This is a genomic window from Candidatus Auribacterota bacterium (assembly GCA_026392035.1).
Taxonomy (GTDB): Bacteria; Auribacterota; Tritonobacteria; order UBA1439; family UBA1439; genus JAPLCX01.
In genome coordinates this window covers 1-57,671 of the sequence record JAPLCX010000108.1, presented here as the reverse complement: position 1 = coordinate 57,671, position 57,671 = coordinate 1, and the positions used below count along the sequence as shown (strand labels likewise).

General features: G+C 55.7%; 43 protein-coding genes and 1 pseudogene (1 of these 44 running past the window's edge). 24 read left to right on the top strand and 20 right to left on the bottom strand.

Annotated features, from left to right (window positions below; genetic code table 11):
* Together NTX71_11645 and NTX71_11640 are read left to right on the top strand one after the other, a co-directional pair.
* Window positions 1–1,368, top strand: the 3' portion of a protein-coding gene (locus NTX71_11645; GenBank protein MCX6340551.1) for an efflux RND transporter permease subunit. The gene continues 1,746 nt to the left of window position 1, outside the view; the window shows 1,368 of its 3,114 coding nt (coding positions 1,747–3,114); its start codon lies off the left edge, out of view; the stop codon is at window positions 1,366–1,368.
* 750 nt (window positions 1,369–2,118) lie between these two features.
* A complete protein-coding gene (locus NTX71_11640) occupies window positions 2,119–2,280 on the top strand; it encodes a HypC/HybG/HupF family hydrogenase formation chaperone (GenBank protein MCX6340550.1) in 162 nt (53 codons plus the stop codon).
* Here the strand turns inward: NTX71_11640 and NTX71_11635 are convergent.
* Window positions 2,270–4,552 (bottom strand): S8 family serine peptidase, encoded by a 2,283-nt coding sequence (locus tag NTX71_11635; protein MCX6340549.1) that lies wholly within the window; start codon window positions 4,550–4,552, stop codon window positions 2,270–2,272. The two genes, NTX71_11640 and NTX71_11635, sit on opposite strands and share 11 nt — an antisense overlap.
* 855 nt (window positions 4,553–5,407) lie before the next feature.
* On the opposite strand from NTX71_11635, the gene NTX71_11630 reads away from it, so the two are divergent.
* From NTX71_11630 to NTX71_11610, 5 genes are read left to right on the top strand one after another with little or no spacing between them, the layout of a single operon-like run.
* Complete coding sequence (locus NTX71_11630) at window positions 5,408–5,680, top strand: HypC/HybG/HupF family hydrogenase formation chaperone (protein MCX6340548.1); 273 nt, start codon at window positions 5,408–5,410, stop codon at window positions 5,678–5,680.
* On the top strand, window positions 5,628–6,743 hold the full coding sequence (hypD, locus tag NTX71_11625) for a hydrogenase formation protein HypD (GenBank protein MCX6340547.1): 1,116 nt from the start codon (window positions 5,628–5,630) through the stop codon (window positions 6,741–6,743). Before NTX71_11630 ends, hypD begins: the two co-directional genes overlap by 53 nt.
* A 1-nt stretch (window position 6,744) precedes the next feature.
* Window positions 6,745–7,761: a hydrogenase expression/formation protein HypE gene (gene hypE / locus NTX71_11620; GenBank protein MCX6340546.1), complete on the top strand. Its 1,017-nt coding sequence runs from the start codon at window positions 6,745–6,747 to the stop codon at window positions 7,759–7,761.
* Window positions 7,762–7,800: 39 nt separating this feature from the next.
* Window positions 7,801–8,145, top strand: a complete 345-nt coding sequence (locus tag NTX71_11615; GenBank protein ID MCX6340545.1) for a hydrogenase maturation nickel metallochaperone HypA — start codon at window positions 7,801–7,803, stop codon at window positions 8,143–8,145.
* Window positions 8,146–8,158: 13 nt separating this feature from the next.
* On the top strand, window positions 8,159–9,844 hold the full coding sequence (locus tag NTX71_11610; protein ID MCX6340544.1) for a hypothetical protein: 1,686 nt from the start codon (window positions 8,159–8,161) through the stop codon (window positions 9,842–9,844).
* On the opposite strand, the gene NTX71_11605 is transcribed toward NTX71_11610, so the two are convergent.
* The gene (locus NTX71_11605) at window positions 9,802–11,892 is read right to left on the bottom strand and encodes a glycosyltransferase family 39 protein (GenBank protein ID MCX6340543.1); all 2,091 of its coding nucleotides are present in this window, start codon (window positions 11,890–11,892) and stop codon (window positions 9,802–9,804) included. The genes NTX71_11610 and NTX71_11605 overlap by 43 nt on opposite strands.
* Window positions 11,893–12,441: 549 nt before the next feature.
* Here NTX71_11605 and NTX71_11600 point away from each other — a divergent pair.
* The 4 genes and pseudogenes from NTX71_11600 to NTX71_11585 all read left to right on the top strand — a co-directional run bounded on the left by NTX71_11600 (window position 12,442) and on the right by NTX71_11585 (window position 17,411).
* The gene (locus NTX71_11600) at window positions 12,442–14,775 is read left to right on the top strand and encodes a hypothetical protein (GenBank protein ID MCX6340542.1); all 2,334 of its coding nucleotides are present in this window, start codon (window positions 12,442–12,444) and stop codon (window positions 14,773–14,775) included.
* Between the two features lie 295 nt (window positions 14,776–15,070).
* Complete coding sequence (locus tag NTX71_11595; GenBank protein MCX6340541.1) at window positions 15,071–16,228, top strand: hypothetical protein; 1,158 nt, start codon at window positions 15,071–15,073, stop codon at window positions 16,226–16,228.
* An 89-nt stretch (window positions 16,229–16,317) separates the two neighbouring features.
* Window positions 16,318–17,166: a hypothetical protein gene (locus NTX71_11590; protein MCX6340540.1), complete on the top strand. Its 849-nt coding sequence runs from the start codon at window positions 16,318–16,320 to the stop codon at window positions 17,164–17,166.
* A 179-nt stretch (window positions 17,167–17,345) separates the two neighbouring features.
* Window positions 17,346–17,411: pseudogene (locus tag NTX71_11585) on the top strand (hypothetical protein).
* A 96-nt stretch (window positions 17,412–17,507) separates the two neighbouring features.
* Here NTX71_11585 and NTX71_11580 read toward each other — a convergent pair.
* Complete coding sequence (locus NTX71_11580; GenBank protein MCX6340539.1) at window positions 17,508–19,016, bottom strand: sodium:solute symporter; 1,509 nt, start codon at window positions 19,014–19,016, stop codon at window positions 17,508–17,510.
* Window positions 19,017–19,254: 238 nt separating this feature from the next.
* On the opposite strand from NTX71_11580, the gene NTX71_11575 reads away from it, so the two are divergent.
* Window positions 19,255–19,752, top strand: coding sequence for a DUF5666 domain-containing protein (locus NTX71_11575; protein MCX6340538.1), 498 nt, complete (start codon window positions 19,255–19,257; stop codon window positions 19,750–19,752).
* 77 nt (window positions 19,753–19,829) lie between these two features.
* On the opposite strand, the gene NTX71_11570 is transcribed toward NTX71_11575, so the two are convergent.
* Window positions 19,830–20,525, bottom strand: a complete 696-nt coding sequence (locus NTX71_11570; protein ID MCX6340537.1) for a transposase — start codon at window positions 20,523–20,525, stop codon at window positions 19,830–19,832.
* Between the two features lie 162 nt (window positions 20,526–20,687).
* On the opposite strand from NTX71_11570, the gene NTX71_11565 reads away from it, so the two are divergent.
* Complete coding sequence (locus NTX71_11565) at window positions 20,688–21,155, top strand: hypothetical protein (GenBank protein MCX6340536.1); 468 nt, start codon at window positions 20,688–20,690, stop codon at window positions 21,153–21,155.
* Window positions 21,156–21,259: 104 nt separating this feature from the next.
* On the opposite strand, the gene NTX71_11560 is transcribed toward NTX71_11565, so the two are convergent.
* The gene (locus NTX71_11560) at window positions 21,260–23,446 is read right to left on the bottom strand and encodes a cation:dicarboxylase symporter family transporter (protein MCX6340535.1); all 2,187 of its coding nucleotides are present in this window, start codon (window positions 23,444–23,446) and stop codon (window positions 21,260–21,262) included.
* Window positions 23,447–23,745: 299 nt separating this feature from the next.
* Here NTX71_11560 and NTX71_11555 point away from each other — a divergent pair, with 299 nt between their 5' ends.
* The 6 genes from NTX71_11555 (at window position 23,746) to NTX71_11530 (ending at window position 33,359) form a co-directional block, all read left to right on the top strand.
* The gene (locus tag NTX71_11555) at window positions 23,746–24,435 is read left to right on the top strand and encodes a response regulator transcription factor (protein MCX6340534.1); all 690 of its coding nucleotides are present in this window, start codon (window positions 23,746–23,748) and stop codon (window positions 24,433–24,435) included.
* Window positions 24,425–25,816 (top strand): HAMP domain-containing sensor histidine kinase, encoded by a 1,392-nt coding sequence (locus NTX71_11550; GenBank protein ID MCX6340533.1) that lies wholly within the window; start codon window positions 24,425–24,427, stop codon window positions 25,814–25,816. Before NTX71_11555 ends, NTX71_11550 begins: the two co-directional genes overlap by 11 nt.
* Window positions 25,817–25,923: 107 nt before the next feature.
* On the top strand, window positions 25,924–27,618 hold the full coding sequence (locus NTX71_11545; GenBank protein MCX6340532.1) for a glycosyltransferase family 39 protein: 1,695 nt from the start codon (window positions 25,924–25,926) through the stop codon (window positions 27,616–27,618).
* A gap of 31 nt (window positions 27,619–27,649) precedes the next feature.
* Window positions 27,650–29,059: a TolC family protein gene (locus tag NTX71_11540; GenBank protein MCX6340531.1), complete on the top strand. Its 1,410-nt coding sequence runs from the start codon at window positions 27,650–27,652 to the stop codon at window positions 29,057–29,059.
* Window positions 29,060–29,177: 118 nt separating this feature from the next.
* Window positions 29,178–30,242: a hypothetical protein gene (locus NTX71_11535; protein ID MCX6340530.1), complete on the top strand. Its 1,065-nt coding sequence runs from the start codon at window positions 29,178–29,180 to the stop codon at window positions 30,240–30,242.
* Complete coding sequence (locus NTX71_11530) at window positions 30,243–33,359, top strand: efflux RND transporter permease subunit (protein MCX6340529.1); 3,117 nt, start codon at window positions 30,243–30,245, stop codon at window positions 33,357–33,359.
* A gap of 117 nt (window positions 33,360–33,476) precedes the next feature.
* Here the strand turns inward: NTX71_11530 and NTX71_11525 are convergent, their stop codons facing one another.
* The 9 genes from NTX71_11525 to NTX71_11485 all read right to left on the bottom strand — a co-directional run bounded on the left by NTX71_11525 (window position 33,477) and on the right by NTX71_11485 (window position 40,986).
* Window positions 33,477–35,828: a SpoIIE family protein phosphatase gene (locus NTX71_11525; protein MCX6340528.1), complete on the bottom strand. Its 2,352-nt coding sequence runs from the start codon at window positions 35,826–35,828 to the stop codon at window positions 33,477–33,479.
* A 42-nt stretch (window positions 35,829–35,870) separates the two neighbouring features.
* Window positions 35,871–36,233, bottom strand: a complete 363-nt coding sequence (locus NTX71_11520; protein MCX6340527.1) for an STAS domain-containing protein — start codon at window positions 36,231–36,233, stop codon at window positions 35,871–35,873.
* 71 nt (window positions 36,234–36,304) lie between these two features.
* Window positions 36,305–36,478, bottom strand: coding sequence for a hypothetical protein (locus NTX71_11515; protein MCX6340526.1), 174 nt, complete (start codon window positions 36,476–36,478; stop codon window positions 36,305–36,307).
* A 43-nt stretch (window positions 36,479–36,521) separates the two neighbouring features.
* The gene (locus tag NTX71_11510) at window positions 36,522–37,568 is read right to left on the bottom strand and encodes a Fic family protein (protein MCX6340525.1); all 1,047 of its coding nucleotides are present in this window, start codon (window positions 37,566–37,568) and stop codon (window positions 36,522–36,524) included.
* Window positions 37,565–38,191, bottom strand: a complete 627-nt coding sequence (locus NTX71_11505; GenBank protein ID MCX6340524.1) for a hypothetical protein — start codon at window positions 38,189–38,191, stop codon at window positions 37,565–37,567. Before NTX71_11505 ends, NTX71_11510 begins: the two co-directional genes overlap by 4 nt.
* A 353-nt stretch (window positions 38,192–38,544) precedes the next feature.
* A complete protein-coding gene (locus NTX71_11500) occupies window positions 38,545–38,664 on the bottom strand; it encodes an AAA family ATPase (protein ID MCX6340523.1) in 120 nt (39 codons plus the stop codon).
* A 29-nt stretch (window positions 38,665–38,693) separates the two neighbouring features.
* Window positions 38,694–40,001, bottom strand: a complete 1,308-nt coding sequence (locus NTX71_11495) for a tetratricopeptide repeat protein (GenBank protein ID MCX6340522.1) — start codon at window positions 39,999–40,001, stop codon at window positions 38,694–38,696.
* A 301-nt stretch (window positions 40,002–40,302) separates the two neighbouring features.
* Window positions 40,303–40,650, bottom strand: coding sequence for a hypothetical protein (locus tag NTX71_11490; GenBank protein MCX6340521.1), 348 nt, complete (start codon window positions 40,648–40,650; stop codon window positions 40,303–40,305).
* Between the two features lie 78 nt (window positions 40,651–40,728).
* The gene (locus tag NTX71_11485; GenBank protein ID MCX6340520.1) at window positions 40,729–40,986 is read right to left on the bottom strand and encodes a GIY-YIG nuclease family protein; all 258 of its coding nucleotides are present in this window, start codon (window positions 40,984–40,986) and stop codon (window positions 40,729–40,731) included.
* Window positions 40,987–41,093: 107 nt separating this feature from the next.
* Between NTX71_11485 and NTX71_11480 the strand changes: the two genes are divergently transcribed.
* The 4 genes from NTX71_11480 to NTX71_11465 all read left to right on the top strand — a co-directional run bounded on the left by NTX71_11480 (window position 41,094) and on the right by NTX71_11465 (window position 45,071).
* Window positions 41,094–42,335, top strand: a complete 1,242-nt coding sequence (locus NTX71_11480; protein MCX6340519.1) for an MBL fold metallo-hydrolase — start codon at window positions 41,094–41,096, stop codon at window positions 42,333–42,335.
* A gap of 201 nt (window positions 42,336–42,536) precedes the next feature.
* Window positions 42,537–44,015, top strand: a complete 1,479-nt coding sequence (locus NTX71_11475; protein ID MCX6340518.1) for a fused MFS/spermidine synthase — start codon at window positions 42,537–42,539, stop codon at window positions 44,013–44,015.
* 295 nt (window positions 44,016–44,310) lie between these two features.
* Complete coding sequence (locus NTX71_11470) at window positions 44,311–44,727, top strand: hypothetical protein (GenBank protein ID MCX6340517.1); 417 nt, start codon at window positions 44,311–44,313, stop codon at window positions 44,725–44,727.
* A 44-nt stretch (window positions 44,728–44,771) separates the two neighbouring features.
* Complete coding sequence (locus tag NTX71_11465; GenBank protein MCX6340516.1) at window positions 44,772–45,071, top strand: hypothetical protein; 300 nt, start codon at window positions 44,772–44,774, stop codon at window positions 45,069–45,071.
* Between the two features lie 1,362 nt (window positions 45,072–46,433).
* Here NTX71_11465 and NTX71_11460 read toward each other — a convergent pair.
* From NTX71_11460 to NTX71_11435, 6 genes are all read right to left on the bottom strand, one after another.
* Window positions 46,434–47,633, bottom strand: coding sequence for an SIR2 family protein (locus tag NTX71_11460; GenBank protein MCX6340515.1), 1,200 nt, complete (start codon window positions 47,631–47,633; stop codon window positions 46,434–46,436).
* 69 nt (window positions 47,634–47,702) lie between these two features.
* Window positions 47,703–48,944, bottom strand: a complete 1,242-nt coding sequence (locus NTX71_11455; GenBank protein ID MCX6340514.1) for a hypothetical protein — start codon at window positions 48,942–48,944, stop codon at window positions 47,703–47,705.
* A 165-nt stretch (window positions 48,945–49,109) separates the two neighbouring features.
* Window positions 49,110–51,587: an N-6 DNA methylase gene (locus NTX71_11450; GenBank protein ID MCX6340513.1), complete on the bottom strand. Its 2,478-nt coding sequence runs from the start codon at window positions 51,585–51,587 to the stop codon at window positions 49,110–49,112.
* A 135-nt stretch (window positions 51,588–51,722) separates the two neighbouring features.
* Window positions 51,723–52,220, bottom strand: a complete 498-nt coding sequence (locus NTX71_11445; GenBank protein ID MCX6340512.1) for an ORF6N domain-containing protein — start codon at window positions 52,218–52,220, stop codon at window positions 51,723–51,725.
* Window positions 52,221–52,407: 187 nt separating this feature from the next.
* Window positions 52,408–54,930: a DEAD/DEAH box helicase family protein gene (locus NTX71_11440; protein ID MCX6340511.1), complete on the bottom strand. Its 2,523-nt coding sequence runs from the start codon at window positions 54,928–54,930 to the stop codon at window positions 52,408–52,410.
* 409 nt (window positions 54,931–55,339) lie between these two features.
* On the bottom strand, window positions 55,340–55,669 hold the full coding sequence (locus tag NTX71_11435; GenBank protein ID MCX6340510.1) for a GIY-YIG nuclease family protein: 330 nt from the start codon (window positions 55,667–55,669) through the stop codon (window positions 55,340–55,342).
* 341 nt (window positions 55,670–56,010) lie between these two features.
* On the opposite strand from NTX71_11435, the gene NTX71_11430 reads away from it, so the two are divergent.
* Window positions 56,011–57,303, top strand: a complete 1,293-nt coding sequence (locus NTX71_11430; protein MCX6340509.1) for a TAXI family TRAP transporter solute-binding subunit — start codon at window positions 56,011–56,013, stop codon at window positions 57,301–57,303.
* The last annotated feature ends 368 nt before the right edge of the window (window positions 57,304–57,671 follow it).

The window sequence follows — 57,671 nt, the reverse complement described above, 5'->3', positions numbered from 1 at the left end:
ACCATCGAGCGGACCACGGAAGCCGCAAAGTTGGTGGAGGGACATCTCGAGACGCTGCCCGAGAAGAAATCGTACTTGAGCACCATAGGCGCCAACGGCGTCGAGAACGTGCAGATCACGCTGGACCTGGTGCCCCTGAAGGAGCGCAGGAGGAAAGACGTCGACATCATGAGCGACCTCACCGGGTTCATGGCGCGGATCCCCGACGTGGAGGCCAGTTTCGAACGCGGGGTAAGCCTCGAGGCGGGGATAGGGGATGTCGCCATCGATTTGTATGGCACCGACTACGACACCATGATCCGCCTCTCGGGCAGGATGAGGGAGATCATGGAAGAAAGCGGGTACTTCAGGAGCGTGCTCCTTTCGTACAAGACGCCCCCGGACGAGATACAGTTCAAGCCCCGGCAGGAGAAGCTCGTCGAATACGGGGTGACCGCGGCGTACGCGGGTTCCATGCTCCGCGCGTCCATCTACGGTGAGGATTCGAACGTGTACAAGGAGAAGGGCGAGGAATACAAGGTCAACATAGAGCTGAACGACACATACGCCCGGGACTTCGACGACATAAAAGTCATGTCGGTCCTTTCGAAGAAGGGACTCATCCCCATCGACGAGCTCGGCGCGCTGAAGATCGACAAGGCGGTCCCGACCATCTGGCACAGGGACAGGAAGCGGGTGATCCACCTCGACGGATACCTGGGCAAGAGCGCGTTCGGGTATGTCAGGGGGGTCCTGGACAGGGGATTCAAGGCGATGCAGTTCCCCGAGGGGTACGGCTACCGGTACGTCGGGAACGCGGAGAACATGGGTGAGTCCTACCAGGAGCTCGGCAAGGCGTTCCTGCTCGCGGTGATCCTGACCTTCATGCTGCTCTGCGCCCTCATGAACTCGCTCGTTGCGTATCCCCTGGCCGTCATGACCACGGTGGTCACCTCGATCACCGGGATGCTCCTGGGCCTGTTCTTTTTCGGGCAGTCCATCAACGTCGCGTCGCTGATGGGCGGCGTTATGCTCGTCGGCATGGTCGTGAACAATGCGATCCTCCTCCTGGACCACACGCTCATCAAGATGCGGGAGGGCGTGCCGGTGAAGGAGGCGCTCTGGCTCGGGGCCTCGGACAAGTTCAGGGCGATCCTCATGACGTCGATCGCAATCATCCTCGGCGTCGCGCCCCAGCTCGGCTCGGTGATGGATGCGAAAAAGTCCATGGGCGCGGTGATGATCGGGGGGATGCTGGCGTCGATCGTGTTCACGTTTATCCTCGTGCCGGTCGTCTTCTGGTACCTGGTGCGCCTGGAATGGTGGCTCGGCTCGCTCACGGCCCGTCTCTCCGGCCGCCGGGAAAAGGCGCACGCGGAGCCGGTGTGAGGGATTCCCGAGAGGAGCACGGCGGGAGCCTCCGGGTACACGAGCCTGCTTGACTTCCGCGGCGGGTCGCTCCGCTCGGGCCGATCGCAGAAACCTTCCTCACCATCGAGTAGAGCGTGAGACATTTGGGGTCAAGTCTTTATCCTTGACAGTTGATACGGCGGTGATGCCTTTTCCCATCAGTCTCTGAAATAATCAGGGTCACCCCCCAGACAATAAGTCGTACGCTACGCTCTGTTAATCTGGGAATGATCTCTCGCTCCACTCGGGATCTCCGCTCACTCGCTAACGCTCGTTCGCTCCGACTGATCAACTCCGGTCGACCTGTCAGCCTCTCATCCACTCCGATCTTCGTGTGAAGCTGCTTCGTCAGCAAATCTGATCCTTCCACGCCGTAAGCTAAACCCATCCCAGGACTTTCCCCGAAATTTCAGGCTTGAAATACCCAATGTGCTGGCATCAAGTACGATACTGATATCGTCAACTGAATATATACTTTTTGTTCCAGAGACGTGATCGTGTCATGTCTGCCCCTGCTCTCGCAGGGGTAAACTCCAGCAGGCATCCAGCGTTGAAATACACAATTTACTGTACAGGACTGGATTCCCGCCTGCCTGCGCGAAGCCGCTCCGGCATAGGCAGGCTTCCGCGGGAATGACCTGTTTCTGAATTGGGAGATGAAGCAATAGTCCCTTTCACAAAAACGGGGACGGTACAGTCAACAATTCTCTTGCAAAACTTGCGCGTGATATGGTGAAGTTGAGAGAAATATTTTTACAGCGGGAGAGGGAAATGTGCGTGGCGATCCCCGGTGAGATAATAGAACTGCCGGCTGACGCGCACGCGATCGTTGATTTCGAGGGGGTTAAAAAACGAGCGGCCATTGACCTGATCGAACACGTCACGGAGTGATCGTAAAGCTCACCTGGGAGAGGTTGCTCATCAGGCTCGTCCCCTTTACCGCCCGCTTCTGGGAAGGGGTGAGCACGCCGCGCACGGAGTAGCTGCCGCTCGCGAGACCGGAGGCGATGACGAAGGGGCCCATGGTAACCCTCATGTCCCTCACCTCGAAGTTGCTCATAAGGGGGAGCGCTTTTCCGGACAGCGCGTGAGTGCGCGTGAGGAAGAGCTCGCGTCCGTTCGGCAGCGATACGGCGAGGTATGCATCGCACACGGTATGGGGAGAGAGCCAGCCGCGCTTCACGACTGCGGAGAGATAGAGCTTGTCGCCGCACCGGAAGCTCTCTCCGTTCAGAGTGAGCTCCACGTGGTGATTGTACAGATCCGGTTGCTCTACTTTGTAATCCTCCGCCATGATGCGGATGTCGTCAACATACCAACCCTCATAACCGTTCGAGGTGGCGTCCACCGTGTCAAACGAGAAACGGAGGAGCACGCTCCCTCCGGCATAGCCCGTGAGCATCACCGCGCCGGAGCTCGTCCACCCGGACACCGCCGGGCTCGATGAATTACGCTCCATCAGCCGCTCCCAGTTGGCCCCTCCGTCACGCGATGCCTCTACCGCACAGATATCGTACGAACCCTGGTACGCCTCCACAGTTCTGAAATGATTAAAGGTGAGGAGGGCGTCGTTATAGGCGCTCAGATCTATCTTCCGCGACGTGAGCGTGCCACTGTTTGCGACCCCCGTGTCATAGCTCCAGAGCCCCTCCTGCCCATAGTACCAGGAGCTGACAGCGCTGGACGCGCTATGCGTGGTACGGTGCCAGAGGCCCGTCGGCGACCAGCCGTTGTCGCCGCCCTCGACGCTGTCATCGAGGACCACCGTTCCTGAGGAGGTTGTCGCCGCCGCCACATTTGAAATGGCCGAGCTGTTCCTGCGGTTGTCCTTCACCTTGAGGGCAAAATAGTAACAGGTGCCCGGCGATAGTCCGGTCACCGTTGCCTCTTCCGTGCAACCCGCGCTCTGTGGATTGACCGCAATGGAGGCGCGGCGGGCCGCGTCCCAGCGCGCGTCCGTGATCGTATCGAGGGAGTAACGCAGGTCATAAGCGCTGGCCTTCCCCGTGTTGCCGTCATCTCCGGTCGCCGTCCAGCTCAGTGTCACCCGCGCCATCCTCGTCCCCACCGCGCTCAGGTCTGTGACCGGGGCCGGCGCCACCGTGTCGTTCTCGGGGTTGAGCATCTGCTGAAGATTGAGACGGCCTCCGGTGACCACCTTGCCATCCAGCGCCGAGAGTGGCGTCGCCCCACTGAGAATATCTGAAATAATCTGGGTGTGACTTTTTGCGGGCGTGTGCGACCACTCGAGCGCGGCGGCGCCTGCGACATGAGGAGCGGCCATCGATGTCCCGCTGTATGACGCGTAGCCCCCGCCGGGGGTGGTGCTCAGGATCGCGACCCCCGGCGCCGCGATGTCCACCGATGTGAGCCCGTAGCATGAGAATGACGCGAGGAGATCATAATTATCAGTGGCCGCCACGGCGATGACATTTTTGCAATCGTAGCTCGAGGGGTAGTGCGCGGTGAGATCGTTGTCGCTCGCGGAGTTTCCCGCCGCCGCCACGAATATCACCCCCGCATCGTTGGCAACCTGGATGGCGTCCCTGAGCGCCTGAGAGCAACCGCCGCCGCCCCACGAGTTGCTCATTACCCGCGCGCCCATCTTGGTCGCGTAGAGGATCGCATTCACGGCTTCGGCCGTCGATCCCGAGCCCCCCGCCCCCATAAACTTCAACGGCATGATCTTCGCCTTCCAGCACACGCCGACGCCCCCGATGCCGTTGTCGCCCACGGCCGCGATGATGCCCGCGCAGTGCGTGCCGTGCGAGTGATCATCGTAGGGGTCATTGTCATGGTTGCAGAAGTCCCAGCCGCGGTAATCATCAACATAGCCGTTCCCGTCGTCGTCAATGCCGTTATCCGGTATCTCGCCCTCATTTTTCCACATATTGGCCGCGAGGTCTGGATGCGTGTAGTCAACTCCCGTGTCGATGACCGCGACCACAATGGGGCCGCCCGTGGCGGTATCCCACGCTTCGGCGGCGGCAACATCGGCCCCCTGCACACCGCCGTTCTGTCCGGTATTGCGCAAACCGTACAATTGATTGAAGTCAGGGTCGTTGGGGAGAAGATCAGCGTTCAGGATATAGTTGGGTTCAGCGTACTCTATCGAGCCGCCGGCGAGCCTGTGGTATTCTTCAATGCACTCCTCGACGGACATCCCGGACTCAATTTTTACCCGCTTGATGCGCAGCGCGGGGATTTCTTCTTTTGTAACCAGGCCGGCCGTCTTCTCGATGCTGCTCATGCGCAAATGGGAAGTCGAGCTTTTGTATTTGACGAGAATCTCACCCTCGACGTAAGGAGCGTCCGGCGCGGCAGACAGAGGTGAGATAAAAAGGAACGACGAGAGCGCCGCCGCGCTCATCGCATGAATCAGGAGGAACCACCTGTGCGCCTTCACCGTCCTGCCGCTCCTTTGAGAGCGAGCTTCCTTCCATCCCTGCCCTCTCGCTCACTCGAATTTTAGCTTAATTTTGGGCAGTTGTCAAGGCTCCGGGCAAAGGCGCATGGATGGGAACAGGTAGATGTATTACGCTACTTGTTCTTTAGGAGTAAGATATAGCTATTAAGTGGTTATATATGAGAAAGGATATATCTACTGAAATAAGAATATTGACATATCTAATTAAAAAAGGTTTATTGGCAATTCCTATTCTCATAGAATGTCAAGTATTGCCTCTACATTACCTGCGTAGTGAGTGAAGTGATGCATACAGCAGTGGTGTTTCCAAAGACACAGTAGCTGCGATGGAGTGGAACGAGCTTCCTCCCCCGAAGCGGCAGCGGCTGTGTGTGGCGGGCCGAAGGCGACCCGCGAAGCGTCGCGAGGCTGCCGCAGGCAGCAGTGGCGACCTATGTGCGATCCCTCACCCTGTTTGGGGTGACGCCCTCGGTGTCGGACTGCTTCGTCCCGCTGAGCCGGAATCGCAATGACACCACAACGCCCGCGCGTCCTGCTGCATGATCCTGTTGATCCCTCCTCAACAATTCTCTTGCCAAACCCGAGTGTGATATGGTGAAGTTGAGAGTACTTCTTTTACAGCGGGAGATGGAAATGTGCGTGGCGGTCCCCGGTGAGATCATAGAACTGATTGCTGACGGACACGCGCTCGTTGACTTCGGTGGGGTTAGAAAACGAGTGGCCCTTGACCTGATCGAACACGCCATGGTCGGGGATTTTGTGATCGTGCACGCGGGGTTCGCGATTAACACGCTCAACAGGGAAGAAGCCCTTGAAACCATCGAGTATTTCAAACAGCTCAGCGAGCCTCCTGGACAATTTTAGAAATCCTGAGATCGCGCGCAGGCTCCTGGGGGAAATCCGCTCCCGCGAAACCCAAGCGACCCTCATGGAAGTCTGCGGAACCCACACGATGGCACTCTTCGCCACCGGCGTACGGCAGGGGCTGCCGGAGCACATTCATCTCGCGTCGGGGCCGGGCTGCCCCGTGTGCGTCACCCCTCTGAAATCGATGGAGAGCGCCATCGGACTAGCCTGCAGGAAGGACACCGTCCTATTCTGTTTTGGCGATATGCTCAAAGTTCCCGGGGTATCTGACACCCTGGAGTCGGCGCGAGCGAATCGGGGGGCGCGCGTGAGGATCATGTACAGCCCCCTTGATGCCCTGGAGTTCGCCAGAAATGAGCCACGCACGGATGTGGTCCTCTTTGGGGTTGGTTTTGAGACGACGATCCCCTTGTTCGCCTCCGTCGTGCAACGGGCCGCGGCACACCGGATAACAAACCTCTATCTCCTCACGGCGTTCAAGTTGATTCCCCCCGCCGTTGACGCCCTGTTGTCTTCTGGCGATATCCGCATAGATGGCTTTATTCTGCCCGGCCATGTGAGCTCCATCATAGGAGAGGGCGCGTACAGTTTCATAGCGGAGCGGTATCATGTCCCCGGCGTGATCGCCGGCTTTGAGGCAGTTGACCTGCTGGAGGGGATCCTGCTCCTGCTGGACATGATCAGCCGGCGGGAACCGGCGATTAAAAACCAGTACGCGCGGTTTGTATCACCCCGCGGCAATCAGCGGGCACAGGATCTCATCGCTTCGGTATTCACCGAATGCGACTCGACATGGAGGGGTCTGGGGGAGATCAGAAACAGCGGGGTAAGGCTCACGGGCGAATTTAGCCGTTTCGACGCAGACGCGCTGATTGATTTCGAGATCGGTGCCGTATCCGAACCGGCGGGCTGCAGCTGCGGCGAGGTCCTCGCAGGGAAGCGCACACCGACCGAGTGCGCGCTCTTTAGATCGGCGTGCACGCCCGCGCATCCGGTCGGACCGTGCATGGTGTCACGCGAGGGCGCCTGCGCTGCGCACTATTATTATGGAGGGCGGTGAGATGGATACCGTCACACTCTCCATGGGCGGCGGCGGTGCACACTCGTCACAACTGCTGTCGGAGGTGTTCCTCCCGATATACGGGAATGAGATACTGAACACCCTCGATGATTCCGCCGCGCTCACCGTTGACACCGCGCACCTCGCATTCACCACCGACTCGTACACGATACAACCGATTTTCTTCCCGGGTGGAGATATCGGCACACTGTCCATATGCGGGACCGTCAACGATCTCGCCGCCAAGGGCGCGCGGCCGCTGGCCATTGCCGCGGCATTTATCATTGAAGAGGGATTCCTGATAGAGGATCTCAAAAAGATCGCCCGCTCCATGCGGAAGGCGACTGGCGCCCTCGGCATCAACCTGGTCACCGGCGATACCAAGGTCGTGCGCCGGGGTGACGCGGATGGCATTTTCATCACGACCTCGGGGATCGGGGCGATCATGGAGGGGATGGACATCTCCTCATCGCGGGCGCGGCCGGGCGACGACATCCTCATCTCGGGTACGATCGCCGATCATGGCATGGCGATACTGAACGCGCGGGAAGGGCTGGGGTTCACGCCGGAGATACGGAGTGACGTCGCTCCCCTCTGTGAGATCGTGGAGGGCATATCCGCCTGGAGCGGTTTTCTCCACGTGATGAGGGATCCGACGAGAGGCGGCGTCGCCAGCGCGCTCAACGAGATCGCGCGGGCTTCGCGGGTCACCGCGACACTGTTTGAAGACAAGCTCCCCATACGACGGGAGGTCCGCAGCTGCTGCGATCTCCTGGGGATGGATCCGCTGTATATCGCGAGTGAGGGGAAACTGGTCATTGTCGCCGACCCGGGCGCAACCGCCGATATTCTCAAGGCCATGAGAACGATGCCTCTCGGCAGGGACGCGGCGGTGATCGGAAGGGTGGATGCGACGCCCTATGCCGATCAGATCCCCCCCGTCAGCCTCCGGACGAACATCGGCACAAAACGGTTTGTCCCGCTCCTCGAGGGAGAGCTGCTCCCGAGGATTTGCTGACGTCGCGGCGAACCATCGCGTGGGAGGGTCACGTCACACATGCACGAGCTGTCGATCGTCCAAGAAATTATCCGGCGAATAGACCTCCAGCGCGCGAGAGATCATTTCTCAAAGGTGAAGGCGATCGAGGTCGTGTGCGGGAGGTACAGCTGCCTCACGGAAGATCACATCCAGTCCTGCTTTGACATCGCCGCGAAATCGTCCTGCATGGAGGGCGCGAAACTGAAACTCATCCGATCGCCCGCCCGCTACCGATGCGCGGACTGCGGCACCGAGTTCGAAAGCGAGCACGAGGAGGATCTGAGGTGCTCCTCGTGCAACTCGGCCGACGCAGTGAGCGCGATCGATCAGGCGATCTACATCCGTGCGCTTGAGGTCGAGTGACGGGTTGAATCCTATGAGATTTTCTCTGCGCGCACACTGGCTGCCGGGCATCGCACTCCTCATCCTATGGCTCGCCATAGGGGTGCTCGCATTCTTATCCCTCAGGCAGAACCAGGGGCATCTCGTGTATGCCCTCGACGATCCCTACATCCACATGGCGATGGCAAAGAACTTCGCCCGGTACGGGATCTGGGGGATCACCAGATATGGATTCACCTCATCATCTTCTTCGCTGTTCTGGACGCTCATCCTGTCGTTCCTCTACCTGATAGCCGGGGTCAATGAAGCCATTCCTTTTATTTTGAATATCCTGTCCGCAACCGTTCTGGTGCTCGCGGTGTACGGGCTCACGCGCGCGCGGCGGCCGTCCCCCCATCCGGCATACACACTCATGGTCCTGATCGCGATCATTTTTCTGACGCCGCTTCCTCCGCTGGTATTCAGCGGCCAGGAACATGTCCTCCACATCCTCGTCACCATTATCTTCGTATTCATTGCGGCACAGGTCCTCTCCAGCGATCATGCCCGCTGTTCGCCCTCGGTTTTTTACCTGATTCTCTCAGCCGCGTTCCTGCCCCTTATCCGGTACGAGGGCCTCTTTCTGGTGCTCGTCGTGTGCATCCTCTTTATCCTGCGAAGACGGTATCTCCTCGCACTTGCAATGGGGGTGGCAGCGCTCGTCCCCGTCACGATCTACGGGATTATATCGATCAATCATGGCTGGTTCTTCCTGCCCAACTCGGCGCTCATAAAAGGGAAATCACCCCACCTCGCCTCCGCGCGGGGCGTTATCAATTTTCTCGGCTACTCAGCCGCGATGCAATTTATCCAGGCGCCCCACATGTTGATCCTGACCGCAACGGCGCTGGCGGCATACCTCATCCGGACACACAAGGGGATATGGGAACGGTCTCAGATCATGCTCCTCATCTTCATCGGCACCACCCTTCTCCATATGCAATTCGCGAGGACCGGCTGGTTCTACCGGTATGAGGCATACCTCGTTGCTCTCGGCACCTGTGCGATCACCTGGGCGCTCTCAGAGTACTTCCCGCGGAGGATACCCGTCGCGCCTGAGCTCTCAACGCCCGCACGCACCGCACTGTCCATTCTCATCCTCTTATCGGCTCTCTCTCTCGGCACTCGGGGCGCACAGGCCGTGAAGAAAATCCCGCGTGCCACCACAAATATCTATGAGCAGCAGTACCAGATGGGGTTGTTCCTGCAACGCTTCTATCAGGGGGCGACCGTCGCCGCAAACGACGTGGGGGCGATCAATTACCTGGCCGACATCCGCTGCATTGACATGGCCGGGCTTGGCAACATGACCGTCGCGAGGGAAATGCGTGGGGGGAGCTACACCAGCGCTCGGGTGCGGGACCTGGCGCGCTCAGAGGGGGTCATGATCGCGGCGCTCTATGACCTCCGGGCTGCGCAGCGGGGAAACAGCCTGATACCACCGGAATGGATGGAGGTCGGGCAATGGAAGATCGCGCACAACGTGGTGTGCGGCAACGATGCCGTCTCATTCTACGCGGTGCAGCCGTCTGCCGAGGGGCCCCTGCGAGAAAACCTCAAGTCGTTCTCATCCCTCCTGCCCGCGGATGTGGCGCAGCGCGGATCATACCTGCGGCGGGAAGAGTGTCCCACCGCTGATCACAGATTTGATTCCCCCGCGGGCATGCCCTCCACACGATAAATGTCAAGAAAATCGATGCCGCACTTCGTCACTGCATGAACCTTTGTTCGACGAGGCGTGAGACGGAGCTCTTCATCCGCCAGGCCTCTCATCCTGTGCCCGAGGGGAATGACCAGCCAATCGACATGGGGAGGACTCGTCTGGTTGATGCGGACCCCGCACGCCGGCCCCGGACCCTCATGATCCCAGTAGTAGCGGAACTCTCCATGAAGCCCGACGACATAGATAGAATCCCCGCTCTTCACACGGGATTTAAGGTACTCGACCGCTTCTCTCGTTCCCAGACCGTGCCCGATTGAGATGCAACGGGAGGCACCCGCCAGCCCGCCGATGCAAATGTTGCAGTATATGTCATAGTACGGCGCAACTCTGGCAAGGGGTATCCCGCAGGAAGTGACAATGATGACCCCCGCGAGCGCGTGCAGCGTCGGACGCCACGCGCGACGGCTGCCCGCGATTGCATTGATTATCCCGGTGAGCCCGAGCGCCGAGAGCAGGCAGATGAACGGGTACGTCGGGGCGCTATACCGGATCGCCATCTTGTGGCTCGAGCTCATCGCCGCAATGAAAAGGAGAGACACCAGGAGGCTCAGGAGGTGGGCGCTCCAGCCGTCTCCCCTTTTCCACAGCACGGCGCATCCCCTGACAATCCCGCAGATCAGAAGGACGAGCACGAGCGGCGGCGTGCAGATGAGGAGCATGAAGAGGTAGAACCAGCGGGGAGGACTGAGCACCACGTTGCCCATCCAGTATTTCAGATGTCCCGCATCCCCGAAGTGATACGTGGTGGAGATGAACAGGAGGGCATTCACCATGGGTTTCCGGAATACCTGAACGAATCCCAGACAGACGATGGTCAGGAGTATGCCCACGCACACGGGATGGGCCGCCTTCCGGGGCGATGGTGGCCCGCCGCGCATCGCCCTCCCGGCGGCGGTGATAAGTATGTACACGCACAGGAGCGCGCCCCCTCCCTGCGCCCAGGGGAAACGGGAAACCCAGTTGACCACTGCGATCAGAACCCCCGCCGGCGGGAGACGGCGCACAAACTTGATCCATATGAGCTCGTGCGGCTCATGCCACAGCCTCGTGTAGAGCGAGAAATAGATCACCAGTCCGACGCCGAGCCAGCCGAGATCGCTCGCCTCCCAGAAACGCAGCCTCCCCCGCCGATCATAGACGCAGACGCATGTCTTCCACGCAAGCAAGATTAATGGGATCAGCATGGCAGTGCTTTTGGTGAGCAGGGCGCACCCGAAAAAGACCGCTGACGCAACCTTCCATTTGAGGCGCAGGGAATGAGCGTAGACCAGGTAACACAGCACGGCGAGCGTGAAGAAGAGCGTGAGGGCGCAGTCAACGTGCGCAATGCGGGAAATGGCAATGTGCTCCGGGAGAAGCGCGAGAAAAACGGCGGCCCAGAACGATACCGCTCCCCCGAAGGCAATTCGCCCGATCAGGTAGACGGCGATACAGGTCGCGATGCCGAGGAGGGCAATAGGGAGCCGCAACGCGACAATCGGGTGGATGAGATCGGCTGAGAGCGGCGAGGTCTCCTTCCCCAAATAGACATACGACGCGCCGATGAGCGCCGACGGTATGACCCCTGGATAATACAGGTGCTCGGTTGCCATCTTAAACTCACGCGCGCGCAGCCCGGTAATCAGCCGCGTACCGCCGTCTCTCCACTCAAGCTCGTCTGGCGCGAGGCTGTGACCATTGAGGTTCCAGAGACGTGGGATCGAGGCGGTGAGCGCGACGAGGAGAGTGAGAAGGATCGTGCGCGTGTTGGTCGTGCACCAGCGCCTGAGGCGCGAGATCGGCGCGGGCCTGGATGTAATCGCTCTGAGGAGGAGCAGGAAGAGCAAGAAGAGGGACGGATTGACGAGCTTATTGCAGGTGAGTTTCGCCCTTCCGAGCCCGGGGACCGCCCCGCCGACCTGAATCGTGATGCCACCCACCAGGAACACATAGAGGATGATGCCGGCGGTGAGCGCAATGAGGAGATCCAGCGCGACAGTGAGCCATCTGTTGCCGGCAATTTTCATCGAGCCTCATGATAGACAATAGATGCTCCCCTGACAAGACGAGAATAGTCAGAGCGCGGCAATAATGTCTTCACTACGGAGAGTAACTGCAGTTCAAAGTGTAAGGCATAAGGTTCCAAGAATGGCGGATTATCCGGTTCCGTTCTTTAAACCTCACACTTTCAACCTTGGGCTGTTGTGTCTCCGTGTCCCTGCCCGCCGCCAGGCAGGCTCCGTGGTGAAACAGTGAAGATGTTTTGGCAAAATTGGGAAAGGCGCCGTAATCCCTCAGAAGGTGTGAAAAAATCGGCAGTATGGTTGTCATTGCGAGGACGCCGAGTCCCGCTAAGCGGGACGAGGCGGACGCGGCAATCCCAACTCATTGCAGAACATGAGATTGCTTCTCCCGCTTTGCGGGATCGCAATGACATTTTCTTTCTCATTCATATTCAGGCGGTGATTTCCAATTATTTCACACCTTCTGAGGCATTACAAGGCGCCGGGCTTTTCCGTTGACACCGTGCCGACACCCGTACTATCCTTGCGGCCAACATTGAGGCGCATGAGATAATGAAGCGCTCCACCCCCGGCGTCGTCATGGCGATAGGCCTCGTCTCGGGAGGGTCACTCCTCCTGGAGCTGACCTTTGTGCGAATATTCTCCGTGCTCTTCTTCTCCCACTACGCGTTCCTCATCATCAGCACCGCCCTCTTCGGGCTCGGCCTGGCGGGCGTGGTGCTGCAGCTTCGCGGGATACCCCTCCCCAGCGAGGCGAGACCGGCCATGCGAAAAGCGGCGGTGCTCTTTTCCTGCACCGCGATTCTCGCGACGCTTGTTGCCCACATCTTTCCCTTAAAAGTTTCTGCGGCGCTGAGCGGCCAGATCACGCAGCTCATCTATCTTATTGTTTTTTACATAATTCTCGGCGCGCCGTTTTATTTCGTAGGCGTGGTGGTGAGCATCGGCATGTCGGTGTGGAGCGATGAAGCCGATAAACTCTACTTCGGCGACCTGCTCGGCGCCGGCATCGGGTGCCTCGCGCTCTTTCTCGCGCTCCCCCTCCTCAGGCCGATGGGCACATCGTTCGCGGTGGCCGCGATGGGATTCCTCGCGGCGCTCGTGCTGTGCGAGGGATCCGCCAGGGGCAGGCGCGCCGCGCTCGCCGCAGCGCTGCTGCTCAGCATCCTCGGCTCCTGGTACGCGGGGGCCGTGGTGCCCCTTATCCCGAGGGACCACAAACGCGCCTTCAAAACAGATTACACGCGAGGTCGGATTCGGTGGACGCGATGGGGCGTCCTCTCGCGCGTGGATGTCGCACTCTACTCCCCCAAACTCGCCGTCCTCTGGATCGATGGCGGCACGAACGAATCACCCCTCATCCGCTTCTCGGGAGACTATGCCCGCGACTTTGACAGGGAAGCGTGGGGGAAGAGGCGCTCGTCGTTCGTGTACCAGATCAGGAAACCAGGCCCCGTCGCCATCATCGGCCCGGCGGGCAGCCACGAGGTTATCGCCGCGGTGGGCTTCGGCGCTCCCGAGGTGACCGGCATTGAAATGGATCCCCTCGTCGTGCAGGTGGCGACAAAGGCATACGCCGATTTCATCGGGCGGCCGTATGACCTGCCGAATGTCCGGATGGTCGGCGCCGAGGGGCGGAGCTACCTCGAACAGACCCCGCGCACCTTTGACATCATCCAGCAGGTGAACAACTTCACGCCGGTGGCGCTCGCGTCCGGCGCGTTGAATGTATCAGAAACCTACCTGGTCACCGTTGAGGCGTTCCAGCTCTATCTGAACCGCCTCTCACCGGAGGGGATCATCGACATAAGGCGCCACGGCGACATCCGGCTCGCGTCCGTCGCGATGGAAGCCTTCCGCAGGCAGGGAGTGCGCGAGCCGTGGAAACATATCGTCATTCTCGACGATGAGACGCTCATAAAAAAATCGCCCTGGAGCACGCCGGAGCTTGACCGCATACGCGAACTCGCGGAGAAACTCAAACGGGAAATACGATTTATCCCCGATCGGCTCTCGGACAGAGATTCGTGGTACGACGGATTTCTCCGGTCGGCCAACCCGCGGGAATGGTACTACCGCGATGTGGCCAACCTCGCCCCTTCAACGGACGACTGGCCGTTCTTCAATCACTATGTGCAGTGGGGGCGCTCAAAGGATCCCACTCTCCCGAAGACCCTTGCCTGGTATAACAGATATAAATTTTTTAAAAGGATTCCCCACGGCGATTTCGTAATGCTGAGCATACTCGCCGAGGCGGCGGTGCTCAGCTTCGTCTTTCTGTTCCTGCCACTCTGGAGATCGCGGAGGCAGGAGCTGTCGCGCGCGGCCCTCCTCCCCATTACCTACTTTGCGTGCCTCGGCATGGGGTTCATCTTTGTGGAGATCTGCCTCATGCAGCGACTGACGCTCCTGCTCGGCCACCCCTCGCTCTCGCTTGCCGTCGTCCTCTGCTCGCTCCTCATCTTCGCGGGCCTCGGATCGCTGTGCAGCGGGAGAATGGGCGTTTCCACGCCCGGCCCGCTCAAGGCAATGCTGGGAGTGAACATCTGCCTTATCCTCACTGCGGCGCTCTGCCTGCCGTGGCTGGTGAATCGCGGTTTGACTCTGACGACCGCAGGCAGGATTTCTCTCGCCATTGCCATAACCGGAGTCCATGGCTTCATCATGGGGATGCCGTTTCCCCTCGCGGTAAGGCTCATGGCGCGCAATCTTCAGCAGATCATCCCCTGGGGGTGGGCTATGAATGCCTACGCCACCGTGGTGGGGAGCGTGCTCAGCGTGGTGCTCGCCATGTTTTACGGATTCAGCGCGGTCTATCTCCTGGCCGCGGGGGCCTATGGGATCGCGCTTCTCACGTGCGGCTCACTGGCGCGCGGGGCGGACTGAAGAGGGGCGGAGTACGTCACCACAGCGGGACGCATGCCCATGGCATGAGGGGTGGTCTTCACCAAAGCCTGTCAGTATTAATCCCCCAACCCTTGCCTTTCGATATGCAATAGTGTAAATTATACGTAGTAAATGGAGAAAGGAAAGAATTTCTATACAGCGGCTTAATTATACGGATGTTACCACAGATGAATCACCACTGATTTACTCAGAAAAGGCATAAATAATCAGAGAAATCTGTGGTTGCTTTACAATATCTTTTGACATTACCTTAACCCGCACAGGGAGGGAAGTTATGAAACGTCGGCTTCCACAATATTCGTTACCGCTTCTCACTCTCCTCTTCTCAGGCATCGTCCTCACGAGCGGCGCCACTCTCCTCGCCGCATTCCCGGCGAGCTGGCCGCAGGAGTATCTGGACTCGCTCGCGGCGACGTCCAAGGATACGACCCAGGCACAGATCTCCAAGAATCTCATCGCCGTTCTTCCCGGAGAGCCAAACCTGACATGGAATGCGGACAATACCCGTGTGCTCATGGAGACATGGGCGGATAACAAATACTACGGCCCCGTCAAAAAACCGGGGGACACCGTCACCGTGAGCATGGCACATCTGATCTGGGTTTCATCGCCGCCCGAACTGAAGCAGTGGGTCGCCGCGCGCGCCTTCGCAGAGGCCGACCTGACCCTCCGGCTCAAACAGATGCTCGGCATGCCCCCCGACGCGGACAAGACGCAATTCGTCGACTTCTGGGTGAAGCCGGCCGACCTGGTCCGCCCGAGCCCCGATCCCGAGATCAATGACCATGAAGCGTCGCTCGATTTTCCGGTCTCGCCCGTTATCGTCATCAGCGATATCTACAAGAACTGGTTCAATAACCTGATAAGCATCTCTTATACGTCCGACACCGCTCATCCCTGGACGAGGCTCGGCTACACCTATGACTGGGGGAACGAGTACGATCACGTCGGCATCAGCGAATTCACAATCTGGGATGGGGCGCAGGTGGAGATCAACGCGGTCACCGAGACCGCGAACTACGTCACCATTTCACCAACCGTGATTGATCTCGGGACTGATGGCGCCTCGGCGGGAGACCACATCGTCATCTCCGCCTGCGTGACCATCCCTCAGCCCTCCCAGGCCGACGGAGCGGCGCATCCGGTTCCTCCGGGCGAATCCCGATACGACGTCTACGTTATGTTGACCGCGCCATGGGGAAAGCAGATGAGCCTGCTGAGAAACGGCGCCATCGTGCGCGGCATCCATCCCTACGTGCGCGGCATCAAGAATTCGGGAGAACGCGTCTGCCAGACCCTCCTCGATTACACCGTGAGCGAGAATCTCCCCACGGGTGTCTGGGCGGCGACGGTCGCGGTGCTCCCCGCCGATGCTCCTCCCATCCCGGCCCACGTACGGACGCAGGACAGAGCGACCGTGATGATAGAGTAGCGGACTGGCGGCGCGCCAGAGGCGCAGATCTGCTTGTGACGAGAAACCGGTGAGCTCACACCGGGGAGGATATAGTCATGAGAACTTCTATGGGTGCAGGTAGATATTGCATCGTCCTCGCCGCAGCCATCCTTGCATGCTTCTCATTCAGCGCGGGAAACATCGTGCGCGGTGAACGGTTGTCGCCAAAGCTCACGCAGGCGCCTGACTACCTCTACTTCCTCGCCATCAGGGTGGACAACACGGCGATCGTCGAAAGCGTCACGCACCGTCAGGAGTACATCGGGGAACAGATCAAAAAGAAGTATACGGCTGCCCTCCATTCCATCACACCCCAGCCCCCGGAGAAGCTCCACATTACCCTCCAGCAGATCGGCAAGAGGGACAAGGCGACCGTGGACGCCGTCATCGGATCAATGTGGAAGGTGGTGGGCAACAAGAAGGTAACGCCGTTCAACCTGGCTGACAGCGTGCGGCAGTCGAAGTTCGAGGTGTGGCACAACGGCTACTTCGTCTACCGCCTCAAGGAGGATGCGGCGACGAAGCTGACGGCGCTGGCCGACTTCGTACGCGATACGCTCGACGCCGAGGGTGTGGCGTACGACTCCGATCGTTACGACTATGGCGACGACTGGAAAGGGCACATGAGCGTCGGCACCTGGGACACCACGCGAGTCGACCCGAAGAAGCTGCGGGGGGTGTTCAGCTCACCCGTCAGTCCGCCGAAGAGCACCGAGTTCATCGTCCATGACGTCCTGCTCCTCCGCTCCGATCAGAACGTGATGCCCCGGGAATACGAGTTGGTCAAGACCTTCCCCTTTCGGACCCCGACGTCGACTCCCAATCGGGCTCCCGGCATGTCTAGGCAGGCGGAGGAGCCAGACGAGGAGGACGCGCCCTCCTCCTCAGAGGATGATGCCTGGCTCGAGCCTGAGTGAAAAGGAGCGGGCCGCCGTCTCATCCCCCGTCACCCCTCCAGAGTCCGGCAGGGAGCATGGTATAATCATAATCGGCGGGGGGAAAGTCAGACCGGGGGGTATCCATGGGAGCATTTGCAAAGCCGAAGCTGGTCATCAGCAAATGTATCGAGTTTGAAAGCTGCCGCTGGAACGGGCTGATGATATCGAGCGACGTGGTGAAGCTGCTCAAACCGTTCGCTGAGTTCACGCCCGTCTGCGCTGAAATGGGGATCGGCCTCGGCGTGCCGAGGTCCCCGGTGCGAGTCGTATCGGTGAAAAGCGACCTCAGGCTGATGCATGCCGTGACGCCCGATTCCGCCTCAGGAGTCGGACCGGGAACCTTTGTTGAGGGGAGGAGTCCCGGAGGGAGTAATTTGTGTTCCGCGTCTGCGGCTCAGTATTGCCGTGAGCAGAAACCCGACCAACATGATGGTCACGGTCCCCACTACCGGGATCATAAACTGGTTCAGCGGATTGCGCAATGATCCCGGCAGGCGCGCGGCATGGGGAGAGAGCGTCATCCAGGTGATGGCGAGGACGCCGACGGCCACCGCCGCCATCGCCGCGGCGCCCTTCACCCCGCGTCCGATATAGCCGAGGAGAAACAGCCCCAGTATGCCCCCCCCGAAGATGCCCGAGAGCGTCCACCACGTATCGAGGGCGCTCCTGATATGGATCATCGCGAGGGCGACGCCCGTCCCGACGAGCCCCCAGAGGAAGGTGCTCGCGTACAAGACCCCCATCGACTCCCGCTCCCCGGCCTCGGGCCTGATAAAGCGCCTGTACACATCGCAGAGCGTCAGCGTGGCCGAGCAGTTGAGGCTGCTGCTGATGGTGCTCATCGCCGCTGCGAAGACCGCGGCGATGAGGAGACCCGCCATCCCGGGCGGCAGCGCGTGCACCATGAAAAAGGGGAACACCGTGTCCCCCTTGCCCGAGGCTGCCTCAGCCTGGATTGCCGCCGGTAGTAACGCCGGCTGCGCGGTGTAGTAGGCGAAGAGCGCCGTGCCGATGAAAAAGAAGAATGCGGACACAGGAATATAGAGCAGCGCGCTGAGCCAGACCGACTTCTTCGCCTCGCGCTCTGATTTCGCCGTCAGATAGCGCTGGACGTAGCTCTGGTCGATCGCAAAATTCTGGAGGTTCATGAAGATGCCGTAGAGCAGCACGACCCAGAAGGTGGACTCGACAAGGCTCGGCCCGAAGCTGCCGAGACTGAACTTGTAATGCTGGATCGCGATGCGAAATAGCTGTGACGGTCCCTCCGGCATGGTGAGCGGGATCAGCACCACGCACGCCAGCGCCCCCGCGATCAGCACGATGCTCTGCACCGCGTCCGTGTAGATCACCCCCTCGATGCCGCCCAGCAGCGTGTAGAGCGTGACGAGCCCTCCCGTCAGAAGGATGATCAGCCGCATCTCCCAGCCGAGCAGCACGTTCAGGGGAAGCGCGAGCAGGTACATGATCGATCCCACCCGCGCCATCTGTGTCAGCAGGTAACAGAACACGGCGTAGCTGCGGGCCCAGAGGCCGAACCTGTTTTCGAGGTGGTAGTACGCGGAGATGTGGCCGCGGTTTCGATAGAACGGGACGAAATAGCGGGCGCTGACCCATGCCGCGAGCGGAAGGGCCAGGCTGAATGCGAACGCGTTCCAGTTGCCGGAGAACGCTTTTCCGGGCAGCGCCAAAAAACTGATGCTGCTGACATAGGTGCCGAAGATGGAGAGGCCGACGATCCAGCCGGGGAGCGTTCCTCCCGCCCTCATGAACGCGTCCGTGGCGCGGCTCCGCCGCACAAAGTAGCAGCCGTAGGCGACCACGCCCACCATGTAGATGGTCAACACTGCGATATCAACAGCCGGCAACCGGTGCGTCACGTGCACTTCTCCTGGATCCCGTCTAGCTGCTATTCAAATAACCATCCCGGCGCCCGTTATTCTATCATGTCGCTATCAATCCCGTCCTCTGCCGAGCGGAGAGTGCGCCACATCTAAAAAGATTCCATCGACGCAGCGATGGGCGTGCTATAATCATAAGCGAATTTACAACAACAAAAGGAGGGGCACCATGAAAGGATGTGCGTGTTGCGTCCTCGTGCTGGTGTTGATTTCACTGGCATACGCGGACGACGGTATCCAGGGGAAGATAACCGCGATCGATGCCACGGGCGGCACGATTGAAGTCTCCGGAGTGAAGGTCATCGCGAAAAGAGCGGTGATCGAAAACCTGGCCGACATGAAATGCACGCTCGCGGACCTCAAGGTGGGAGACAGCGTGGATGTCGACGGCACCCTCACCGGCGCCGGAGAAATGACCGCGAGGGAGATCGACCAGGAACACGCCGTCGTCGATCAGATCGAAGGACGGCTGGCATCTCGCGACAACGCCGCGCGGACGCTGACGGTCAGCGGCGTCACGGTCAAGGTTCCCGCAACTGCGCTTGTTGAAGATACGCACGACAGGCCGATCACGCTCGAAGGGCTGACGCCCGGATCTCGCATAGATTGCGAGGGGACATGGACAGGCCCACGCGAGCTCACCGCCACCAGGGTTGAAGCAGACTAGACATATTGCAAAACCAGTTGCAGTGTCATGGTATCACCTCTCATTCCATAACGCTCTTCAACTGTATCACCATGCGATCATCTCGCCATGCGACAATCTTCCCTCCGCAATCTTCCTTTTCGCTGAGGATAATAGCGGCCGGCTATTTTCTGCAAGCGTGCCACAAACCATTCATCACCCAGAGGTGCTTCATTATTGCGAAACAGCGATTCCTCAGCTGCATCATCGTCTTGCAGAAAATTGCGATAACCCTGCGATCTCTGAGCACGGTCGAGTCCGGATCCCTCATATGCGGGATCCTCGCTTGTGATGTTGTCCGATAGCCCCATGCAGTAAAAGCGCGCGCTGCTGTATGGATATTCCCACGCATTTTGAACGCATCCCGCGCGCACCGGATTCCTCTCGATGTACCTGCCACATGCAATCAAGTAACGTTCTTTCTGCACCGCCTGAAGTTTGAACCTGCCCTGCCAGAGGAAGCCGGAGCTTCCATAATTTCTGTGGTGATAGTGCGTGTACGAGCGATCCAGCCCCGCCATAACTTTTGGAACCATCAGCGCATCCTTAAGTTGAAATAAAATGTGAAAATGGTTTGAGAGAATTACCCAGTGGTATATTTTTAAAAAGAACCTCTCGCTATATTTTTTCAATAGCTTCATAAAATGGAGGTAATCATCATCCGTGTGGAAAATGGGAACGCGCATATTGCTCCTGTTGAACGCGTGGTAAATCAGCGACCTCTCCAATTGATATCTCCTGGCATATGAGGGCATTTTACACTCTCCATATCATTAGACGAAGCAGAGGAGAAATTTATTCCTGCATTTTTACGGTGTGATCGATTTGCACTGCAATTCGTTCACCAGCAGGCAGTTACGTAAAACGTCTATAGATATTGTAGACGCTTTATGCAACCAGCTTCAAAAGAAAGAGTTATGGCGTATATCTTGCAAGGTGCAAATTTGCATCATAACCAGTTGATCGGCTGTATATTACATAAAGCGTCTAGAGACCACGATGCCAGAACAGCTTTTATTGCAGTTTTCAGCAAACAAAAAGATTTTTGCCGCGTATATCTGCTATGGGAAATACAACATGCCCCCCGCTTAGACAACATGGCGGGCAATATTGCGGAAGTTGCGAAAAGAGGTTGTCTCATGAAAAGCACCGTGCTCATCGCTGCCGCAATAACAATCACCACAATGTGCTCTATTCAGCCGGTCCGCGGTGAAGAGAAGGCTGTGGTTTTTTACGACACTGATCAGAGACAATTGATGGCTTCGCTTAACATGGGGGACATGGCCGTCAAAGATCTTGTTTATGTCGTAAGCAGACTTACGGGGGAGAACTTTGTCATAAATGGAGAAGTGGTACCGCTGAGAACAGAAGCTACCGCAAAGTAATTAGCCTCGTACAGGGGCGTCACAGAATATCTTGCTACATACGTCTCTGGGAACTCTTCCCATGCAGATGATGGGGGCACATCTCCCTTTTTGCCGCTCATCACCTACTTCACCCAGTGCAGCACATCCCTTATCACCGACCAGCGCTGGCGCTTCCTGTACGGGTTCTTCCCCAGGACCCAGTATTCGTACTTCTGCTGGAGCGCTCCGTGCGCCCGCTGCATGTCAAGGAAGGCGTTCACGAAGCGCAGGAATGATTCATCGCTATCCATCGCGACCGGGTATGCGTGCAGATACTTTGCGCCCTCGTGCGGTCCGAACGCGGCGACGCGATAGAACGGGTACAGGAGTGTCCAGGGCGCTCCCTCCTCCTCTGTCGTGAGGAGCGCGTCCCCTTTCTTGCCTGAGAAAAAATCCCTGTCGGCATCAAGCCGGACGACGCGCGCCCGCGGGAACAGGTGAGGCAGAATCTCCTCGCTGGCTGTCCCCTTCATCACCGCAATTGTCACATCATTCCTCTCGCGGACATCTTCCAGCGAAGAAAATTCATCCTTCCGATAATCAGGAACCACAAATGCGAGGTGCGACGTCATGTGGGACGAAGAAAATTTCATCTTCTTGAGCCGCTCCGGAGTGATGACGGCACCGGCCATGATGATATCGCATCGTCCGCTGTTGAGGGCTTCGTCAAGTTCCCCATAGATGATGGGGATGAACTCCACCCGCTGGACGCCCATGAAAGATGCCAGCTCATATGCCATCTGCGCGTCGTAGCCGACGAGCTCCCTCTTCTTGTTGAAGAAGGCAAAGGGGAGGGCGTCCTCGTTGTAGCCGACGCGCAGCGCGCCGCGATCCTTGATGCGTTCGAGGACGTCATGAGAGTCATCATCCCCATGCGGATGCTGCGATCTGAACTCCTCGATGGTGCGATACACCTTCGCTGATACCGTATCGGAGATCCTCGTACCGTCTGCCAGCGTGGGCATTTCCTTCCCCGCCACGGCCTCATCGCCGCGGTAGGCGCCCCTCAACAGGTGCGAGAAGCCGAGTCGAAGGCCCGCGATGGCTGTTGCGAGCACGACGATGAGGACAGCGGCGGTGGATACAACCCTCCGCAGCCGCACCCTGAAGGCGCCCGAAAGAAGGGCGACGCAGGCTGCGGTGAATGAGAAGAGGAACATGCACGAAAGCGCGGCGCCGAAATGGCTGTTGAGCGCGGAGGAACTGATGTACAGCTCATACGCGTCCTCCGGCAGGCGCGCGAGCGTCAGCAAGAAAGGGACGGCCGCTTTTGAGGACCCGAAGAAACTGAAAACGCCGGCGAGGGCGCAGTGGAGCTGTCGGGCGATGCTCAGCGGTGCATCATAGAGCCAGCCCACGAAAATGACAAACAGGAATGGCGCGAAGTCGCCATAGGTGGGGAAGTTGTAGGCGATGGGGAGCAGCACCTCGGCATAGGTGCCCGCCTTCGCCTCCCCGGCCTGATCTTTCGCAAAGAGCTCCCGCACGCCCCGTTCGATCAGGGGGAGGGCGATAAACGTCTTCTGCGCCGAGAACGAGAGGACCAGCGCGCCGCCGCATGCGTAGATAATATCCCTGTAGCGGAAGCCCGTGAAGAGGGAGAGGAACAGGGGGAGAACGGCAAATATCAAAACCAGATTGAGCACGAGGTAGGACTCGCAGAAAAATTGGAGCAGGTAGAGCGTCTCAAACGAGAGCGTACCCACGGCGTGGGCGGTGACGGCGAAGACGCCGTACGGCACGATCGCCATGATGAATCCCATGATGCGGGACAGGGACGCCGTAAGGATGCCAAGTATATCGAGGAGCGGTTTTTTTTCTTTCGCCCCGATGAGCGCGACGCCGAGGAAGACTGAAAAGAGGACGATCGCCGGCAGTATCCCGTCGGCGAGGGCCCTGAACGGGTTGGCGGGGATGAAGGTGTCAACCAGGTTGACCGGCTCCGGACGGGTGACCTCGCCTGCGCTGTAGAATGAGGCGCTCATCCGCGGCGGGAAGGCGAACTGCATGGAAAAGAAAATGACGATTCCCAGAATCCAGAGGGATACCAGGAGCAACCCGCCCTTCCGCGCGACCTTTTTGGCTTCCGACTTGTTCAGATCGCCGATGCTGCCGATCAGCGACACCACCACGTAGGGGATCACCGCCATCTGCATGAGCTTGATAAAGGCGGTCCCGACGGGCTCGAGGACCCGGCACATGTCTCCAAAAAACAGCCCGCAGAGGACGCCAGCGGCGAGCCCCGCGAGAATTTGCACCGTCTTGCGCATTTGCGTTCCTCCGTGCCGATCCACTATCTATAACCGCCTATCGTACCGTTGTTCCCGCGGCCAACTCTCATTGCTCGCCGAACATGTTTCAGGGTTCGCGTCTTGTAAATTACCGACATTCTATCAAAAGCAGGAACGAAAATTGAAGGTCGGAGTCAACATGGAACCATTTCTGTCGCTCATAACGATCTGCTCCATTCCTCCGCACTCCCGGGCATGCGATAAATCGACAGGCGTGCCGCATTGTGCTATCCTAGAACAAAACCTGCCAACGTATAGCCACACAGTTGAGGATGCGCATGAGAATTCTCCTCGTTGAGGATGATACGCGGACGGCATCTTTCATAATCAAGGGTCTGAAACAGGCCTGCTTTATTGTGAATCACGCCACTGATGGCGAATCGGGCCTGCATCAGGCGCTCACACAATCCTATGATGCCGCCGTGGTCGATATCATGCTCCCCAAAATGGACGGGCTGGCATTGGTGAATGAACTGCGAAAAAGAAAGAACAAGACTCCCGTCATCGTCCTCAGTGCAAAAAGTTCTGTCGATGATCGTATCACAGGCCTCCACGCCGGAGGGGATGACTATCTCGTCAAGCCTTTTGCATTCTCCGAGTTGCTGGCGCGTATTCAATCCCTCATTCGCAGGGCCACGTCCGTCGCCGAACCAACGAGCCTCACGGTGGGCAACCTGACGATCGATCTCCTCAAGCGGAAAGTCTTCCGCTCGGAGAAAGAAATCGAGCTTCAGCCACGGGAATTCGCGCTGCTTGAGTATCTCATGCGCAATACAGGACGGGTCGTTTCAAAAACAATGATCATGGAGCACGTGTGGGATTATCAGTTCGACCCCCACACGAACATCATTGAGGCGCGAATCTGCCGCCTCCGAGATAAGATCGACCGATCGTTCGAGCCCACGCTCATCCATACCATTCGCGGTGTCGGTTATGTGATCGAGGAGAAAGCGCATCATGCTCTCTAGTGTTTCCTCTCGTCTCACGCTATGGTATACGGCTCTCTTCGCCGTATTATCACTCACCGCCTTCACCATCATTTATGCCATGCTGAAAACAAATCTCAGCCAGCGGATGGATGAGTCCCTCCTCAATGAAGCAAGAGAATTCGAAATCATCTATCAGACCCAAGGGGCTGCGGCATTGGGGGATGAATTCCGCAGGGAAGCGGAGTCGGAGGGCACGAAGAGGGTGTTCTTCAGGCTTCTCTCCCCCCGGTCCGCGGAATGCATTTCCTCTGATCTGAGCGGATGGACGGGGCTCGATCCCATGCCCCCCGAATGGGCGAACCTGCGTTCGGATACCGCGCTGTTCAAAACCATCTCTCTGCCCGGCCACCCTCACGACACCAGAGTCATATACAAGAAAGCGGCTCGCGGCACCGTCATCCAAATTGGTTATACGCGCAAGGACGATGATGAACTGATTGCGCATTATCGAATAATCTTCGAGACCGGCATCTCCGCGATGCTGCTCCTCGGTGGCGTCGTGGGATTGTATATGGCCAAGAAGGCCATGCGCGGCGTTGAACGCGTTACACGGTTCGCGACGCGCATTGGGAAAGGGGATTTTGCCCTGCGCGTCGCACTCGGCGACGAAGGCAGGGAGATTGCCGATCTTGCCACGGCGTTTAACAACATGTTGGAGCGGATTCAGTCGCTTGTCACAGAGCTACAAGAAGTGACCAACGGCATCGCGCACGATATCCGCAGCCCGCTCACGCGGATTCGCGGCATCGCTGAGACGACATTGACCGCCCCACCGCACATTGATGCATATCAGGAAATGACGGGAATAATTATTGAAGAATGCGACCGTCTCATGGGAATGATCAATACCACACTGGAAATTGCAGAAACTGAATCGGGATCTGCCACATTACCGAAAACCCTCGTCGATTTGACCACCCTTGTCAAGACCGCTCATGAATTATTCCGCCCCCTTGCGGAAGATAAGGGTATCCTTTTTGACATTGATGTCCCACCGGAAACGCTTTTCACCCTGGGTGATTTATCACGTCTCCAACGGGCATTAGCACACCTGGTAGACAATGCCATAAAATATACCCCCGAGGGGGGGCGATTGGCAATTTCCGCCAAAGCTAATCGCACGAATGTGCACATCTCTGTCGCCGACTCGGGCATCGGAATAAATCAACGGGACCTGCCCCATGTCTTCGAGCGCTTCTACCGTGGAGACAAAAGCCGCTCCACGCCGGGGAATGGGCTTGGGCTCAGCCTCGCCCAGGCGATCGTACGGGCACATGGCGGAGAAATCACCGCAACGAGCAGCCACGGCACCGGGAGTTCTTTCACCATAACCATCGCGCGTGTATCCCCAGTAAGCTGATCGTTGTTCGCACATTACCAAAAGATAATTTTCCCGTCATTTCGTGGTAATGTTTGTGTAGTATCATCCCCATCGTCGAAGCATCCGCCAGATCATGAGGCAAGGGTATGTCGATAGCGAATGTGATCAGAACTCCCCTGAATATCGCTTATTCCTTCCTTCGCGCGAGGGAGATGCCGCGCAGTGTGGATATCCTGATCCTCCTGCTGTTATTCGGATTTTCCTTTTTTTACGGCCTTGGGCAAAATCCGCTCGTAGAGCCCGATGAGGCCAGATACGCCGAGATCCCAAGGGAAATGATCGAGCTCAGTGATTTTGTCACTCCCCACCTTAACTATGTAAAATATTTTGACAAACCCCCCCTGTACTACTGGCTGAACGTTCTGTCGTTGCATGTGTTCGGACACACCGAATTCGCGGTTCGTTTTTTCAGCTCGCTCGCCGGCCTTGCGGGAATTCTTCTCACCTGGTTCATAGCGCGGAAGCTCTACGGCCGGAGGGCCGGGCTGCTGAGCGCACTGATCCTGGGAACCTCCGTTGGTTATCTCGTCCAGGGGAGACTCAATATTATTGATATGACCCTCACCTGCCTCATGACCTCGGGCCTCGGCTTCTTGCTCCTGGCGTCGCGCGAGGGCGAGCCGCGCGCAATTTTTTACTACCACCTCTCCTACGCATGCATGGCTCTCGCGGTATTGGCGAAAGGGCCCATCGGGGTCGTGCTGCCCGCCGGTATATTTATTATTTATCTATTCTTCTCACGGCGGTGGAAACTGTTAAAGGAGCTGCGGCTCGCCACCGGCACGGCGCTCTTCTTATTGATATGCGCACCCTGGTTTATCCTGGTCTCCGTCAGGAATCCAGAGTTTGTGCGGTTCTTCTTTGTTCGAGAGCATCTGGTGCGTTTCCTCACCACCTCCCACAATCGTTACGAACCTTTCTGGTTTTTTATCCCTGTCCTGTTCGGTTGCATGTTCCCATGGTCGTGTTTCTTCCCCGCAGCCGCCTCCAGGGTAATCCGTAAAACTCAAAATACGGAGCATGACTCCGATCTGTTCCTCGCGGTGTGGGCCGGCGCCATCATTCTATTTTATTCACTCTCAGCCTCAAAGCTGGTCACCTATATCCTCCCCGCCTTCCCGGCGATGGCGATCCTCACGGGGAAAACCCTGTCCGCCCTCATGGATGAGGGCTGTCGATCATTCAAGAAGGAAGCGCGCTTTCTTCAAGTTATTCTCCTGAGCGGCGCCGCCGCGGTCTTCTCGTATCCCCTCCTCGGGCATACGCGGTACCTCAGCGCTGTCGGCGGCGCGGTATACGCGCTCCTGCTCCTCGTGGAGGCCTTATTTGTAACTTCCTCTATTAGAAATTCTAGTATGGTGTGCCTTTTGCTCGGCCTGTGCCTGATGACGCACATGGAGGGAGTGGTCGGCCCGAACCATATCCTCCATGCAATGATCCGCGAAAGATCCGTTAAAGAGCTCGCGCTGATCGTGAAGGAAAGAGCGCGGCCGGAGGACAAGGTATGCACCTACGGCTTCTATGCGCAGGATTTGCCTTTTTATACGGAGAGACGGGTTATCTGCGTTGATGTGGGGGGTGACCTTGAGTTTGGGAGCATGCAGGGTGATCAATCCTCGTGGTTCCTCGGCTATTCAGACTTTTACAGGCTCTGGGATTCAGAGGGCCGCCTCTTCACATTAATTGACGAGGATGATATCGAAGGAGTCAGGGAAAAGGTCAGAACGCCCATAAGATTCCTGGGCCAAGAAGGGGACAGGTTGCTCATATTCAACCGATAATGTCATTCAGGCATCCCGGATACTCCGCTCTATGAGAAAGATTTTGCTTTTATTTGTCCTTACACTGGTCACCGGCTGCTCAATGATCGAGCAAGGTCCCACTCCCTCCTCTTTGATGTATGCGGACTTTGAAACCCGCACGCTGGATAATCCCCGTCTCGGAGAATTCATCGAGGCGAGCCTGCACCGTCAAATCTCCCCATGGCCCCCGGAGAGTTGGGATCTGACAACCCTCACCCTGGTCGCGTATTATTACCATCCCGATCTCGATATCGCACGCGCCCGATGGGCTCAAGCCAAGGGGGGAGTGACGACGGCATCCAGACGACCGAACCCCACCGCGGATACCCGCTATCAGTATGTCTCGAACCCGGAACCTGATACACCTGTTTCGGTCTCGGAATCTACCTTGTTTTTCCCCATTGAGGCCATCGGCAAGCGCCGCAACCGTATCGCGCAAGCCGAGTGCCTCTCCGAAGCCGCGCGCCTGAACATCCGGCACACCGCGAGTGATGTGCAGACGCGCGTCTGCGTGAATATGATCAATCTCTATGAGGCAATGCACACAGAAGCGCTGCTGAAACAGAATGTCGCATTTTATGAAGAGAACGACAGGCTTCTCCAACAACGGCTTCGCGAGGGAGAGCTCTCTCCCCTCGAGGTGACAAGGGCGCGCCTCTTACTCAGCGAAGCACGTCTCGCGCTCGCGCAGGGGCAAAAGCAACGGGCCGATGCCCGTGTCCAACTCGCGAACGCTGTCGGTGTATCCCACACCGCGCTCGAAGGCATCACCATCTCTTTCGATCTTCCGGAAGATATCGAGCTCCACCTGAATCGCCGCACTCTTCAATACCAGTCCCTCCGCAGCCGGCCGGATGTCCTGGCGTCACTCGCGGAATACAGCGCGAGCCAATCAGCGCTCAAAGCGGAACTGGCCGCCAGATATCCGGATATCCAGCTCGGGCCCGGTTTTGAATGGGACCAGGGTCTGGATAAATGGGGTATTTCAGCCTCCGTGCCGCTGCCCGTCTTCGACCGCAACCAGGGCCCGGTTTCCGAAGCCCGTGCCAGGCTCGAAGAGGCCTCGGCACGATTCACCTCCCTGCAGTCTCAGGCGATTGGGGAGATCGAACAGGCCTGTACGGGATATGAGAACGCACGACGGGAGCTGGAGATCGCTGGTGGAATCCTGCGCCAGCAGGAGCAGCAATATAACTTCATCTGTGCGATGACCCGACCGGGAGAGGTGCAACGTGTTGCCATTTTTGTTGCGCACCAGCAGGTACACTCGGCCAGGCTCTCGAGGATCGCCGCCTTCTGCAAGCTCCCGCGTTCGGTTGCGCAGCTTGAGGCGGCAACCGGCCTGTCATTTTGCACGCCGGGCCCACCTCCGCCTGTGCCAGAGTTAAATCCACGAAAGATACAGTTCAGTAAAAAATGAAACAGGATGAACGCAGACGTGAAAACAATCACGCGTTTCTAGTTTCTCGTTTCTCGCAACTCGGTGTCTATCTTGTTCCACGATGAACAGCGCGATCAGGAGGAAAAGAAGGCGGGTTATGGAACTCTCGAAGCGCCGGAAAAAAATTGCATCATATGCCGCAGCGGCATGCATCGTCGCGCTTCTGATGTGGAGCAGGGCCGGCCACAAGCCGGGACACGCATCCGAAGAAGCATCTGATGAGGGCGAGAAAAGAGCCAAAAGGGTATCAGTTAAAAATGGCGCCGCTCTCATCACCATTGATACAGATGCGAGAACTAACAGCGGGATCATCGCGGGAACACCAGCTCCTACCGCGTACCGGAATGACCGCAGTCTCTATGGGATTGTCAGGGACCCCCAGCCGCTGCGCGAGTTACGGGACCGCTATGCAAAGTCCTCACTCGTGTTGGAAAAGGCCCGCCTGTCCCTTGCCTCTTCGCGACAAACCTTAGAACGAATGAAAAGCCCGCACCAGGGGGAAGAGGGCGCCGCTCGAAAAGATCTTCGCAGAGCAGAAAATACAGTGAGCGGGGAGGAGGAGAATCTGCGCGCCGCCAGGGCGCGTCTCCAGGCCCTCGATCTTGAGGCCCGTACGCAGTGGGGCAATGGCGTGGTGAGCTGGATACGTGATCACCATGAAGAACTTGACCGGGTTGCCGAAGGAAAGGATTTGATCATCGAGATTGCAGCGCCTGCCGACCAGCGTTCGTCAGCGCCGCTCACGCCAGCCCGGGTTAACGCAGCGAGCGATATATCGGTACCGATAGAGCTTATCTCCTCCGTCCCGCTCATTGACCCCATTTCCGGCACGAGGAATTTCTTTTATTTCTCCCCGGCGGCGCCCGGTTGCCTCATCCCCGGCATGACAATAACCGTGCATCTCCCGGCCGGCCCGGAAAATCAGGGTGCGCTGATCCCCGAATCGGCAGTTGTCTGGTGGGAGGGGAAGGCATGGATATACGTCCAAAAAGATCAGACTCATTTTATCCGCCGTGAGATTTCCACGGGAATGCCCTCGCCGGGCGGATGGTTTCTCGCGGGCGAATCCGCGCCGGGTGATTCCATCGTGGTGCAGGGCGCACAATTGCTTTTATCGGAAGAGTTCCTCTCCCAGTACACAATTATCGAGGTCGCCGAATAGATGAATGCCACACAGGGCGGGATTTTAGGCGCTGTTGTCCGATTTTCACTCCGTTTCCGGGGAGTGATCATCGCGCTGGCATGCGCCTGGCTCGGTTATTGCGCCTATATTTTGTCGACAGCAAAGTACGACGTCTTCCCGGAATTCGCGACGCCGCAGATCTCCGTCCAGACGATGGCCCCGGGACTCGCCCCCGAACAGGTGGAGGCCCTGGTGACCCAGCCGATTGAAAACGCCCTCAACGGCGTGCCGGGGCTCGAGTCACTCAGATCGGACTCGATTCAGGGGCTCTCGGTGATCACGATGTACTTTTCCCCTCGCAGTAACATTTACCTGAACCGACAGGTGATCGCCGAGCGTTTGACGACCCTGGTGGGAAAATTGCCCGAGGGGTTCCCTGCCCCGGCAATGGTTCCCCTCACTTCGTCCACGGGAGATTTGCTCACGATCGGGTTGACCTCGAATACGCGCTCGCTGATGGATCTCAGGACGCTGGCCGACTGGACGGTCAAACAACGCCTCCTGGCAGTCTCCGGCGTTGCCAAGGTCGCGGTGTTCGGCGGCGATATAAAAGAGTTCCAGATCCAGCCGCGCATCGACCGACTGAAGCTGTACAACCTGGGTATGGACGACCTGCTGTCGGCGGCACGCAAAGCCACAGGCGTCAGGGGGGCTGGTTTCATCGATACCCCGAACCAGCATATCATCATTCAAACCGAGGGGCAGTCGCTCAACGCCGAACAGCTCGCCAGGAGCGCCCTGGTGGCAGGGAGAGATTCCGGAACGGTGATGAACCTCACCGTAGGGGATGTCGCCCGCGTCACAGAAGCCCCGGCCCCGCCCATCAGCGCGGCTTCCATTATGGGGAAGGAAGGGGTGATCCTCAATCTGTGGGTACAGTACGGCGCAAACACCCTCGACGTCACAAAAGGGGTTGAGCGTTCGTTGGAAGAGCTCCTCCCAATGCTCCGCGCGCAAGACGTCGCCATTTATCCGAAGCTCTTCCGCGCCGCGAATTTCATCGAGACGGCGATGCACCGGTTGAAGATCTCGATCCTCATCGGCGCGGCCCTCGTTATTGCGATACTGTTTCTCTTCCTGGCCAACTTTCGCACCGCATCTATCTCCGTCGTCGCCATCCCCTTGTCGCTCTTGACCGCGGTGACGGTGCTTGAATACTTCGGCTTCAGCCTCAATATCATGACGCTGGGAGGGCTGGCAATCTCCATCGGCGTGGTGGTGGACGATGCCGTCATCAACCTGGAGAACACGTTGAGGAGGCTCCGGGAGAACCGTTATCTGGCCACCCCGCGGCCTGTCTTTCAGGTGATATATGACGCGTCCCTTGAGATGCAAGGGGCGGTCGTGTACGCGACATTCGCGGTGGCGCTGGTATTCGTCCCCGTGCTCACCATGTCCGGCCTGGCGGGACGGCTGTTTTCCCCGCTCGGTATCGCATATATCTTCGCCATACTCTCCTCCCTGATCGTCGCCCTCACCGTAACCCCTGTCATGTGTTTCCTGTTGCTGGGAAGCCACGAGCTGGAGAAAAAAGAGCCTTTGATGGTGCGCTGGTCGAAGCAGAGGTACCGCGCACTGCTTCTCCGGGTCGAGCGCTCGCCCCGTGCGGTCATCGGCGCGGTGGGGATCGGTTCGATCATAGGCGCCGCGGGGCTGTTTTTGCTCGGGGGGGAATTCCTGCCCGAGCTCCGCGAGGGACATTTCCTGGTCCACATGACTGCCGCCCCGGGAACTTCGATCGAACAGTCGCTTCACATAGGCCGGCAGGCGACCCTCGCTCTCTTGAAAACCCCTTATGTGGCGACGGTTGCCCAGCGCGTGGGAAGAGCGGAGGCGGACGATATTTTCGGGACGCACTCGAGCGAGCTCGAGGTGGACATGAAACCGCTCAGCGGTGAACAGGCAGAATCCGCCCAGGACGAAATACGAAAGGCGCTCTCGGAATTTGTCGGGGTGAACTTCGTGGTGAACACGTTCCTCACCGAGCGCATTGAGGAGACCCTTTCGGGATATACGGCAGCGGTGGTGGTCAATATCTTCGGGGATGATTTTTCGGTGCTGGACGTGAAGGCAAAGGAAGTGGTGAAAGAATTGGGCGCCATCCGGGGGGCTGAGGATGTCCAGGCGCAGTCGCCGCCCGGAACTCCGCAGCTCTTCATCCGGCTCCGATCCGAGGACCTCGCACAATGGGGGTTCGACCCCGTTGAGGTCCTGGACGTCATCCAGACCGCTTACCAGGGGGCGACCGTCGGCCAGGTATACGCCGGGAACCGGGTATTCGACGTCACGGTAATCCTTGACCCTCGTGATAGGAACAACATCGCCGAGGTGGGTAACCTGCCTCTCCACAGCCCGACCGGCAGCTTTGTCCGCCTGAGCCGGCTTGCCGACATCCGGGAGACGTCCGGGCGCTATGCGATCCAGCATGATGCCGCCCGGCGCGTGCAGGCCGTGACCTGCAACGTCTCCGGGAGAGATGTCCATTCCTTCGTTGATGAGGCGAAACAGAAGATCGCCGCAACCGTTCACATGCCCGCAGGGACTTACCTCGAATTCACGGGTACGGCGGAGGCGGAGGCGGCTTCGAGGCGCGACCTGATAATGCATTCGCTGCTGGTGGGCCTTGGGATTATCCTGCTGCTCTCCATCATGTTCGCCAACTACCGCAACCTCGCCCTCATCCTCGCGAATCTGCCCTTTTCGTTAGTGGGAGGAGTGTGTGCGCTTCTGCTGTCCGGAAACGGCCTGTCAATCGGTTCGCTGGTCGGTTTTGTGAGCCTCTTCGGAATCACCCTGCGCAACTCGATCATGATGATCTCGCACTACGAGCACCTGGTCTCTATCGAAGGGATGAACTGGGGACTGGAAGCGGCCCTCCGCGGCGCCTCTGAGCGGCTCACCCCCATTCTCATGACCGCATTGGTTACCGGTATGGGTATATTGCCTATCGCACTCAACAGCGGGGCGCCGGGGCACGAGATCGAGGGGCCCATGGCGATCGTGATTCTGGGAGGTCTCATAACCTCCACAGCCCTCAACCTCCTCGTCATGCCCACGCTCGCGCTCCGCTTCGGCAGGTTCTCTGGAAGGGAATAATTCCCGTGGACGTGCCATGGCCGAGAACGCTACCCGCCGGCGACTCCATGCCGGGGCCTCACAGGTCCCTGAGTTGATGACCGGGGTGGTGAGATGCACGCAGGTTGGGAACAGGGTCTACAGCTTCTTTCTCATGGTCAGGATATTCTCCGCCCCTTCCCTCCTGTACTGCACAGAGTCCATCAGCCTGCGCGAGAGAAAAATGCCCAGGCCTCCCACCTGCCGTTCTTCAGCCGTCTCATCGAGATTGGGGGGCGGGACGTCCAGGGGATTAAACGGTCTCCCGTCGTCCCTGACCTCCAGAACGAGATTTCCCTCTTCCATGAGCATGCGGACGGTGATCTCGTGCTCGCGCGCATCCTCGTAGGCATAGTGGATGATATTCACCACGACCTCCTCCAGCGCGAGGCGCACATCGTGGAGCACATCATCGGACAGGCGGTGCCTCTCGCCGAATGCGGCAATCTCCCGCGCGAGCGTCAGGATGTCGTCGAGTCGATTTTTGACGACAATGGTTTTATTCTCTCCACTCGCCGCCACCACCACGGCGTCCAGGTATCTGAGGACCACAATGGTGATATCATCCGATTGGGGTACTCCTCTGGCATGAGCTTTGACCATGCGCATCGTGTTCCCCGCCAGCTCGGCAACTGACTCCTTCCTGTGGGCTGACACCTCGTCGTGCAGCCGCTCTTCGGAAAACATCTGCCCCGTGCCATCAAATGCCTCCGTGACGCCATCGGTATAGAGGTAGAGCGTGTCGCCGGGGCGCAGGAAGATCGTCTCCTTTGCATACTCCGTATCCTCCTCGACTCCCAGCACGGTGCTCTCCCCCCCCTTCAGAAACTCAGCCCCCTCTCCCGCGCGCACGATGAGCGGAGGGTTGTGGCCGGCGTTGACATAGCGGAGTTCGCCGTTCGTGACGTTCAGGATGCCGCAGAACACCGTGACAAACATGCAGGAATCATTGTTGTGCGCGAGTTCTTTGTTCACCCTGCTCAAAATCTCTTCCGGGCTCATCACCTCCCGTGCCGTGGCCTTGATCAGCGTGATGGTTCTCGCCATGAACAGCGCCGCCGGGACTCCCTTGCCCGACACGTCCCCGATGACGAAGCAGAGGTGATCGGCATCGATAAAGAAGAAATCATACAGATCTCCCCCCACCTCGCGCGCCGGCTCCAGCACGGCGCGGATGTCCAGCTCGTTCCTCCCCGGGAACGGCGGGATCTCCTTGGGCACCATCCCCATCTGGATATCGCGGGCGATCTTGAGTTCGCTCTCCATCCGCTCCCTCGCGGCGGTCGCCTCCGTCAATTCGCGTATGTACCTCTTCAGCGAATCCCTCATGTAGATGAATGACGCGGCGAGCCTCCCCACCTCATCCCCGGAGGGCATGGAGGGAAGCGTGAAATCCAGCGTGCCCCGCGCGATATCCTTCGTCGCGCCCGCCAGCGCTCTCAGAGGACGGGTGATGGAGCCCGAGATGGCGACGATGACCGCCAGTAGCACCGCGATCCCCGCCAGACCGAGAATGAATACTGTCCTGCTCAGATTGGTGACGTCGGCCATCAGCTCATCCTGGGGGAAGACCACCCCCAGCGACCATCCCGTGGACGGTATCGGCTCGTACCGTATCCAGCATTTTTTTCCCGTGATGATGCTGGTTGACGGTTCAAACCCGCTCTTCCCCTGGGCCATCTCGGCGGCGAGCCGGCTCAACTGCGGGTCGTGCCGGGACTCGGCGAGGTGGGACAGCTTCGCCTTCATGATCAGCTCTCTCCGGGGATGGGTCACGATCGTCCCGCCCTTGGATATCAGGAAGGCGTAGCCGGTCTGCCCTATCTTCACCGAGGAGACGATGTCCTGGAGCCGGGAGAGGTAGACATCGGCGGTCACCACGCCGGCGAATGTCCTCGCGCCGCCGATGTTCCGGTAAAAGGGGACGCTGTACGTGGACATGATGATATTACCGCCGCCCTTGTCGAAGTAGGGCTCGGTCCACACCGGTCGGCCGAGCTTTTTGGGAACCGTATACCAGTCCCAGACGACATAGTTGTATCCCTCATGCAGGTAGGTGAAGCTCAGCTTCCCCCCGGGTTTGTAGTAGTACGGACCGAAGAGGCGCACGTTCTTATCGAAGAGATATGGTTCATACGATATCGTCGAGCCATAGATCTCGGGGTTGTTCTCCACCACCGTGCGAAGCAGGTTCAGTATCCCTTCTTTGGTATAGGACGACTCCTCGAGCGCATAGGCGACGTTTTCCGGGACCTTCTCCACCGCGTTGAGCACCGACTCAATTTTGTTCACGGTGCGGAGGGTGAGATTCCCTGCGTTCTCTTCGATTTTCCTTTGTATGATCCGGCGAGAGAGTAGATAGTTGTAGCTGAAGATAATGGCAAAAATAATCGTACAGCTGGCAAGGATGAACAGGCTGAGTTTGAATGCGATGCCTCTATTACGTAGCATGGGGATCACATAGTTGGAACGGAGCGGGAGCCCTCCTCCCCCCTAGATGCCTTTCTGCATCCGGTCAAGGTAGGCATCCAGCTCTTCGATGCTCGCGAATAGCTGCTGGGGAGGGAGCGCATTGATGATATCGAACACTCTTTTTACTCTCGGCTGAAGGTTCACCATCATCACCTTCCCCTTGTCCCGCGCGAGGTATTTCTTGGCTTTGAGGACTACGCGCACACCGGCGCTGCTGATGTAGGTGACGCCCGCCATGTCGAATATGAGGGCCCTCGGCGGCGTGCGGAGCACCGAATCCACCTGCGTCTCGAGAACGGCGTACGTGCTCGCGTCAATGACGCCGACCGGGGATATCGTCACGATGCCGGTCTCTTTTTCGCTCGTTGATACGGTGAGTGTCATGCATTCCTCCCTGATGTGTTCATGGCGTGTTAATTCCAATCTACGATATTCTTATATTCCTTCGGTTCCTATCACCTCCCCCGTTCTGCCGAGCTGCTCAGGTTCTCGGTCGCCTTCTCCGTGACAGGGCCGATCAGAGCGTGCTGCTGCAGCCGTTCCTTCCTCTTGCCAGAGAAAGCGGCCCAGTTTGAATTGATCCGCTCAACACAAGGGCGGTACGCGGCTAATTGCCTGTGATCTTCCATGTCGCGATCCTGTCGTGATTCGTGTCGTGATTATGTCGTGATTTCACTTCTTAACCTTCCCCATGCGGTAATGCGCTGCCGGGCCTGAGCCCTCCTGAATGAGAAGGCCTTTGTCCACCATAGCCTTGAGGTCTCTCTGTAGTGTCCTGCGGTTAGCCTTCGGGCATAGTGCGGCGTAGTCTTGTAAGGCAAGTAAGCCGTGCTCCAGGGCGTGCCCGAGGGCGGCCCGTTGCCGGTCGGAGAGGCGGTGCTTTCGGGCAAGCACGTCCGCCCGAATGACGCGCTCCCCCTTCTCCTGTACCTCCCGCATCTGCACGGCGAGTCCCTCCGCGAAATACTCCAGCCACTTGGTGAGGTCCATGCCGCTGGCCCGGACGCTCTGGATTGCCCGGTAGTAGGCCGCCCGGTCCCGGTCATAGTATTCGCTGATGGTAAAGAGGCGCTTGAAGTCGTACCCTTTCCGGTAAAGGCAGAGCGTCGAGAGGAGCCGGGCACTCCTGCCGTTCCCGTCCACAAATGGGTGGATATGGACGAGCTGAAACTGAGCGGCACCGGCCTCAAGGACGGGATTCATCTGCTTGGCCTCCCCGAGCCACGCGATAAGCTCTTTCATCATGGGCGGCACATCCTGGGGAGGTGGAGGAGTGTACACAACCTCTTTGGTGCGGCTGTTCACGACGTAGTTCTGCACCCTCCGGTACTCCCCTGGAGCTCCCGAGTCGCCGCGCACGCCGATCACAAGGCGCTTGTGTACCTGCCGGATGAGCGCCTCGGTGACGGGCTCCCCACTCCCGAGGTATTCCGCCACGAGCTCGAAGGCATCCCGATAGTTCAGAAGCTCGCGGGCATCATCGGGGTTTGCCTCCGGGACGGATTTACCGGCGAGTATCCGCTCCGACTGCTCCAGGGTGAGGTGCGTCCCTTCTATATGGGTAGTATGATGGGCCTCCAGGACAAGCGCCCGCCGCTGCATCCCGGCTACCCAGTCTTCGGAGAGCTTCGCGGCCTCCAGGAAGCCCCTCGCCCGCTCGATAGCGGTCAATGCTACCGCCGTGGCGTCTGTTATAGTGTACTTCGGCGTATAAGTCATGTTTTACCCTCTTGCCCAGCGTCCCGGAGACTCCCCGGAGCGTGATTTGCCCATTTCTGCGGGTCAAGCTGTTCCCTTATCAATTGGATAACCTTAGGCACTGTCTCATCGTTAATTTCGATATTGGATTCCATTATTATGGAATGGAAAGCGGGGAATTCAATGATGATCCTCTTTGCTTCCTCATTCGATAAAGAATATTTTGGATCCATTAGCTTCCCGAAGCTTTCCATTGCATGATCGCCCCATTTACAGCCTTGTTCTCTCCACCATTTTGGATCGGCCACTTTTTTCTTCGCCTCTTCGATGGCAGACATAAAATCCATCACGGGGGCTTTGTTTAAGTCGGGAACAGATTTATCACCTTTAGATTGTGCATTATCTATTGGGCTGGATTCTTCATCTGGGAGTACAAACGTGCAACGGCATCCATCTTCTTTGTTTTCGCAGTGATGTTTTTGAATAACAAGGCGCATATCTTCTATCGGTAATACCTTTTTATCCATCGCCTTACATGTAGAACACGTGCGCTCATCGCCACAGGCCAACCATTGAATTGAAGCGAAGCCCGCCTTTTTAAATGATGCAGCCTCATCATGAAAATGTTTCTGCAGCGCATCCAATTTAGTTCCCTCCCTTTTCATTAGCTCCGCAGCTAATGCGAGGTGAGATTGCTTCCCCTCCCTCGTCAATAAGCCACCCCTAAACTCTAGGGCGCGATCTCTTGGAGGTCGGTATCCTCCCCTCACCGCCCAATTTCTTGGCCGAATCCGTGCCTTTCGGTGCTCTTGGGGGTGCCGCACGTCTCTTCCCTTGCTTTTGCTTCTCGTCCTTCAGGCTCTTTTGATACTCCTCTCCCATTTTCGCAAGTTCCTTGTGGGTCACCTCCGAATACAGAAGATCGCTCCACTCGTCCGGTGTCATCCCCGGCTTGCCCCCGCGCCCGCTCGATCCCCATGGACAGGCTGGCGCTTGCCTAACTGTCCAGATCGACCAGCAGCGCCTTGTTTCCCTTCATGGCCAGCGCGGCGGCCAGCGAAACGGCGGACGTGGTCTTCCCCGTCCCCCCCTTGTTGTTGATCAAGGCCAGGATCATGAAGTCATCGTCCTTACGGAAATCAATAGTCAGAAGATGCTGGGACCGGAACCATAACCATTTTCAAATTCTACATGCAGCAAATCCCTATACGTTGATGAATTCATAGTCTTTATACTGGTAGCAATGTATCCCTCTCTATAGAAAAACCAGATACAGAGAACACTTTCTTTTGTCCCGAGATCCAGATTGTTGATATCCATATTTTTATAAATCCATCTGAATGCCATTTTACTTTGATCATGATACTCAGGATCATATTTTGATAAATCCAGCCGCCGCATGGTTGCCCATCGGGTATTATCCGGTTCTCCAAATGCTCCACGAATTTCTTGTTTCGTTTTTCCCACACATAAAATTGCTAGATCATTTGTCGTCCATTTTCTACGTCTGGCCCAAGCCTGTGCCTCTGCAACGCCCTGTTCCGCTGCCTTGCGGTACCATTTGGCGGCCTCTGTGTAATCCTGCGGCACGCCTTGGCCTGTGTAATACATTGCCCCGAGCATAGCCTTCGCCTGTGCAACACCCTGTTCTGCGGCTTTGTGGTACCATTTGGCGGCCTCTGTGTAATCCTGCGGCACGCCTTGGCCTGTGTAATACATTGACCCGAGCATAGCCTTCGCCTGTGCAACACCCTGTTCCGCGGCTTTGTGGTACCATTTGAATGCCTCTGTGTAATCTTTTGGCACACCCAAGTGGTGGTAATACATTGACCCTAGATTCAACTGTGCAATTGCATTGCCCTGCTCTGCGGCTGCGCGGTACCAGTCGGCGGCCACTGTGTAATCCTGCGGCACGCCTTGGCCTTTGTAATACATTGCCCCGAGATTATTTTGCGCCTCTGCAAAGCCCTGTTCTGCGGCTTTGCGGTACCATTTGACTGCTTCAACATAATCTGGAGACACGCTTTGGCCATGGACATACGTTGCACTATAATCCTGCGACACGCCTTGGCCGTTGACATACATAAACCCGAGATTAGACTGCGCCGGTGCAAAGCCCTGTTCTGCGGCTTTGCGGTACCATTTGGCGCCCTCGACATAATTTTTCGGCACACCGTGGCCTTCGTCATACATCAACCCGAGTTTATATTGTGCTTCTGCATCACCTTTTTTTGCGGCCTTGGAGAAGTTTTGGAAGGCTGCTACGTAATCTTTGCGGTCATAAGCAGCTTTACCAACCTGCATTTCATTTGAATCTAAAAGACTTCTAGTGGTGGAGACAATCTTTTGTCCGGCATTATTCAAGGATTTATCTTTGGAGAATGGTAAAAAGTGCAGCATGAATATCGCAAAAATAAAAACGGCGCAAAAGATGGATATATTTTTTCGGGTCATATATCGCCTATGTTTCAGACTCGCTTCCCGCATTCAGAACAGCGCCAGGGATTTATTACTTCATTAACGATAAAACGAGCGATGCACCAGAGGCCCACTGTCATAAAGACCATGATCAGATCACCGCACCCCCAGATCATGCCATTCCTTTCACACTTGGTCACTTTTCCGCAAGCATTACAGCGCCTACATGACACCTTCAGGTTTCCAGTAGCCATTTTTTATCTCCCTGCTTCCAACTATCTTCCTTCTTTCATGACATCCCACAAGGCGTCATTCAGGTCTTCCCCTTCCGTCAGGACTAGCTGGCCCGCTCAAAAACCGGCCTCGCCATTTCCCCTATAACGCGAGTTCTCAGGGAGGCCGGTATTCTCCCCTCACCGCCCAATTTCTTGGCCGAATCCGTGCCTTTCGATGCTCTTCGGGGTGCCACGCGTATCTTCTCTTGCCTTTGCCTCTCGTCATTCAGGCTCTTTTGATACTCCTCTCCCATTTTTGCAATTTCCTTGTGGGTCACCTCCGAGTACAGAAGATCGCTCCACTCGTCCGGTGTCATCCCCGGCTTGCCCCTGGGGATATTCCTGGAATCTGCCTCCTTCGGGTCCCTGATTATCGACTTGTCCACTTTCGCGCTTTTCCTCTCCATCATTCTGTCACGATCCCACTTCCCACGCCCCAGGACACGCAATCTCAGGAAGACCGGTATCCTGCCCGCAGGTTGATTTTACTACAGTGCTTTGCCGATCAACATCAGTTTTTCCTCCCTGCCCAAAGCCTTGATGCGGGCTTCGCGCCTCAGGGCCGAGGATCTGCTGCGGAATGATTCACGGTAGAGCAATTTCACCGGCCCCCTGCCTCTCGTGTAGCGGCAGCCCGTGCCTCGATTGTGATCGTTGATGCGCCGCTCCAGGTCGTTGGTGACACCCGTGTAGAGCGTCCCATCCCGGCATCTGATGATGTAAACGTGCCATCTTCTTACCGCCATGATGCAATGATAATCCGATAAAATCACGACGGCAATTGTAATATACTTACTCAATTCATCCGCCACGCGTATCTTGATACAATCAACTGCGGAAAGGAGGATGACGTATGAGCAAGGATTTTGCGTCAAAGCAATTCAGCGCCGGCAGCTGCTACTCGTATATCTTAAGTTCCCGGAACGAGGCGGTCATCATTGATCCGCACATAAGTCTGCTGGAGGAATATGCCGGATATCTGACAAAGAAGCGGCTGGGTCTCAAATATATAATGGATACGCACACGCACGCGGACCACTTCTCTCTGGCCGCGGTGCTGAAGAAGAGGTACAGGGCCCCGGTTTTAATGCATGAAAAGGCCATATCCAGTGTGGCGGACAGGAGACTGAAGGACAATGAGGAAATAGCCTTCGGTTCATGCCGCTGCAAGGTGATATATACGCCCGGTCATACCGATGATGCCATGAGCATCTATGGAGAAGGCAGATTATTTACCGGAGATGTGCTTTTAATCGGCAGCGTGGGGCGCACGGATTTCCAGAACGGCTCTCCTGAAGCTATGTTTGATACGCTGCAGAGGCTGAAAGCATTACCCGATGAAACCATGCTGTTCCCCGCGCACGATTACCACGGGAATAGATCTTCAACTATCGCCAGGGAAAAGAAAAGCAACCCCTTCCTCAAGGAAACGAGCAAGGAATCATTTGTTAAAAATGCCCGTTCAAAACAGCTCCCCAAACCGTTCAACATCGACAACATTATACGTGTGAACCAAAGGGGTGAAGCCTCACTTCTGGAAATGGTTTCACCTGAAGATGCGCGAGCGCTGGCATCCAGAGACCCTCGGGTTATCTTACTGGATGTTCGCTCTCCGCTGGAATTTAATGAGGTCCACATTGATCATTCGCTCAATATCCCCATCGATACGCTTGCCTCAAAAGTAGAAGACCTGAGCCGGGCGGGGCACACCTACGTGGTCTTCTGCCATAGCGGGAATCGCTCTCCCATGGCAGCCGATATGCTGCTGCAATCCGGCATTCATTCTGTAAAGGTAATGGACGGAGGCATTGCGCGTTGGCAAAAGGAGAAACTGCCTGTGATCAAAGGCGAGCCTGCCATATCGCTGGAGCGGCAGGTCAGAATTATTGCAGGAAGTGTGGTATTGCTTGGCATAGTACTGGCGAGGTTTGTACATGGCGCGTTCATCTGGATTTCAATCCTGATCTCATGCGGGCTCATTTTCGCGGGCATAACGAACAACTGCCTTATGGGCATGCTATTGATGAGGCTTCCCTACAACAAGAAAGCATATACAACAAAAACAGGAGGGGGGACCTGTTCTATCAGTCAATAATCCTTGCTAACGCAGCACGAGTCCTGGGCATAATCGAAGATGCCGCTATGTTCAGGAGCTGCCGGACGGTTATGTAGACGTTGTACGCATCTCGCTGCAGGAGAGATCGATGCAAACTAAATATCCCTTCTGCGCGCCAGAAATATTTAGGTTGTATCTTACTCCTGACAAAAGTGTTATGAAAAACGTCTACGGGGATAGATGATGAGAAGGTGGGCGTGCGAACTGGCGGTTTTCGTCTGCGGTGCCGCGGTCATGGTCTTCGAGCTCACGGGCTCCAGGGTGCTCGCCCCCTACGCGGGGACGTCGCTGTACGTGTGGACTAATCTGGTCGGCGTGATCCTGGCGAGCCTGAGCATCGGCTACTGGTGGGGTGGAAGAATCGCCGACAGGCGGCCAGATGCGCGGCTCCTCTCTCTGCTGGTATTCTTGGCGGCCTCCTGCGTCGGGCTGACTGCGCTCCTAAAAGATAAACTCCTCTCCTCGCTGAATGCCTTGGTCAGCGGCAACGGAACCCTCTCCCTGTGCGGCGCCCTCCTGCTCTTTGCGCCGGCGAATGTGTTTCTGGGGATGGTCTCCCCGTACGCGGCCAGACTTAAAATACGGTATGTCGCCAGTTCGGGGTCGGCCATCGGGAGGCTGTACGCCCTCTCCGCCATCGGAAGCATCACCGGCACCTTCCTCGCGGGATTTGTCCTGATACCCTTACTTGGCAACGTGCGTCTGCTCCTGCTGACTTCGGCGGTCCTTGGGCTTCTTTCCCTCGCGGTGTTCAGCGGCCGGCTCGGGAAGGCGAGGGCCGGCATACTGTTTCTCTTCCTGGCGGCCGGCGGTTCCATGCTGGGTGGAGGGCTGAGGGATGTGATGCTCGACATTGATACTCCCTATAACCGGGTCTGGATATATAGGGACACGGACGAGGTGACGGGGAGGCCGATCCTCGCCCTCTCCACGGATCCCTACGGGCAGGAGTCCGCCATGTACCTCGACGGCGAGGATTTCGTGTTCGACTACATGAAGTTTTTCCGCCTCGCCGAGCACTTCGCCACCGGTTTCAGACGCACACTCATGATCGGCGGGGCGGCCTACGCCTACCCGAAAGAATTTCTCAGGCGATATCCCGATGCGCGCATCGACGTGGTGGAGATCGATCCGATGCTGACAGAGATCTCCAGAAAATATTTCAATCTGCGGGACAACCCCCGCCTGACCGTCCACCACGAGGACGGCAGAACCTTCCTCAACAGGAGCGGCAACAGGTACGACGTGATCATTATCGACGCGTTCAGGGACGCGAACTGCCTGCCGTATCAGCTCACGACAATTGAGGCAGCGCGGAGAATGAGCGGCATGCTGGCCGAGGGGGGCGTGCTGCTCGTGAATATCATCGGCGCCGTCGACGGAATGAACGGGAGATTCACCAGGGCGGAGTACGCCACCTGTGCGGAAGTCTTCCCGCGCGTCATGCTTTTTCCCGTCGATGATCCGGAGGACGGGCGCGAGGTACAGAACATCATTCTCGCGGCGCTGAAGTCGAATCGCGAGCCCGCGCCGGAGAGCGCCGATGAGGAAACGAACCGCTACCTGACCCACCTCTGGAAGAGCGAGGTGGGGGCAGACGTGCCCGTCCTCACCGACGACCGCGCGCCGGTGGAGTACTACCTCGGGCGGGTGCAGTGATCAACGGCCCCTCGCGCAGGAAAGAGTCATTATTGCGCTATCGGCGTACGTCGCATGAACCACACCCGATGATTCACATCAAAAAGATTTCCCCAATCGGGGGTAACTGTATTAAAATATAGCACGAGAGATATTGGGACACCTTTTCAAGCTCAGGTGCTGCAGAAGAGAAAGGAGGTGCGCGCGCAGCGCCACATACATTCAACAACATTTGAATCATTGCAGGGTGCACACGCCCGGCGCCGGGTGTGTGAGGAGATGGGCGGAGGCAACTGTCAAGAGGGAGGAAGAAGGCATGAAAAGAGTTCTCGCGGCAGGCGTGGCATTGGCGATGGTATGCCTGGGGTGCGCCGGGCCAATGAAGTGTCACGGAAAAGCATGGCTGCACACGATGGAGAAAGAGGGAATGGGCTACTGCTGCCCCATGCACGCCGAGATGGCTGAGAAGATGATGAAGCGGTCGATCGTCGCGACCGCGGACGGCGGCGTCGTGGTGATGACGGGCAATAAGCTCATTAAATACGACAAGGATCTGAATGTGCAGAAGGAAGCGGAAATTAAAATGGACATGGAAGGTATGCAGAAAATGATGATGGAGATGCAGGCCGCATGCCCCATGTATAAGAAGATGTCCGAGAAATGCGCGAAGGGGCACAAGGGCGAGCATAAAGGGCATGAAGAGCGTGAAGAACATGGAGGGCATGAGGAATAACTATTGCTGCACGTTATGGGTTGTTGCCTAAAGAGAGGAGCGAAATGAATATATGGCGATCAACGGCAGGCTGGCATCGTGGGATAATCCTGGGTGTGGTGGTGATCTTCATGGCGTCGCTTCTCATGACCGGGTGCGGCTCATCTGCCAAGTCTGTCACCAAGGAAGAAACCGTCTATAAAACGGAGCCCACGCCGGGAGAGCCCGGGAAGGTAGTCAAAGAGACAACGATCATAAAGGAGAAGGAATCCCACAGTATCGTGGGGAGGTTTTTCATCCTGATCGGGGATGTCGTGGCACTGCCGTTTCGGATGATCGCGATGGTTTTCGACACGGTTATCTGAGCGTCAGCCTTTTCTCCTGTGACCGCGCCGCCGGCTGGAGCCGGAGAAAATCACATCGGCGGTCATGGCGCTAAAATGCAAAGGGCCCTTTATAAGGGCCTTTTGTATTTTGCCTCCGCCGCAGGAATCTTTTCGACACGCTCGTGGTAATCAGATTCGGGGAGCAGCCTATCCCTTTTCATTTATTCAAATCTCTTCAACGCGCGCGTGTGTTCCGGAGGCGAAGCCGGAGGCAAAACGAACCAACCCCGACCAGTTTCCCGGTCGGAGTTGGTTCGAAATGAAAAAATGGCTCAAATCGAGGCCCCATTACCAGTCGGAGAGAGTGAGCTTTTGCGAACGAGCGGAGAGTCCGAGCATAGCCGAGGGGCCTTGTTCCCGGTGATCTTGCCTAACATAATCCACCGCTCCCGGAAGCGGAATCTCAAGTTCCTGAAGGCATATTGATTGCTCGCCCGTCCCCGCGGAGCTCCTGAGCGCAGCGAAGGATCTTCGGAGCATACCACTCCCGACTCGACAGGCCGCGCTGGCTCCATATGTGAAGCAAGGAGCGCGACGAAGTCACCGAGCTTAGTTGAGGTGCCTTAGCATAGCTGTCACGCTCCTTGCGACTCCGACTCATGACCTGTGCTGTTTTTCTTTGCTCCTCTCCCGGTAGGGACCCCGCCGAAGGGAAGTCCCACCGGGACCGGGGCGTGGCCGGGCTTGGTAGCCGAGACTCGTAGCCGAGACTTTAGTCTCGGGAATCTCTCCGCAGGCTCCAGGTTTTTCGCGCGCTCTAAAAGCTCATTAAAAGGCATAATCCCCGGTGGCTCTGGAAAGCCCCCGCATCACCGTGAGATGGTGCGGGGGGTTCTTTTCTCACCCAGGGAGACACCCTCTCCGTACCCTCTCCGCTTCCACTCCGCTTATGATGGGGAAGCTTTATTGAGGTGTCGTGGACGCTTAAATGCGTATGCCGATAACTTTCATGCGAGTCAAGGAGGATGGGTTGAGCGCTCAGGGGTGAGGTCAATTACATTCGCGTAAGTCAAGGCGGATCTTTTTAGCATTCCAATTATAGATGCGGGAGGGAATGGGCAGCAGGGCGGCGGGGTTGAGCGTTCATGGATGAGGTCAATAACATTTGCGTGAGTCAAGGCGGATGGGTTGGGCAGCAATGCTAAAATTGGGATTAGAATGAGAGAAAAAATTCCCGCTGTTTTTAGTGATCCCCTTCGATTTCCCCCACGGGCTCCACGGGTGCAGGAAAAGAAACCTCTGACCTCGGCTCCGCAGGCTCTTGGTTTTGCGCGCTCCAAAAGTTTCTAAACGCTGTTTAAGAGGGGCTGCCTCTTTGATCTTTATAGTCGTTGAACGGAGTTAATGCACACTTCGATGGGTTTTAATTATTCCGATTAGTTCAGGTAATTTAATATCACACAACCATTGCTTAATTGGCACAAGCCTTCCCTCTTTTACCCATGGCTCATACCAGTGCCACATTCCACTTTTTGATTTATCGCGAATTTCTGATTCAGGATTTTGATGCAATAGATAAAGGCGTTTATCCATTGAAGAATTAAGCCATTCTCGAAGGCGGAGAGATATCCCCCTATCATTCCAGCCATAGCCGGACATAACCATCAAATCACGTTCTGGGAGAATAGACTGAAATTTGAGGTGTACTCCTGAAAATATGCCCTGACCATAATCCGGTATCTTGTTATAAGTCCCTATCAAAATTCTGGGCCCGCCCATCAAGTTATCAATGTTCTCACCTTTTGCATCTTTAAAGTGCCAAATGTCATTATTTATTGGGATGCCATATTCAGCAATGGCAATATCACCCTCACGGCGTCTAAGCCAAAACCAGTTGATTGAGCCATGAAGTTTGAAAAGGCGAACCTTGATATCCTCATCATATGTCGATGGCTTAAAAAACCTAACATCTCCATCAGGTAGCCCAAAACCATCAGCATATTGAATTCCGTTACGACTAAGGAATCTTTCTACTAGAATGTCATGATTCAAAGTGAGAATATCTAAAGCTTCAACTTCTGGCGATAGCGCAAGCTCTTTAATGAGATTCATCCCTTCAGGATTATTGTTAGTACCCAAAAGTTGCCATAAAGCATATTCAATAAATATGCAAGCTTTCCAGCCTAGCTCTCTAAAAGTTAAGTCTTTGATACCAAACTGTTCCCGACTGCATAATGCTACAGTCTTGTTTTTTATCTCTTCGACAAAAGGCCGTATGGCTGGATTAAATATCTCTCCCAACTCCTCATCCTCTATCTGCTGCGCGAGGTAATATAAATCTTCGTAATTCGACTCTGGCCTATGCTTATTTGAATAATAAGCGTCAGCATATTCCTTAAGCAATTTTAGAAACTGCTGAAGACAAGGCGCGAGATTATCGTCTCGAAAATACTGATTCGGTTCTGGCCCCGGTCGAAATATCCCATCACTACAACTATGCCATTCATCGCTGAGAATAGAATCTGTTACCTTTTTCGCACATGGCAATCCCGTCGGAAATGATACTCCTGATCCCAGAAAAAGTATGATTTTCATATTCATGCAAAGCGATTATTGCCTGACATATATACGCTCAATGAATTCATCATAGCCTGTGTTCCACTTCTGTCATCAAGGGATATTGGATTTGCCTGCGGATATCGGGACCGGAATGGGCTTATAATCTACGCGTGAAATAAAATTCCCTTTATAGCCTAAAATAAATAAAAGCATTTCTATCAATAGATCCAAATATTCTTTATACCATCGAAATAAACTCCTTGTATCAATCCCAATAATCAATCCTTCGTGAAAAAGCGGGTTGCGAATATCTTTCCGCAGTCTTTCGTTAAGCAAATGCGCGGGTATAAAGCGAAGATAACTATTTACACCATTTAGCTTCTGCTCGATGTTAGATTCTAGAGTCAGCGGTCTGCCTTTATATTTCAGAAAAGACGTACAAAATAGTTCATATCCTAAAATAAGCCCAGCCACTTTGAATTCCACAAGCCCCTCCTGATACGCTGTCAAAATCATATCTACGAGTCGTTCCAGCTCTAGCGATTTACTAAACCTCACAAAATTATCATATACTGATTCGAGGCATTTCTTGATGCCTTCTGGGATTATTTTATTATCAATGATTTCACTAGGATGATAAGGATAAGAACGGAGCTCCATAATTCTCCAACCACACAACGTTTCATTGTCTAGCAGGCGAAGCAATGGAGTTGAAACTCGGTTTAAGGTGAGAAAAGAAATTAACCATCCTAGCGTGAATAGGATCTCTATCCCCATTTCTAGCGTCTCTCCTTCAAGTAGTGGAACATGGATCTCAGAAATTAAGGCGCGATCAATCCGTTTGATCTTTATAAGCTCCCTTAACTCGCTATACTGCTTGCTTTGTCGGAAGTGGATTTGCCTTCCAGCGACTGCTATTTGGAATTTATCTGTACCTTCAAATGTAAAATTAAGCGTTATTGCCTCTAATTTAGTAACTGCTTTTGATGAACTTCGCAAAATATCCATCTGCCGAAACTGGCTAAAATAATAATTCGGCTGCTCATCAGATGAAGGCTTCATTCTATTTAATATGACTGCTTCCGCTGCGATCAAGAATAATTTATCATCTGTGGCTCCTGTCAATATCCACTCAACAAACTGTCGGTCTGCTGTAATCCAACTATCAGGCGTGATCACTTTGCCAGTACTAATGACAAGAAGTGGTTCCCCGGTGATAGGAACATTCAGTTCCCACCGCACTTTGCATGATTCATGTGAATTGGATAACTCACCATCGCCACACAAGTACGGGATTGGAGATAAATGGAAAATGTCGCCAATACGTTGTTCAAAATACTTTTGTCCAAACATATTCTTATTCTCTTTTATCCTGCCTAGCCGGGGCCTCTAACTTCATAACACCTATTGTTTAAGGACTGGGCAACCGCTATATTCATAGACCCCACATAGAAGGCTGAAGCACATTAAGTCCAATGATCATCATCATAATAATGATTACACCTCTTGGCTCTGTTGCTATTCTTCACCCCATATTTCTGCGAGCTTGGCCTGAATCTTTTGCTCGAACATTTCGACCAGCTTCCGGTTCGCGTCTACTATCGCCCGCTCCGATTCGAGCGTGTCAACGATCTGGTGTTGGATGTCGAGGGGCGGAAGGGGGACTTTCAGGGATTCAACATCTGATTGATTTATGCTCGGATATGCACCTCGCCCCATCCTGCTTAGCATTTGCGCCAGGACGCAATCATCGAAAAGTAGATGCCAGAGGAACCGACTTAATACTCTGTTTGCACGAGGTGTCAAAACAGCAAACCCGGTTGAAGCAACAGCATCATCCGGGACCTCATCGAGGCAGGCGAATGCTTTCAAGTTTGGCCTAACCGTTGAAAGCAAAACGTCTCCTTTGGCGACGACACGGCGTGCCCTACTGGGAGCTTCACTACCTTTTATGCGATTACCGAACATAACTCTCCCGGTACCGTTTTCTACAGAGGAAATGTCGACATAGCAAAATTCTCGGCTGCCATATTTCTCACCCGGGTCAATTGTTAATCGATTAATCTCTGCCACCTCTTTCAAAACACCTATCGGCCAGGCCGAATTAATCTTAATGGTCGGTTTGTAATTGGCGATGATTTGCTTTGCGCCTTCGATGATCTTCCGATAGCCGTTCAGTTCCGCGACAATCTGCTCCTGTACTTCCAGAGGGGGAAGGGGGACATCTATAGATACAAAGTATGAGAATTTGATTCTTGGCAATTGTGCTCCAACAAGTCCCTGGAGCACTTTGTTATTGAAGATCTTTTGCCTAAGGATATGTACAAATAAAGAAGGGTTTGCAAGGATCGAATTGAAGCGCAAAACCATTATATCGGTGGAGCAAATTCCATCACGGTCCGCAAGCCAAACCTTATTAAGATTGGGACGCAGTTTGCCATATAAGATATTATTTTTCTGAAAACGCAGTTTTGTGCTCTTTATTGCTTTAATTTCGGATTCAAATTCTCCGACAAGCTCACCGGAGTTTGATACAATATTTTCTAGCCCAATATAGACAACACGTCCTCTATGTTCTTTTGGAGTGAGGCCATTTTTAATGTTCTCACACAGTTTTCCAATGGGCACCATCGGCCACTTGCCGCTGACTCGAATACCCTTATCCCGGTAGCGATCGCCGGAGAGGTGGCAATCGCCGGATTCAAGGAGCTGTTTGCAGCTGACGGCATGAGCCAATTTCTTTTGCGCCTCTTGAACTTCTTTGTTACCTTCCTTCCATTTCTTAATTAGCGCCAGTGCCTCGGGCAAATCATTCTCCTCAATCGGCCTCCTCTGCGCGCCGAGATCAAACCCATCATCCCCTATCTTCACAAACATGATTTCATCTATCCGCTTTGCCAGCGATTTGTCGAGGAGGAGGATGCTCGTCTTCACTCCGGAATAAGGATTAAAACAACCGCCGGGGAGCGAAACCACACACCAGAGATAATTCTCGACGAGCATCTTCCGCAGTTTCTTATAAGCATTCTGCGACTGAAAAATAATTCCCTCCGGCACGATGATGCCGGCGCGGCCATTGACGTTGAGATGCTCAGCGATATAGTCAACAAACAGCACCTCGCTTCGGGTAGCTTTGATGCTGAAGCGATTATGGGGCCGAATACCACCTTTGGGTGACATAAAAGGCGGATTAGCCAGGATCACGTCATAGCGCTCGTCCCATCGCTCCTCACTTGTCAATGTGTCATATTCGTGGATGCGCGGATTTGCAAAACTATGCAGGTACATATTTACGCGGGACAATCGCACCATATCGGGCGATATGTCATAGCCGCAGAAATTTGTCATTAACCTGCCGCGTTCGTCGGCCGTAAGTTTATCTCCGGGGCGATCCTTGGTGTTCTGGATTAGGATATGCTTGTAAGATGAGATCAGGAATCCCGCGGTGCCACATGCGGGATCGAGGATAGTTTCATTTTTCTGAGGGCTGACGATTGAGACAATGAAGTCAATAATGTGCCTCGGTGTTCGGAACTGTCCGGCTTCTCCCTGGCTTCCGAGAACAGAGAGGAGATATTCAAACGCATCCCCAAGCCTTTCGCTGTGATCATACGTGAATCCATTAATCTCTTTAAGAAAAAGATTCAGCGTTTCTGGATCGCGGTAGGGAAGAAAGACGCCCTTGAAGATATCGCGGAAAAGCTGCGGGATGTTCTTATTGGTATTCATCTTCTCTATGCCTTCGGCGTAGAGAAGTAACCGCTCATGGCCGCTGTGGCGATTATCGAGTAGGTGATTCCAAGCGTATCTCTTGAACTCACCGGAGAAGAAAGCCGCTTTGCCGCCCAGTTCCTCCGACTGGCGGTCCATGTCGTCCATGAACTTGTAGATCAGGGCGATGGTGATTTGCTCCACCTGGGATTTTGGATCAGGCACCTTGCCCACCAGGATATCGCGGGCGGAGTCTATTCTCGCTTTTGTATCAGTATCAAGCATACATTGCTTCCTTTCATGCAGAATCAGTCACGAAGAGCAAAATATTCCCCCTCACCCCGCCCTCTCCCTCCAGAGGGAGAGGGTAATATAGCGCCCACCAGGATGTCGCGGGCGGAATCTATTCTCGCTTTGGTTTCAGCGTCGAGCATGTTTCACAACCTTTTTCCGTCGAGCGGAATATGAGGCACGCCGTTCCCGGACATGGAACCCGATCTGCCGTCTTTTTGGTTCCGGAGGCTTCATTAGTTCACGGATAGCTTCAAACACAACCTGAAATTGCCGGTCGTACTGGCGCTCCATCTCCTCAAGCTTTCGGGCCAGGCCTGCATGTGTGGCAAGTAATTGGCGCAAGCGTACAAAAGCGCGCATAATGGCTACATTTACCTGTATAGCGCGAGGACTGTTCAATACGCTGGAGAGCATCGCAACGCCCTGCTCGGTGAAGGCCAATGGCAGGTATTTTGAGTGCTGGCCGCGCTTTAAGATTCCAAATTGGAATCTTAAAGACCGGTACTCGGATGCATTAAGCTGGAACATGAAATCGGACGGAAAACGCTCGGGATTACGTCTGACCGCCTTGTTCAGGTTTGATGTCGTGACTTCATACAACTTTGCCAGATCGGAATCCAACATAACCCTCTGCCCCCGTATCAGAAGAATCAATCCCTCGATTCGCTCCGCTGGTATGGACACTCGATTGCTATTCATAACGATGACCTAATGTCAGAGGATATCACAAATTGCGACATCCTCATGAGACCTGCGCTTGAGGTCACAATCTGTGACCTCAAGTTTTAAAACTCCCGCACATCCATTTACATCACACAAACTGGTTCAGAGATACGTAGTCCTTCACATATTCAGGAATACGATCCCGCCATTCCCCAAGGAATCGCAAGTCAGCCAGCGATACTTTGGGATTATCAGCCAGCCTGGGAAATTCGCGGGAATCCACAATGCCCCGGACACCGCCATCGGTCAGGTATGCCTTGAAAAATTGCCGTATTACCGGCATGCGTGTCGCATCCGGCTTGTGGATGGAAACGAATTTCGACAGTTCCTCCTCCAGGAGTTCATCCTTGGTTTTGAATCGGTCAATCTCGCCGAATACCTTGGCCAGAATTTCCCGTAGAGTAATCCGCCGATCCAGATGCACTGATTTGCGTAATTTTTCAAGGCTGAAGAACCATTCCGGTTTGTCGAACAGATTCGCTACGACATAGGCCTCCGCTTCTTTAATATCGCCTCGCTCATAGCTCTCCCGGGCTACCGGATCGGCCTTTACGGTTTCTTCAAAACGTTCAAACAGCTTCCGGTCAATCTTCATCCCAAGAGCGCCTACAGGCGTCTCGCGGATAGTTTTGAGCGGGTCTGGTATCACACTTGTGTAGCCTGAGAGATCCGGTGGCGGAGGCGGGGGTTCCGGCCCTGGTTCTGTGGGACGCAGCGGCGGGAGTTTGATCACTTCGTCATAATTGAACTTCTCCTCAAAATATTCACAGTTCGCGAAAAAGTCGAACAGCTTGTATTTCTCCTTTGGTTTCACATGTGCCTGAACCTGGTTGCCATCCTTCTCGACATATTTGAAATCATATTTCCGGGTCCCGCGCCCCTTGATTTGTATAAAGTCGGTCGGCGAGAAAACCGGGCGGAGCAGGGCGATATTGAGTACGTCTTCGCAATCATAGCCTGTCGTCATCATCCCCACTGTGACGCAGACGCGGGTTTTTGAACTCACGTAGCCATCCAGAAAACGTGTATGCCCGTTCAGGTTATTGTTGGCAAAGCTGACCGACATTTGCTGAGCATCGGTTATCAAGGATGTCACCTGCACTGCGAAGTCGGAGTTATATTTTCCCGGGAATATTGCATCGGCAAGTTCATTCAGAGTTTTTGTAATCTTGGTTGCGTGATCCTGTCGCACGCAGAAAACGATGCTTTTCCCTATTTCGCCGCTCAGGGGATCGCGGAGGGCATTCCTTAAGAAGGTTTCGCAAAAAACGCGGTTTGTTTTGGATGAGAAAAACTTCTTTTCAAAATCCATACCGAAGAATTGTTGTTCCTCAGGCTCTCCATCCTCATTCTCCACCATAATGGAATATCCTTCTTCTGAAAGTAATTCCGTGCTTATCTCAGTTCGCGCATCCACTACCACCGGGTTGAGCAAGTAACCTTCGCTCACCCCGTCAACAAGGCTATAGCGGAATGTTGGGATACCACTCTCGCAGCCGAAAGTCTTGTAAGTGTCCAACAATTGACGGCGTTCCCATGCGCGTGGATCGCGAGCGTTGAGCTTGGAGGGGTCAATATTCTTTAAATAGTCCCTGGGTGTAGCCGTCAAACCAAGCTTGTAACCTATGAAATACTCAAACACCGCCCGACTATCCCCGCTGATAGAACGATGGGCTTCATCAGAAATCACCAGATCGAAATCTATCGGAGAGAATAACCTTTGATACTTGTTATCAGACAGAAGACTCTGGACAGTGGAGACAACAATCTCAGCCTTGCGCCAGTCGTCTCTATTCTCCTTATAGACAACAGTATGAAAATCGTTCTTGAGAAAAGGAACAAAACGCCTCTTGGCTTGATCTTCAAGTTCCAGCCTGTCCACAAGAAATAAGACCCGTTTGGCGTTACCCGTTCGTAAAAAGAGTTTGATAACCCCGGCGGCAACAAGGGTTTTGCCTGTGCCGGTTGCCATTTCAAATAGAAATCGCGTCTGTCCCTTCTTTACAGCGTTTTGAAGAGACGCGACTGCCCGAAGTTGGTATGGCCTCAGAAATTTCAGATCAGTTTCTTTGATAAAGGAATCACGTTCCCCCGGATTGCTCCATCGGGGGTCAGCATGATAATTGGGGTTTTGGGTGATCGCGATATAATCCGACTCAACCTTCTCTTCGATCAGAGCATCGGGATTGGGCTTGAAAGTCTGAAAATGGCTCAGGGACTCAGAGGTGGGAAATTCTGTGATCAGCGTAGGATTTCCTTGCTCCAAATCCCAGAAATAATGAAGATTACCATTGGAAAGGATGACGAAACGGACATTCTGCGAATGAGCGTACCTGCGGGCCTTTTCCTTGCCCACAAGAGGATCATACTCCTCTGATTTTGCCTCCAACACGGCTATCGGGAAACCACGGTCATCCAGCAGGAGATAGTCAACAAAACCACTGACCGTCTTTTCAAAGTCGTCACCAAGATCGTCGAGGATTTGCTTTTTGAGTTTGACATGTGTCTCAAGCGTGATATTGGCCGGCCCGTTCTCATCATCGAAGAACCGCCATCCCGATCTTTTGAGAAGGTCGTTGATTAATATTCTGGCTTTGGCTTCCTTTTGCATTGGCCCTCATTACCTCTTGAAATCTCAAGGGATAAATAGTGTGTCCTCTAGGTATTCCCCGGAGCGGCAAATATGCGTAGATTATATAGCAATTTTTATGACACATAAAGCTCAAACAGCCAGACACTATTAAGAAGCTTTTAGCACTGCAATCCAGACGTTGTATATAATATGCTGCTTCCCAATAAGATATGTAATAATTTGTACCGCAATGCAATTGTAGACGTCGTATTTGACATGCTGCAAATGACAAAAGGCCGCTGTACGCCGCAGGGCAGGGGCAGGGCACAGGAGTCAAATTATCGTATCATGCGTTGCTCTTACGCATGTTGAAGACAATATCCTGTCGCGGAAATTCATTTCTCCGTCGCCAGGGAAACGTCCGTGATCCCGGCCTCCTGGCATGCGTTCAGCACGGCGACGATGTTCTGGTGGTACGTCTTGGCGTCACCGCGGACGAAGACCCGCGGCCTCCGCACCTCCCGGGCCCCCTCCCTATCAGCAGCATCTTTTCTACCCTGCTCAAGCCCTTGATACGCGCTTCGCGCCTCAGCGCCAATGAGCTGCTGCGGCATGATTCGCGGTAGATCAATTTCACCGGCCCCCTGCCTCGCGTATAGCGGCATCCCCTGCCGCGGTCGTGGTCACCGATGCGCCGCTCCAGGTCGTTGGTCACGCCCGTGTAGAGCGTTCCGTCGCGGCATCTGATCATATAGACATACCACTTCCGTTTCTTCATTTCGCCATACTATGTTAAAAGCAGCCTCCGGTAGTAAAGGGAAAAGACGCGAAAAAGGGAACATCCTCTCCTCCCGGCAGGCGCACCCTCAATCGCACGTCGCCTTATGCCCCTTCTCTCCCAGAGGATTTGACCCTGCCCGCCAGCCTTGTGAATTCACGGGACTTTTTGTTCGCAGAGTTGTGCGGGACCGGCTTCAGCAGCCGCGCGCGACGGATACGGGCTCATAATTACTTGAGGCAGTCCCACGCGATATAATCTTTTGCACGCCTGCCTCTTGTAGTACAATTCTCGCCGTCAGACCGAAGCGTTTCCTGTAGCTTCGCGAGAGGAGGGAGCGCATGAAGCGGGGAAGAGCGCGAATTGTCATCTTCGTGTGCGTGGGAATAATCGCGGTCGCCGGGACGCTCTGGATCAGCGAGCGGCTCACGGTGAGGGAGCTGCGGATCGCGGCGGGTCCGCGCGTGGGATACTCCTATCAACTGGGGGAAGCCCTCGCTCAGGTAGTTTCCGCCGTCGAGCCGCGGATTCGCCTGGTTGTCAAAGAGACGAAGGGATCGCAGGAAAACATGGACGACATCAAGTCAGGGAGGGCCGACCTCGTCATTGCGCCGATGCACATGGGCGTGGGGGTCAATATCCGCACCGTGGCCCTCCTCTACCCTGAACTGTACCACCTCGCGGTCCGCGCGAAGTCCGGGATCAGGAGCCCCGGTGATTTGAGGGGGAAGCGCGTGCTGGTGCCGCCGAGGAGCACCGGCTCCTACCGTGATTTCTACCTTCTCGCGCAGCACTACGGTTTGGGCGAGAATGACATGGCGGTAAATGTGATCAAGTCACTGGAGTGGAAGAAAGACATTGAGCGGAGTCTGCGCGAGCAGAAAATCGACGCGGTCTTTGCCTCGGTGCCCCTGGGCGAGCCCATGGTGTGCATGCTGATGCGCGCGGGCGCATGGCAACTGGTCCCGATCGATCAGGCCGCGGCGATGAAGGTCATGATGCCGTTCATCGCCCCCTGCGCCATTCCCAGGGGGACATACCGCGCAGCCGGGCCTGCCGTCCCTGATTGTGATATGCAGACGGTGGGCGTCCAGACCGCGCTCTTCGTCCGCGCGGAGGTTGACGACTGGCTTGTCTTCACCATCACGCGCATACTGTTCGAACATCAGAATGAGCTCATCACGCACACCCCCGTGGCCGTGTCCATCAGCGCGCCGGACAAGGGAGAGGCGATGGGTCCGGCTCTCCACAAGGGTGCGCTCGCATATTACAATCGAGGGCAACCCGACATAATCAAAAAATACTACAACGAGATCTGTTTCTTCTTCACCCTCGGACCGATGTTCCTCTCCATCATCATGGCGATGCGGGCGAGGTTACAGGTGAAGCGCGCCAGGAGGATTGACGAGTACACCCGCGAGATCTCAAAACTGTTCTTGCAGATAGAGTCGGCCACCGAGTTGAAGGGACTGCACGATCTGGAGCGCCGCCTGCTCAAACTGTTCAGCCAATCCCTGAAGGATCTGGACGAAGGGAAATTGAACCTGGGTGACCTCCAGTCTTTCTCGCTCATCTGGGACAAGGCGGTCGACGCCGTCCACCACCGTCAAACAGTCTGGATGAGCAAGGCCTGAGGCGCCCCCGGCCCCACCGGGGGTCAAATCTTTACGGGCTGTTGCCCACATCACGATCAGCATGTCATTGCGATCACGCCCGGAGGGTGGGAGAAGCAATCTCGCTTTTTATGCTCGTGGAATATATAATAATCGGGGAGAGGGGATCGTGTTTTATGGTCCTCGCTCTTCAGGTATTCGGTGTGTATTCTGCGTCGAAGCATACCCCTACAGATTTATATTTCCCATAACTGATAATCATACAAAGGCGAAAAGAACAAGTGTACAATCTCTGTGCAAGGTGGCTCGGCGACGGCGAGCCGGAAAGGAGGCTGCGATGGCCTTGTACGGTGGATTGGATCTGCACGGTGACAACGTGTATGTGGGTC

What these genes read in the sequence shown, in the direction of transcription:
- NTX71_11640 (MCX6340550.1), top strand. Translation starts at nt 2,119, where the DNA reads ATGGTGAAGTTGAGAGAAATATTTTTACAGCGGGAGAGGGAAATGTGC.
- NTX71_11635 (MCX6340549.1), bottom strand. Translation starts at nt 4,552, where the DNA reads ATGTCCGTCGAGGAGTGCATTGAAGAATACCACAGGCTCGCCGGCGGC.
- NTX71_11630 (MCX6340548.1), top strand. Translation starts at nt 5,408, where the DNA reads ATGGTGAAGTTGAGAGTACTTCTTTTACAGCGGGAGATGGAAATGTGC.
- hypE (MCX6340546.1), top strand. Translation starts at nt 6,745, where the DNA reads ATGGATACCGTCACACTCTCCATGGGCGGCGGCGGTGCACACTCGTCA.
- NTX71_11615 (MCX6340545.1), top strand. Translation starts at nt 7,801, where the DNA reads ATGCACGAGCTGTCGATCGTCCAAGAAATTATCCGGCGAATAGACCTC.
- NTX71_11610 (MCX6340544.1), top strand. Translation starts at nt 8,159, where the DNA reads ATGAGATTTTCTCTGCGCGCACACTGGCTGCCGGGCATCGCACTCCTC.
- NTX71_11605 (MCX6340543.1), bottom strand. Translation starts at nt 11,892, where the DNA reads ATGAAAATTGCCGGCAACAGATGGCTCACTGTCGCGCTGGATCTCCTC.
- NTX71_11600 (MCX6340542.1), top strand. Translation starts at nt 12,442, where the DNA reads ATGAAGCGCTCCACCCCCGGCGTCGTCATGGCGATAGGCCTCGTCTCG.
- NTX71_11595 (MCX6340541.1), top strand. Translation starts at nt 15,071, where the DNA reads ATGAAACGTCGGCTTCCACAATATTCGTTACCGCTTCTCACTCTCCTC.
- NTX71_11590 (MCX6340540.1), top strand. Translation starts at nt 16,318, where the DNA reads ATGGGTGCAGGTAGATATTGCATCGTCCTCGCCGCAGCCATCCTTGCA.
- NTX71_11580 (MCX6340539.1), bottom strand. Translation starts at nt 19,016, where the DNA reads ATGGTGGGCGTGGTCGCCTACGGCTGCTACTTTGTGCGGCGGAGCCGC.
- NTX71_11575 (MCX6340538.1), top strand. Translation starts at nt 19,255, where the DNA reads ATGAAAGGATGTGCGTGTTGCGTCCTCGTGCTGGTGTTGATTTCACTG.
- NTX71_11570 (MCX6340537.1), bottom strand. Translation starts at nt 20,525, where the DNA reads ATGCCCTCATATGCCAGGAGATATCAATTGGAGAGGTCGCTGATTTAC.
- NTX71_11565 (MCX6340536.1), top strand. Translation starts at nt 20,688, where the DNA reads ATGGCGTATATCTTGCAAGGTGCAAATTTGCATCATAACCAGTTGATC.
- NTX71_11560 (MCX6340535.1), bottom strand. Translation starts at nt 23,446, where the DNA reads ATGCGCAAGACGGTGCAAATTCTCGCGGGGCTCGCCGCTGGCGTCCTC.
- NTX71_11555 (MCX6340534.1), top strand. Translation starts at nt 23,746, where the DNA reads ATGAGAATTCTCCTCGTTGAGGATGATACGCGGACGGCATCTTTCATA.
- NTX71_11550 (MCX6340533.1), top strand. Translation starts at nt 24,425, where the DNA reads ATGCTCTCTAGTGTTTCCTCTCGTCTCACGCTATGGTATACGGCTCTC.
- NTX71_11545 (MCX6340532.1), top strand. Translation starts at nt 25,924, where the DNA reads ATGTCGATAGCGAATGTGATCAGAACTCCCCTGAATATCGCTTATTCC.
- NTX71_11540 (MCX6340531.1), top strand. Translation starts at nt 27,650, where the DNA reads ATGAGAAAGATTTTGCTTTTATTTGTCCTTACACTGGTCACCGGCTGC.
- NTX71_11535 (MCX6340530.1), top strand. Translation starts at nt 29,178, where the DNA reads ATGGAACTCTCGAAGCGCCGGAAAAAAATTGCATCATATGCCGCAGCG.
- NTX71_11530 (MCX6340529.1), top strand. Translation starts at nt 30,243, where the DNA reads ATGAATGCCACACAGGGCGGGATTTTAGGCGCTGTTGTCCGATTTTCA.
- NTX71_11525 (MCX6340528.1), bottom strand. Translation starts at nt 35,828, where the DNA reads ATGCTACGTAATAGAGGCATCGCATTCAAACTCAGCCTGTTCATCCTT.
- NTX71_11520 (MCX6340527.1), bottom strand. Translation starts at nt 36,233, where the DNA reads ATGACACTCACCGTATCAACGAGCGAAAAAGAGACCGGCATCGTGACG.
- NTX71_11515 (MCX6340526.1), bottom strand. Translation starts at nt 36,478, where the DNA reads ATGGAAGATCACAGGCAATTAGCCGCGTACCGCCCTTGTGTTGAGCGG.
- NTX71_11510 (MCX6340525.1), bottom strand. Translation starts at nt 37,568, where the DNA reads ATGACTTATACGCCGAAGTACACTATAACAGACGCCACGGCGGTAGCA.
- NTX71_11500 (MCX6340523.1), bottom strand. Translation starts at nt 38,664, where the DNA reads ATGATCCTGGCCTTGATCAACAACAAGGGGGGGACGGGGAAGACCACG.
- NTX71_11495 (MCX6340522.1), bottom strand. Translation starts at nt 40,001, where the DNA reads ATGACCCGAAAAAATATATCCATCTTTTGCGCCGTTTTTATTTTTGCG.
- NTX71_11490 (MCX6340521.1), bottom strand. Translation starts at nt 40,650, where the DNA reads ATGATGGAGAGGAAAAGCGCGAAAGTGGACAAGTCGATAATCAGGGAC.
- NTX71_11485 (MCX6340520.1), bottom strand. Translation starts at nt 40,986, where the DNA reads ATGGCGGTAAGAAGATGGCACGTTTACATCATCAGATGCCGGGATGGG.
- NTX71_11480 (MCX6340519.1), top strand. Translation starts at nt 41,094, where the DNA reads ATGAGCAAGGATTTTGCGTCAAAGCAATTCAGCGCCGGCAGCTGCTAC.
- NTX71_11475 (MCX6340518.1), top strand. Translation starts at nt 42,537, where the DNA reads ATGATGAGAAGGTGGGCGTGCGAACTGGCGGTTTTCGTCTGCGGTGCC.
- NTX71_11470 (MCX6340517.1), top strand. Translation starts at nt 44,311, where the DNA reads ATGAAAAGAGTTCTCGCGGCAGGCGTGGCATTGGCGATGGTATGCCTG.
- NTX71_11465 (MCX6340516.1), top strand. Translation starts at nt 44,772, where the DNA reads ATGAATATATGGCGATCAACGGCAGGCTGGCATCGTGGGATAATCCTG.
- NTX71_11460 (MCX6340515.1), bottom strand. Translation starts at nt 47,633, where the DNA reads ATGAATATGAAAATCATACTTTTTCTGGGATCAGGAGTATCATTTCCG.
- NTX71_11455 (MCX6340514.1), bottom strand. Translation starts at nt 48,944, where the DNA reads ATGTTTGGACAAAAGTATTTTGAACAACGTATTGGCGACATTTTCCAT.
- NTX71_11450 (MCX6340513.1), bottom strand. Translation starts at nt 51,587, where the DNA reads ATGCTTGATACTGATACAAAAGCGAGAATAGACTCCGCCCGCGATATC.
- NTX71_11445 (MCX6340512.1), bottom strand. Translation starts at nt 52,220, where the DNA reads ATGTTGGATTCCGATCTGGCAAAGTTGTATGAAGTCACGACATCAAAC.
- NTX71_11440 (MCX6340511.1), bottom strand. Translation starts at nt 54,930, where the DNA reads ATGCAAAAGGAAGCCAAAGCCAGAATATTAATCAACGACCTTCTCAAA.
- NTX71_11435 (MCX6340510.1), bottom strand. Translation starts at nt 55,669, where the DNA reads ATGAAGAAACGGAAGTGGTATGTCTATATGATCAGATGCCGCGACGGA.
- NTX71_11430 (MCX6340509.1), top strand. Translation starts at nt 56,011, where the DNA reads ATGAAGCGGGGAAGAGCGCGAATTGTCATCTTCGTGTGCGTGGGAATA.